This window comes from Bacillus sp. NPDC094064, from assembly GCF_050279585.1.
Lineage (GTDB): Bacteria > Bacillota > Bacilli > Bacillales > Bacillaceae_G > Bacillus_A.
In genome coordinates this window covers 97,242-154,912 of record NZ_JBNNUI010000006.1, presented here as the reverse complement: position 1 = coordinate 154,912, position 57,671 = coordinate 97,242, and the positions used below count along the sequence as shown (strand labels likewise).

The 57,671-nt window shown below is 34.3% G+C and carries 62 protein-coding genes, 2 pseudogenes and 2 other annotated features (2 of these 66 cut by a window edge); of the genes and pseudogenes, 15 read left to right on the top strand and 49 right to left on the bottom strand.

Annotation, left to right across the window (positions count from 1 at the left end; genetic code table 11):
• From fosB to ACQKNI_RS15425, 4 genes are all read right to left on the bottom strand, one after another.
• Positions 1 to 96, bottom strand: partial view of a FosBx1 family fosfomycin resistance bacillithiol transferase gene (gene fosB / locus ACQKNI_RS15440; RefSeq protein ID WP_088230515.1) — the 5' portion only. The gene continues 321 nt to the left of window position 1, outside the view; only the first 96 of its 417 coding nucleotides appear in the window; its start codon is at positions 94 to 96; its stop codon lies off the left edge, out of view.
• A 59-nt stretch (positions 97 to 155) separates the two neighbouring features.
• Positions 156 to 1,817 carry a peptide ABC transporter substrate-binding protein gene (locus ACQKNI_RS15435; RefSeq protein WP_098840901.1) on the bottom strand — a complete coding sequence of 554 codons (1,662 nt, stop codon included), beginning with the start codon at positions 1,815 to 1,817 and terminating at the stop codon, positions 156 to 158.
• An 84-nt stretch (positions 1,818 to 1,901) separates the two neighbouring features.
• A complete protein-coding gene (locus tag ACQKNI_RS15430; protein ID WP_395941401.1) occupies positions 1,902 to 2,888 on the bottom strand; it encodes a DUF2628 domain-containing protein in 987 nt (328 codons plus the stop codon).
• A gap of 25 nt (positions 2,889 to 2,913) precedes the next feature.
• Positions 2,914 to 3,366, bottom strand: coding sequence for a methylated-DNA--[protein]-cysteine S-methyltransferase (locus tag ACQKNI_RS15425; protein WP_088230518.1), 453 nt, complete (start codon positions 3,364 to 3,366; stop codon positions 2,914 to 2,916).
• A gap of 133 nt (positions 3,367 to 3,499) precedes the next feature.
• Here ACQKNI_RS15425 and namA point away from each other — a divergent pair, with 133 nt between their 5' ends.
• Positions 3,500 to 4,537, top strand: a complete 1,038-nt coding sequence (gene namA / locus ACQKNI_RS15420; protein WP_098357641.1) for an NADPH dehydrogenase NamA — start codon at positions 3,500 to 3,502, stop codon at positions 4,535 to 4,537.
• A gap of 29 nt (positions 4,538 to 4,566) precedes the next feature.
• Here the strand turns inward: namA and ACQKNI_RS15415 are convergent, their stop codons facing one another.
• Together ACQKNI_RS15415 and ACQKNI_RS15410 are read right to left on the bottom strand one after the other, a co-directional pair.
• The gene (locus ACQKNI_RS15415; protein WP_088230520.1) at positions 4,567 to 5,226 is read right to left on the bottom strand and encodes an oxidoreductase; all 660 of its coding nucleotides are present in this window, start codon (positions 5,224 to 5,226) and stop codon (positions 4,567 to 4,569) included.
• Positions 5,227 to 5,342: 116 nt separating this feature from the next.
• Positions 5,343 to 5,492: a hypothetical protein gene (locus tag ACQKNI_RS15410; protein WP_088230521.1), complete on the bottom strand. Its 150-nt coding sequence runs from the start codon at positions 5,490 to 5,492 to the stop codon at positions 5,343 to 5,345.
• A 266-nt stretch (positions 5,493 to 5,758) separates the two neighbouring features.
• Between ACQKNI_RS15410 and ACQKNI_RS15405 the strand changes: the two genes are divergently transcribed.
• Both ACQKNI_RS15405 and ACQKNI_RS15400 read left to right on the top strand, forming a co-directional pair.
• Complete coding sequence (locus ACQKNI_RS15405; RefSeq protein WP_088230522.1) at positions 5,759 to 6,709, top strand: metal ABC transporter substrate-binding protein; 951 nt, start codon at positions 5,759 to 5,761, stop codon at positions 6,707 to 6,709.
• Between the two features lie 138 nt (positions 6,710 to 6,847).
• Entirely contained in the window at positions 6,848 to 7,318 is a 471-nt protein-coding gene (locus ACQKNI_RS15400) for a GNAT family N-acetyltransferase (RefSeq protein WP_088230523.1), read from the top strand.
• Between the two features lie 97 nt (positions 7,319 to 7,415).
• Here the strand turns inward: ACQKNI_RS15400 and ACQKNI_RS15395 are convergent, their stop codons facing one another.
• Together ACQKNI_RS15395 and ACQKNI_RS15390 are read right to left on the bottom strand one after the other, a co-directional pair.
• On the bottom strand, positions 7,416 to 8,366 hold the full coding sequence (locus tag ACQKNI_RS15395) for a CobW family GTP-binding protein (RefSeq protein WP_098840899.1): 951 nt from the start codon (positions 8,364 to 8,366) through the stop codon (positions 7,416 to 7,418).
• A 96-nt stretch (positions 8,367 to 8,462) separates the two neighbouring features.
• Positions 8,463 to 9,932, bottom strand: a complete 1,470-nt coding sequence (locus ACQKNI_RS15390; RefSeq protein ID WP_098882942.1) for an RNA-guided endonuclease InsQ/TnpB family protein — start codon at positions 9,930 to 9,932, stop codon at positions 8,463 to 8,465.
• Between the two features lie 261 nt (positions 9,933 to 10,193).
• Between ACQKNI_RS15390 and ACQKNI_RS15385 the strand changes: the two genes are divergently transcribed.
• A complete protein-coding gene (locus ACQKNI_RS15385; protein WP_088230526.1) occupies positions 10,194 to 11,096 on the top strand; it encodes an aldo/keto reductase in 903 nt (300 codons plus the stop codon).
• Positions 11,097 to 11,119: 23 nt separating this feature from the next.
• Here ACQKNI_RS15385 and ACQKNI_RS15380 read toward each other — a convergent pair whose 3' ends face one another.
• Both ACQKNI_RS15380 and ACQKNI_RS15375 read right to left on the bottom strand, forming a co-directional pair.
• Entirely contained in the window at positions 11,120 to 11,704 is a 585-nt protein-coding gene (locus tag ACQKNI_RS15380) for a GNAT family N-acetyltransferase (RefSeq protein WP_098252256.1), read from the bottom strand.
• A gap of 77 nt (positions 11,705 to 11,781) precedes the next feature.
• Complete coding sequence (locus ACQKNI_RS15375) at positions 11,782 to 13,254, bottom strand: flavin monoamine oxidase family protein (RefSeq protein WP_098357184.1); 1,473 nt, start codon at positions 13,252 to 13,254, stop codon at positions 11,782 to 11,784.
• 177 nt (positions 13,255 to 13,431) lie between these two features.
• Between ACQKNI_RS15375 and ACQKNI_RS15370 the strand changes: the two genes are divergently transcribed.
• Complete coding sequence (locus tag ACQKNI_RS15370) at positions 13,432 to 13,623, top strand: DUF3896 family protein (protein ID WP_088230528.1); 192 nt, start codon at positions 13,432 to 13,434, stop codon at positions 13,621 to 13,623.
• A gap of 105 nt (positions 13,624 to 13,728) precedes the next feature.
• Positions 13,729 to 14,730: an LLM class flavin-dependent oxidoreductase gene (locus tag ACQKNI_RS15365; RefSeq protein WP_088230529.1), complete on the top strand. Its 1,002-nt coding sequence runs from the start codon at positions 13,729 to 13,731 to the stop codon at positions 14,728 to 14,730.
• 45 nt (positions 14,731 to 14,775) lie between these two features.
• On the opposite strand, the gene ACQKNI_RS15360 is transcribed toward ACQKNI_RS15365, so the two are convergent.
• The 3 genes from ACQKNI_RS15360 to ACQKNI_RS15350 all read right to left on the bottom strand — a co-directional run bounded on the left by ACQKNI_RS15360 (position 14,776) and on the right by ACQKNI_RS15350 (position 16,994).
• On the bottom strand, positions 14,776 to 15,720 hold the full coding sequence (locus ACQKNI_RS15360) for an alpha/beta hydrolase (protein ID WP_088230530.1): 945 nt from the start codon (positions 15,718 to 15,720) through the stop codon (positions 14,776 to 14,778).
• Between the two features lie 265 nt (positions 15,721 to 15,985).
• On the bottom strand, positions 15,986 to 16,441 hold the full coding sequence (locus tag ACQKNI_RS15355) for a DUF3939 domain-containing protein (protein WP_088230531.1): 456 nt from the start codon (positions 16,439 to 16,441) through the stop codon (positions 15,986 to 15,988).
• 109 nt (positions 16,442 to 16,550) lie between these two features.
• On the bottom strand, positions 16,551 to 16,994 hold the full coding sequence (locus ACQKNI_RS15350; protein ID WP_088230532.1) for a Dps family protein: 444 nt from the start codon (positions 16,992 to 16,994) through the stop codon (positions 16,551 to 16,553).
• Positions 16,995 to 17,218: 224 nt separating this feature from the next.
• On the opposite strand from ACQKNI_RS15350, the gene ACQKNI_RS15345 reads away from it, so the two are divergent.
• Positions 17,219 to 18,259 (top strand): YkvI family membrane protein, encoded by a 1,041-nt coding sequence (locus ACQKNI_RS15345; RefSeq protein ID WP_088230533.1) that lies wholly within the window; start codon positions 17,219 to 17,221, stop codon positions 18,257 to 18,259.
• Between the two features lie 34 nt (positions 18,260 to 18,293).
• Here ACQKNI_RS15345 and ACQKNI_RS15340 read toward each other — a convergent pair whose 3' ends face one another.
• The 5 genes and pseudogenes from ACQKNI_RS15340 to rsgA form a co-directional block, all read right to left on the bottom strand.
• A complete protein-coding gene (locus ACQKNI_RS15340) occupies positions 18,294 to 18,662 on the bottom strand; it encodes a DUF3979 family protein (protein WP_088230534.1) in 369 nt (122 codons plus the stop codon).
• Positions 18,663 to 18,982: 320 nt separating this feature from the next.
• Positions 18,983 to 19,288 carry a hypothetical protein gene (locus ACQKNI_RS15335; RefSeq protein WP_088230535.1) on the bottom strand — a complete coding sequence of 102 codons (306 nt, stop codon included), beginning with the start codon at positions 19,286 to 19,288 and terminating at the stop codon, positions 18,983 to 18,985.
• Positions 19,289 to 19,488: 200 nt separating this feature from the next.
• Positions 19,489 to 20,307, bottom strand: a complete 819-nt coding sequence (locus ACQKNI_RS15330; RefSeq protein ID WP_427282502.1) for a methyl-accepting chemotaxis protein — start codon at positions 20,305 to 20,307, stop codon at positions 19,489 to 19,491.
• A gap of 123 nt (positions 20,308 to 20,430) precedes the next feature.
• A pseudogene (locus tag ACQKNI_RS15325) lies at positions 20,431 to 21,276 on the bottom strand (cache domain-containing protein); the annotation flags it as partial.
• A gap of 392 nt (positions 21,277 to 21,668) precedes the next feature.
• Positions 21,669 to 22,718 (bottom strand): ribosome small subunit-dependent GTPase A, encoded by a 1,050-nt coding sequence (rsgA, locus tag ACQKNI_RS15320; RefSeq protein ID WP_088230537.1) that lies wholly within the window; start codon positions 22,716 to 22,718, stop codon positions 21,669 to 21,671.
• A 450-nt stretch (positions 22,719 to 23,168) separates the two neighbouring features.
• Between rsgA and ACQKNI_RS15315 the strand changes: the two genes are divergently transcribed.
• A complete protein-coding gene (locus ACQKNI_RS15315) occupies positions 23,169 to 23,516 on the top strand; it encodes a DUF4257 domain-containing protein (protein ID WP_002118502.1) in 348 nt (115 codons plus the stop codon).
• A gap of 84 nt (positions 23,517 to 23,600) precedes the next feature.
• Complete coding sequence (locus tag ACQKNI_RS15310; protein WP_140417343.1) at positions 23,601 to 23,825, top strand: hypothetical protein; 225 nt, start codon at positions 23,601 to 23,603, stop codon at positions 23,823 to 23,825.
• A 329-nt stretch (positions 23,826 to 24,154) separates the two neighbouring features.
• Here ACQKNI_RS15310 and ACQKNI_RS15305 read toward each other — a convergent pair whose 3' ends face one another.
• Positions 24,155 to 25,090, bottom strand: a complete 936-nt coding sequence (locus tag ACQKNI_RS15305; RefSeq protein ID WP_098840897.1) for an aldo/keto reductase — start codon at positions 25,088 to 25,090, stop codon at positions 24,155 to 24,157.
• A 107-nt stretch (positions 25,091 to 25,197) separates the two neighbouring features.
• On the opposite strand from ACQKNI_RS15305, the gene ACQKNI_RS15300 reads away from it, so the two are divergent.
• Positions 25,198 to 25,506, top strand: coding sequence for an ArsR/SmtB family transcription factor (locus tag ACQKNI_RS15300; protein ID WP_088230540.1), 309 nt, complete (start codon positions 25,198 to 25,200; stop codon positions 25,504 to 25,506).
• Between the two features lie 39 nt (positions 25,507 to 25,545).
• Here the strand turns inward: ACQKNI_RS15300 and ACQKNI_RS15295 are convergent, their stop codons facing one another.
• The 3 genes from ACQKNI_RS15295 to ACQKNI_RS15285 form a co-directional block, all read right to left on the bottom strand.
• The gene (locus tag ACQKNI_RS15295) at positions 25,546 to 26,496 is read right to left on the bottom strand and encodes a serine protease (protein WP_088230541.1); all 951 of its coding nucleotides are present in this window, start codon (positions 26,494 to 26,496) and stop codon (positions 25,546 to 25,548) included.
• 249 nt (positions 26,497 to 26,745) lie between these two features.
• Positions 26,746 to 27,033 carry an AbrB/MazE/SpoVT family DNA-binding domain-containing protein gene (locus ACQKNI_RS15290; protein ID WP_088230542.1) on the bottom strand — a complete coding sequence of 96 codons (288 nt, stop codon included), beginning with the start codon at positions 27,031 to 27,033 and terminating at the stop codon, positions 26,746 to 26,748.
• Positions 27,034 to 27,148: 115 nt separating this feature from the next.
• Positions 27,149 to 29,029, bottom strand: coding sequence for an ABC transporter permease (locus ACQKNI_RS15285; RefSeq protein WP_088230543.1), 1,881 nt, complete (start codon positions 29,027 to 29,029; stop codon positions 27,149 to 27,151).
• A 269-nt stretch (positions 29,030 to 29,298) separates the two neighbouring features.
• On the opposite strand from ACQKNI_RS15285, the gene nadE reads away from it, so the two are divergent.
• Positions 29,299 to 30,117 carry an ammonia-dependent NAD(+) synthetase gene (gene nadE, locus ACQKNI_RS15280; RefSeq protein WP_088230544.1) on the top strand — a complete coding sequence of 273 codons (819 nt, stop codon included), beginning with the start codon at positions 29,299 to 29,301 and terminating at the stop codon, positions 30,115 to 30,117.
• Between the two features lie 43 nt (positions 30,118 to 30,160).
• On the opposite strand, the gene ACQKNI_RS15275 is transcribed toward nadE, so the two are convergent.
• From ACQKNI_RS15275 to ACQKNI_RS15260, 4 genes are all read right to left on the bottom strand, one after another.
• A complete protein-coding gene (locus tag ACQKNI_RS15275) occupies positions 30,161 to 30,622 on the bottom strand; it encodes an NUDIX hydrolase (RefSeq protein ID WP_088230545.1) in 462 nt (153 codons plus the stop codon).
• Between the two features lie 30 nt (positions 30,623 to 30,652).
• On the bottom strand, positions 30,653 to 30,850 hold the full coding sequence (locus ACQKNI_RS15270; protein WP_088230546.1) for a DUF4083 domain-containing protein: 198 nt from the start codon (positions 30,848 to 30,850) through the stop codon (positions 30,653 to 30,655).
• A 101-nt stretch (positions 30,851 to 30,951) separates the two neighbouring features.
• Positions 30,952 to 32,112, bottom strand: a complete 1,161-nt coding sequence (locus ACQKNI_RS15265; protein WP_098840895.1) for a transglutaminase domain-containing protein — start codon at positions 32,110 to 32,112, stop codon at positions 30,952 to 30,954.
• A 145-nt stretch (positions 32,113 to 32,257) separates the two neighbouring features.
• Positions 32,258 to 33,010, bottom strand: coding sequence for a YwqG family protein (locus ACQKNI_RS15260; RefSeq protein ID WP_088230548.1), 753 nt, complete (start codon positions 33,008 to 33,010; stop codon positions 32,258 to 32,260).
• Positions 33,011 to 33,233: 223 nt separating this feature from the next.
• On the opposite strand from ACQKNI_RS15260, the gene ACQKNI_RS15255 reads away from it, so the two are divergent.
• A complete protein-coding gene (locus ACQKNI_RS15255; RefSeq protein ID WP_000540424.1) occupies positions 33,234 to 33,389 on the top strand; it encodes a YjcZ family sporulation protein in 156 nt (51 codons plus the stop codon).
• Between the two features lie 87 nt (positions 33,390 to 33,476).
• The gene (locus tag ACQKNI_RS15250) at positions 33,477 to 34,442 is read left to right on the top strand and encodes a patatin-like phospholipase family protein (RefSeq protein WP_088230549.1); all 966 of its coding nucleotides are present in this window, start codon (positions 33,477 to 33,479) and stop codon (positions 34,440 to 34,442) included.
• A 108-nt stretch (positions 34,443 to 34,550) separates the two neighbouring features.
• On the opposite strand, the gene ACQKNI_RS15245 is transcribed toward ACQKNI_RS15250, so the two are convergent.
• Positions 34,551 to 34,718: a DUF3933 family protein gene (locus tag ACQKNI_RS15245; protein WP_000816374.1), complete on the bottom strand. Its 168-nt coding sequence runs from the start codon at positions 34,716 to 34,718 to the stop codon at positions 34,551 to 34,553.
• Between the two features lie 12 nt (positions 34,719 to 34,730).
• Positions 34,731 to 36,173: a PLP-dependent aminotransferase family protein gene (locus tag ACQKNI_RS15240; protein ID WP_088230627.1), complete on the bottom strand. Its 1,443-nt coding sequence runs from the start codon at positions 36,171 to 36,173 to the stop codon at positions 34,731 to 34,733.
• A 118-nt stretch (positions 36,174 to 36,291) separates the two neighbouring features.
• Between ACQKNI_RS15240 and ACQKNI_RS15235 the strand changes: the two genes are divergently transcribed.
• Positions 36,292 to 36,903 carry a LysE/ArgO family amino acid transporter gene (locus ACQKNI_RS15235; RefSeq protein ID WP_088230550.1) on the top strand — a complete coding sequence of 204 codons (612 nt, stop codon included), beginning with the start codon at positions 36,292 to 36,294 and terminating at the stop codon, positions 36,901 to 36,903.
• Positions 36,904 to 36,976: 73 nt separating this feature from the next.
• Here the strand turns inward: ACQKNI_RS15235 and ACQKNI_RS15230 are convergent, their stop codons facing one another.
• From ACQKNI_RS15230 to ACQKNI_RS15140, 19 genes and pseudogenes are all read right to left on the bottom strand, one after another.
• A complete protein-coding gene (locus ACQKNI_RS15230) occupies positions 36,977 to 38,185 on the bottom strand; it encodes an MFS transporter (protein WP_140417351.1) in 1,209 nt (402 codons plus the stop codon).
• A 237-nt stretch (positions 38,186 to 38,422) separates the two neighbouring features.
• Positions 38,423 to 38,629, bottom strand: coding sequence for an alpha/beta-type small acid-soluble spore protein (locus ACQKNI_RS15225; protein WP_088230552.1), 207 nt, complete (start codon positions 38,627 to 38,629; stop codon positions 38,423 to 38,425).
• Between the two features lie 125 nt (positions 38,630 to 38,754).
• Positions 38,755 to 39,597, bottom strand: coding sequence for a sugar phosphate isomerase/epimerase family protein (locus ACQKNI_RS15220; protein WP_088230553.1), 843 nt, complete (start codon positions 39,595 to 39,597; stop codon positions 38,755 to 38,757).
• A 37-nt stretch (positions 39,598 to 39,634) separates the two neighbouring features.
• A complete protein-coding gene (locus tag ACQKNI_RS15215) occupies positions 39,635 to 40,618 on the bottom strand; it encodes a DUF6005 family protein (protein WP_140417344.1) in 984 nt (327 codons plus the stop codon).
• Between the two features lie 23 nt (positions 40,619 to 40,641).
• Positions 40,642 to 40,917: a petrobactin biosynthesis protein AsbD gene (gene asbD / locus ACQKNI_RS15210; RefSeq protein WP_088230555.1), complete on the bottom strand. Its 276-nt coding sequence runs from the start codon at positions 40,915 to 40,917 to the stop codon at positions 40,642 to 40,644.
• Complete coding sequence (locus tag ACQKNI_RS15205; RefSeq protein WP_088230556.1) at positions 40,914 to 42,152, bottom strand: AMP-binding protein; 1,239 nt, start codon at positions 42,150 to 42,152, stop codon at positions 40,914 to 40,916. The genes asbD and ACQKNI_RS15205 overlap by 4 nt, the downstream gene beginning before the upstream one ends.
• The gene (locus ACQKNI_RS15200) at positions 42,139 to 43,977 is read right to left on the bottom strand and encodes an IucA/IucC family protein (RefSeq protein ID WP_098252251.1); all 1,839 of its coding nucleotides are present in this window, start codon (positions 43,975 to 43,977) and stop codon (positions 42,139 to 42,141) included. The genes ACQKNI_RS15205 and ACQKNI_RS15200 overlap by 14 nt, the downstream gene beginning before the upstream one ends.
• A gap of 67 nt (positions 43,978 to 44,044) precedes the next feature.
• On the bottom strand, positions 44,045 to 45,853 hold the full coding sequence (locus tag ACQKNI_RS15195) for an IucA/IucC family protein (protein ID WP_088230557.1): 1,809 nt from the start codon (positions 45,851 to 45,853) through the stop codon (positions 44,045 to 44,047).
• A 296-nt stretch (positions 45,854 to 46,149) separates the two neighbouring features.
• Positions 46,150 to 46,674 carry a GNAT family N-acetyltransferase gene (locus ACQKNI_RS15190; protein ID WP_088230558.1) on the bottom strand — a complete coding sequence of 175 codons (525 nt, stop codon included), beginning with the start codon at positions 46,672 to 46,674 and terminating at the stop codon, positions 46,150 to 46,152.
• A gap of 95 nt (positions 46,675 to 46,769) precedes the next feature.
• On the bottom strand, positions 46,770 to 47,450 hold the full coding sequence (locus ACQKNI_RS15185) for an MgtC/SapB family protein (RefSeq protein WP_088230559.1): 681 nt from the start codon (positions 47,448 to 47,450) through the stop codon (positions 46,770 to 46,772).
• A gap of 158 nt (positions 47,451 to 47,608) precedes the next feature.
• Positions 47,609 to 48,265 (bottom strand): YkyA family protein, encoded by a 657-nt coding sequence (locus tag ACQKNI_RS15180; RefSeq protein WP_088230560.1) that lies wholly within the window; start codon positions 48,263 to 48,265, stop codon positions 47,609 to 47,611.
• 14 nt (positions 48,266 to 48,279) lie between these two features.
• Positions 48,280 to 49,101, bottom strand: a complete 822-nt coding sequence (locus tag ACQKNI_RS15175; protein WP_088230561.1) for a peptidoglycan-N-acetylglucosamine deacetylase — start codon at positions 49,099 to 49,101, stop codon at positions 48,280 to 48,282.
• A gap of 195 nt (positions 49,102 to 49,296) precedes the next feature.
• Positions 49,297 to 49,359, bottom strand: a pseudogene (locus ACQKNI_RS15170) (sensor histidine kinase); the annotation flags it as partial.
• A gap of 94 nt (positions 49,360 to 49,453) precedes the next feature.
• The gene (locus ACQKNI_RS15165) at positions 49,454 to 50,455 is read right to left on the bottom strand and encodes an LCP family protein (protein ID WP_088230629.1); all 1,002 of its coding nucleotides are present in this window, start codon (positions 50,453 to 50,455) and stop codon (positions 49,454 to 49,456) included.
• Positions 50,456 to 51,081: 626 nt separating this feature from the next.
• Positions 51,082 to 51,291, bottom strand: a complete 210-nt coding sequence (locus tag ACQKNI_RS15160) for a DUF6366 family protein (protein WP_088230562.1) — start codon at positions 51,289 to 51,291, stop codon at positions 51,082 to 51,084.
• Between the two features lie 116 nt (positions 51,292 to 51,407).
• Positions 51,408 to 52,301 (bottom strand): homoserine kinase, encoded by an 894-nt coding sequence (gene thrB / locus ACQKNI_RS15155; RefSeq protein ID WP_088230563.1) that lies wholly within the window; start codon positions 52,299 to 52,301, stop codon positions 51,408 to 51,410.
• Positions 52,298 to 53,356 carry a threonine synthase gene (gene thrC / locus ACQKNI_RS15150; RefSeq protein WP_088230564.1) on the bottom strand — a complete coding sequence of 353 codons (1,059 nt, stop codon included), beginning with the start codon at positions 53,354 to 53,356 and terminating at the stop codon, positions 52,298 to 52,300. Before thrC ends, thrB begins: the two co-directional genes overlap by 4 nt.
• Positions 53,349 to 54,644 (bottom strand): homoserine dehydrogenase, encoded by a 1,296-nt coding sequence (locus ACQKNI_RS15145; protein ID WP_088230565.1) that lies wholly within the window; start codon positions 54,642 to 54,644, stop codon positions 53,349 to 53,351. The genes thrC and ACQKNI_RS15145 overlap by 8 nt, the downstream gene beginning before the upstream one ends.
• A gap of 154 nt (positions 54,645 to 54,798) precedes the next feature.
• Positions 54,799 to 55,030: a binding site (T-box leader), on the bottom strand.
• 116 nt (positions 55,031 to 55,146) lie between these two features.
• Positions 55,147 to 55,378 (bottom strand) — a binding site (T-box leader).
• Between the two features lie 235 nt (positions 55,379 to 55,613).
• Complete coding sequence (locus ACQKNI_RS15140; RefSeq protein WP_088230567.1) at positions 55,614 to 56,252, bottom strand: pyridoxamine 5'-phosphate oxidase family protein; 639 nt, start codon at positions 56,250 to 56,252, stop codon at positions 55,614 to 55,616.
• A gap of 81 nt (positions 56,253 to 56,333) precedes the next feature.
• On the opposite strand from ACQKNI_RS15140, the gene ACQKNI_RS15135 reads away from it, so the two are divergent.
• Positions 56,334 to 56,942, top strand: a complete 609-nt coding sequence (locus ACQKNI_RS15135; protein WP_088230568.1) for an NUDIX hydrolase — start codon at positions 56,334 to 56,336, stop codon at positions 56,940 to 56,942.
• Positions 56,943 to 56,994: 52 nt separating this feature from the next.
• On the opposite strand, the gene ACQKNI_RS15130 is transcribed toward ACQKNI_RS15135, so the two are convergent.
• Both ACQKNI_RS15130 and ACQKNI_RS15125 read right to left on the bottom strand, forming a co-directional pair.
• Positions 56,995 to 57,333, bottom strand: a complete 339-nt coding sequence (locus ACQKNI_RS15130; protein ID WP_140417352.1) for an SdpI family protein — start codon at positions 57,331 to 57,333, stop codon at positions 56,995 to 56,997.
• Positions 57,334 to 57,404: 71 nt separating this feature from the next.
• Positions 57,405 to 57,671: the final stretch of a peptidoglycan-N-acetylglucosamine deacetylase gene (locus ACQKNI_RS15125; RefSeq protein ID WP_427282486.1), read on the bottom strand. Its footprint extends 561 nt past the window's final position; only the last 267 of its 828 coding nucleotides appear in the window; the start codon falls outside the window, past its right edge; the stop codon is at positions 57,405 to 57,407.

Sequence of the window (57,671 nt, the reverse complement as noted above, 5' to 3'; positions counted from 1 at the left end):
AACTAATAATTCTCCTTCTAGTACTTTTTCGTAAAATGTAATAGATTTCTCTAAATTAGATACCGAAAAACAAAGATGATTAATTCCCTTTAACAACTGTACTTCCTCCCTATACAAATAAAAGATGAGCGAAAATTCACTCATCTTTTATTATACTATTTTTTTGTAATATATGCCCATTTATAACTAAAGTCCCCACCAAACGTATGATTTGCAATACCTTTTACGTAAGGTTTCTCTAAATAAGCTGTACTTTGTTGGTACGCAGGAGAAATAGCAGCATCTTGACCAATTAAGATTTTTTCAGCTTCCGCAAGTGCTTTCCAGCGTGCTGCGTCATCTTTTAATAGTTCTCCTTTAGATTTCGCTACTAAATCATCATACTTTGGATTTGAATAATCCATTTCATTAAACGAACTTCCTGTCACGAACATATCAATATAAGTCATTGGATCTGGATAATCTGGACTCCATGCAGATAATGAGAATTCATATTCAAATTTCTTTTCTAAATCTAATTTCTGCTTATATGGTTGTTGTTTCAAATTCACTTTAATACCAGGTAAGTTTTTCTCAAGTTCTGCTTTAATAAAGTCGCCCACTTTTTTACGACTACCGTTATCATCATTTAGTAACTCTACTGTAATTGTATCTTGACCAAGCTCTTTCTTCGCTTCTTCCCATAGTTTTTTTGCTTTCGCTGCATTATCTTTACTATCACGGAAGTTTTTATTTACAGAGCGGAAGTCTTTTCCATCCGGACCTGTCGTAAATTTCTCAGGTACTAGGAAATATGCTGGTAATGAACCGTCATTTAAAATAACATCAGCAATTCCTTTTTTATCGTACGCTAAATCAATCGCTTCACGAACCTTTTGGTTTTTAAATGTTGCATTTTTTTGATTAAAACGTAAGAAATACATACGTGGGTCTAGCTTCGTTTTAAATTCATCTGGTTTATTCTTTTTATATTTATCAACAAACTCAGAACTTAAAATAACACGGTCTGCTTGATCACTGTCATATAAATTCACTCCAGTGCTCGTTTCCTTCACGATACTTACATTAATTTCTTGTAACTTTACAGCCTCTTTATCCCAATAATTTGGGTTTTTCTTTAACTGGTAACTTTGTTCATGTTTCCATTCACTCATTGTAAATGGTCCATTGTACAATAATTTATCTGCTTCTAATCCGTATTTATCCCCTTGTTCTTTTACATACTTTTCATTTAATGGGAAAAATGTAGGGAAGGACGTAAGCTCAAGGAAATAAGGTGCTGGTTGTTCTAATTCTACTACCAATGTTTTATCATCCTTCGCTTTAACACCTAATTGATCTGACGGTAATTCCCCTGTATTTACTTTCTGTGCATTTTTCACATCAAATAAAATGAATGCATATTCAGCAGCTATCGCTTTATCTAATGTACGTTGCCAAGCATATACGAAATCTTGTGCTCGAACTGGATCACCATTGGACCACTTTGCATCACGTAATTCAAATGTATATGTCTTTTTATCTTCACTAATCTTCACATCTTTTGCCATACCTGGCGTTGGTTTATTATCTTTATCTAGACGATATAACCCTTCCATTGCATTTACAAATACACGGAAAGATACAGAATCTGTTGATTTAGATGTATCCATTGAAGGAATTTCAGCTGTTTCTAGTAAATTTAATACTTGCTTATCTGCCACTCCCTTATCTGATTCTTTCTTCGTTGTCGAAGCCTTCTCCCCAGTTCCACACCCCGCAACCAATACACTAGTTGATAACGCAAGTGCAGCAATTGTTGTTGTCTTTTTCTTCATTCTTCCTTCCCCCAATCTATATGTATAAGTTAAAGCCTGTATAATACACTTCATTATACAAAAGATTCTGATTATTTTAAATATTTATTTTAATAAAAATACAAAAAGCAGACAGAAATCACTTTCCATCCGCTTTTTTTGTATAACATTCACTTGTAATCCATCCTCAATGTCAAATGGGTTTTGAACCTTAAATATATCGTCCATCATCTTCAAAAACTCTTCTTCATTTTTAGATTCGCCATTAATTGAAAGTGAGTATGGCTCAACTTCACCTAATTTATAATCAACAACAAATTGAATTATCACCTGCTGTTTTGGCATCCCAGGGCTATACCCTTGGAATTCTACTAATTCTAGCCCTTCCGTCCCGCGATAATATATCCACTCTGGTTTTTGAAAATAATTTTCAAATGATTCACCAATTGAAAAGAATGGATATTCATAAAGCGAGTTTGTACGAACCTTTTGAATAATATCTCGATCAGTTGGAAAAAAGAAATGGCTAAAGAAAATAGTAGCAACTGCTAACATAGTAACGATTGTCGCTCCCATTTTACTTGTGCCGCCACTATCACGAATGAGATATTTTTCAACCGATTCATCTTTTATTCCCCGTGCTTTTATTCTATATATACGCCTTTCTGCAAATTGATAATATAGTCCATTCGCAAAAATCCCCATCCCAAATAGAATAAATATGAGTAATAAAAATGTAAGAGGTACCATATTAATGATTGGTAATGCTACATTAAACCCCATATAATATGAAAATGCATCACATACTACTAATAATAGTAAAAACAACGCAGCAGGAACATAATGCTTACGATATCCAAGCCAACCCACATTGAAAATAGCAGCCCAACCATTCCAGCTCCACCTAGCAATCCGCTTATTTTCAAGCTCCCATTTTCTTTTATAATACGGGGACTGCCCCCCTACATATACTTCTAATTCTTTATCTATTAGCGAGCTTCCTTCATCTTGTTCATTATGTAAGTTACTCTGACACCTTGCACAATTTAACTGGCCATCCGCGCAAGGTTGTCCACAATTTATACATTCCAAAACAATCCCTCTTTCCATCCATACTTCATTTCCAAATCCCTTCGTGTTTTAACAACCACTCTTTCCTCCATAAACCACCCGCATACCCAACAAGCTTTCCGCTTTTCCCTATTACACGATGACACGGAACGATAATTGAAATGGGATTACGACTATTTGCTCCTCCTATCGCTCGTACAGCTTTCGTATTTCCAACTTTCTCCGCAATATCTAAATATGAAGCACTTACGCCATAAGGAATAGTATAGAGCGCATCCCATACATTTTTTTGGAATGGTGTTCCCTTAGCAGACAGTGGGACCGTAAACTCTTTTCTTTTCCCTTTAAAATATTCATCCAACTCATTTATACATTGATCTATCATTTCATTTTTATGTTCTTCTTGTCTCTCATCAACAAATATAACAGACGTAATTCCTTTATCGTTCGCTGTAATTTCTAGCAAGCCTAATTCACTTTCATAATAAGCCTGGTACATATGTCATCCTCCAATTCAATTCATATTAATTATTGTAACACGAATAGACAAAATTTTTCGTATAAGCGTTTTATTAGGGAAACAAAAAAGAGAATGGTAAAATGTAAGAAAATTAAATCAAGGAGGCTATTTGATGCATTCCAAACTTTTTTCACCCTATACAATTAAGAATGTTACACTAAAAAACCGTATCGTCATGTCGCCTATGTGCATGTATTCTTCAGAAAATGAGGATGGCCAAGTAACTAATTTTCATCTCATTCATTATGGAACAAGAGCTGCCGGTCAAGTCGGTTTAGTGATGATTGAAGCAACAGCTGTATTACAAGAAGGACGAATTTCTAACAAAGACTTAGGTATATGGGATGATAGCCTAATTGAAGGCTTACATAAAACGACAACATTTATACATGATAATGGTGCAAAAGCCGCCATTCAACTCGCTCACGCTGGAAGAAAAGCTGAATTAGCAACAGATGCGTTAGCACCTTCAGCAATTCCGTTTAATGAAACAATGAAAATACCAGTAGAAATGAGTATACAGCAAATTAAAGACACCGTATTAGCTTTTCGAAAGGCTGCACTGCGTTCAAAACAAGCAGGTTTTGATGTTATTGAATTACACGGCGCTCACGGTTACCTTATTAACGAGTTTCTTTCTCCACTTTCCAATAAGCGGACTGATGAATATGGAGGTTCATCTGAAAATCGCTATCGTTTCTTACGTGAAATCATTGACTCTGTAAATGAAGTTTGGAACGGACCGTTATTTGTTCGTATTTCAGCAAATGATTATCATCCTGACGGGTTAACAGTTCAAGATTACGTTCAGTATACAAGATGGATGAAAGAACAAGGGGTAGATTTAATTGATTGTAGTTCTGGCGCTGTTGTACCAGCACGCATTGATGTGTATCCCGGATATCAAGTACAATATGCTAAACATATTAAGGAGCATGCTAACATTGCAACAGGTGCAGTTGGATTGATTACGACCGGGGCACAGGCGGAGCAAATTTTAAATAATAGCGAGGCAGATTTAATTTTTATCGGACGTGAGTTACTTCGCAATCCATACTTCCCAAGAATAGCAGCCAATGAACTTGGTTTTGAATTACAAGAACCGTATCAATACGAGCGAGCTCCAGGGAAAATCAGTACGGATAAATAAAACCGAGAAGTCATTCTTCTCGGTTTCATTTATTTTATCGATGTAATTTCATTTGAATTATACATATGAATACCCGATTCTTCTCGCAGCGCGGTTATATACATCCCTTTCGCCACATCTTTAGCCGAAATTGGTTTATACTTTTTGAAAGCCCCTTTAAAGATAAAAGGAATAATACGAGATAATTTTTCAGCCATTCGTTCACCAAAACGAAATTCTTGTCGATTCCCTACTAATAAAGATGGCCTAAAAATGTGAATACCACCGATCACTAATTTTTGCAGTTCCTCTTCCATTTTGCCTTTCACTTGTGAATAAAAGAAAAATGATTTAGGATTTGCTCCCATAGAAGACACAACAAGGAAATTTTGAACCCCTTGTTTTTCAGCTAGACAAGCTGCTCGTAACGTATATTCATAATCTACTTTTTTGAAATTCGCCTTTGTTTTTGCTTTTTTTATTGTTGTTCCTAGGCAACTAAAAACATCATCTACAGCAAAAAACTCTTTATATTCCTCTAGTACAGAAAAATCTACTTGCTTTTGCTGTAACTTTTCATGCTGCCATTGCATTGTTTCTCTTACAAAAATAGTAACCGAATCGTAGTAATCTGATTCAAGTAATAGACGCGTTATCTCTTGTCCAACTAAGCCACTTGCACCAAGTACTAACGCTGTTCGCTTATTCATATATGTGTATACCTCTTTATTTACTATTCTCTCCTATTGCTAATCGCCACTAACAGGAGTTTCCGTTCTTCCATTTTACCATAAGTAAAGCACTATGCGTACGCATAGTGCTTTACTTACTCATTTTTCTCATCTTTCTCTGGCAATTTCGTTATTGTTGATGCATTCCCTAAATTACTTATTAATCTTCTTAAAAAAATTAAAACTAAAGCTAATGGGAATACTACCGCTAATATCAATAATATAGCTTCCGTTATATATCCCAAACACTCATCCCCCTCCACGCCCTCCTTTCAAATATATGAACGCAGCGTTGTCACATATGCATGCATTAGCAAAAATAATACATCTATATTTGACAACTTTATAACAAAATCAAATCGGAATGATTATTATTTATTGCAACTTTATGAAAGATGTATTATACTAAGTTCGCAAACTAAAACGTAATTATTCCGTTTTGTATTAAAATGATATTTTTCTTCTATAATTGGGGAAAATATATCCGTATAAAAGAAAAGAGGAGAACTTCATGCCTAAGAGATTGACTATATTTTCATTCTTACTTATTTTCACTTTAATGTTTACTGGCTGCTCAAATAAAAAAGAAAGTACTGCCAAGAAAGATGGAAAGCTAACTGTTTATACAACCATCTTCCCTCTTGCTGATTTCGCAAAAAAAATTGGCGGCGACTATGTAACAGTTGAAGCAATTTACCCACCCGGTGCAGATTCACATACATTTGAACCAAGTCAAAAACAAACAGTACAAGTTGCAAAAGCCGATTTATTTGTTTATAACGGCGCAGAATTAGAACCATTTGCCGAAAAAATGGAAAAATCATTAAAAAAAGAAAACGTAAAAATTGTAAATGCATCTAAAGATATCGAACTGCGTGCCTCATCTGAAGAAGAGCAGCATGATCATGGAGACGGTCATAAAGAAGATGAACATCATCACGATAAAGATCCACACGTTTGGATAGATCCTACTCTTGCGATGAAACAAGCAGAAAAAATTAAAAATGCACTTGTAGAATTACAACCGGAACATAAAAAAGAGTTCGAAAAAAACTTTGCAGCACTACAAACAAAATTTACTGATTTAGATGATCAATTTAAAGCTGTCGTTGCAAACGCAAAAACGAAAGAAATATTAGTTTCACATGCAGCTTATGGCTACTGGGAACAACGATACGGTTTAAAACAAATCCCAATCGCTGGAATTTCAGCATCTGATGAACCATCTCAAAAACAGCTTGCTGACATTACAAAAACAGTAAAAGAACATAATTTAAAATATATTTTATTTGAAACATTCTCTACTCCAAAAGTAGCATCAGTTATTCAAAAAGAGACCGGTACAACAGTCTTACGCTTAAATCATCTTGCTACTATTTCTGAAGACGATGCGAAAAACAATAAAGATTACTTCACTTTAATGGAAGAAAACGTAAATACATTAAAAGAAGCGACAAACTAACCAATTATATTTTCTAGTCGGCTAAATATGTCATTTAGCCGACTTTTTATGTTCTTCTGCTTGACTAGACTGAATTAACAAGTAAAATTATCCATATTAGCTTTTAAGCTATATTAATTTAGAAGGTGAGTTGGAATTATGAATCTTCACATTTGTGAAGTAACAGCAAAAAATTGGCGTTCAGTAGTTGCTTTAAACGTCGCAAAAGACCAGCAGCAATTTATTGAAAGTAATGCGTTTTCTTTAGCAGAATCATTATATGAAGGAAACGGAACGTCAATAGGTTTATATGATGGAGAAACACTTGTTGGCTATGCAATGTATGGATGGTATTGGAAAGAGCGTAAAAGTGTTTGGCTAGATCGCTTTATGATTGATCAACAATATCAAGGAAAAGGATACGCAAAACGTTTCCTTCGCTTACTCATTCAATTCTTACAAGAAAAATTTGAATGTAATATAATTTATTTAAGTTTACATCCAGACAACAAACTTGCAATGGGACTATATGAGTCATTTGGTTTTCGTTTAAACGGCGATATTGATGATGAGGGTCCAGTTGTAGGTGAAGTCATGGAATTACTTTTAGATGAAAATACAAGCCTGTGAAAACAGGCTTTTTATAATCCTTCGTTTTTTACAATCTAGCATTTTTCTACAAAGTACTTAGTTAAGTCAAAAAAATAAGTCTGCAATATACGCAGACTTATTTCACACATTCCTTAAAATATTCTTGGAACCATTCTTTATTGATATCTTTACCGATGAAAACGACTTCACTTACTCGCTCTTCGCCTTCTTGCCACTCTCTATCGTACGAAGCAGCAAACAGTGTATGTACACCTTGGAAAACGATGCGTTTATCTACTCCATCAATCGATAAAATTCCTTTGTAACGATATAAATATTCCCCTAGTTCTTGAACAACAGCTGACATCCACTCATTCAGTTTTTGCAAATCTAATGGGCGCTCTTCACGTAATACAAATGATTTTACTCCTTCTAGATGGTTATGTTCTTTATGAGGGTATATTTGTAACGTATCTTTCGTTTTAAACGTTTGAATTTGTAGTAACGATGGAATATCCACCTCACAGTTAGTCGCCTCGATTAACTTTGCAGTTGGGTTAATACCTTGCAGTTCCTGCAATAGATTTTCCTTTTCACTTTCATCCACTAAATCTAATTTATTTACTAGAACGACATCAGCAAATGCAATTTGTTCTTTTGCTTCTAATCCTTTTGCAAAGTGTTTATGTATATGGTAACTATCTACTACTGTTACAACACCGTTAATTTGGTATGCAGATTGAATAACAGGATCTAAAAAGAATGTTTGAATAATCGGACCTGGATTTGCAAGACCTGTCGTTTCAATTACTAAGCCATCAAAGTCCATCTTCCCTTCTGCTTTTACGTCCAGTAATTGTTTTAACGCAACAAGTAAATCTTCACGTACAGTACAGCATAAACAGCCGTTTGTCATTTCCATAATTTCTTCTTCAACATTCATAATCAACTGATTATCAATACCGATTTGTCCTATTTCATTTACAATCACTGCTATTTTCTGACCGTGATTCTCTGATAAAATACGATTTAATAATGTCGTTTTCCCTGATCCAAGAAAACCAGTTAATATTGTTACTGGAATCATTTCGTCCTCTCCTTCTAGCTATATGTTTTCACATTATAACATATGAACACTCCCCCACTTAGCAAAGCTTGAAGTGGGGGTTTCTAACGTTTCGACCTAACGGACGATTAACGTCAGGGGAGTTAACACATTAGCGAGCTGTTTCACGCCTAACCCCTCTATCCCATTTGTCCATGCATTTGGGATTACTTTTCGTAAAATGTTAGCCGCAGCATTTACATCTGCATTAATTAAAGTTTTATTTGCTGAACGATATATGCCGCGCTTTATTCGTTTTCCTGAAAAAGTTGTATTTTGGTCATTTTCTCTATACGTTGGAATGAAGTCGTTATCCAGAAAACTTGCTTTCGATGTATATGATTCTTCAGTTACAACAACTTGAATGCCTACAGCATTTGCTTTGTATGTAATCATTTGAATCAGTAAACTATGTGGAATATGACAAAACGATTGGTTATTTCTTTTTCCCATATTCGTTTCTTGTTTCCAACTTTTGTTGTGACCAATAACGATTTTACAAACTTCTTCTTCTTGAGCTAGTTTTACGATATGGTGACTAACTTTATGGAAGACGTCTTTTATTTTCAAGTAACGTTTTTGATGAAGTTTTTCTATCCTTTTAGAAGTAAAAGGTCCTTCATTAGTTTGTTTTCCATTTCTAAGAATGCTTGTAAAATGACTCTTCATTTTGTTGTAATATTGATTTATGCTTTTGACATGTTTGCCCTTAACAAGGACAGGTTTCATACCTGTGTTTGTTACGATGGTTGCAAGGTTATCAATACCTAAATCAATACTCATATAACTAGCATTCTCTTCAATAATTTGTTGTTCAGAAGGAACATCAATTACCAATTCCACTATATATTCATTGTATTTTGGAATCACACGAACTTGTTTCAGTTTACCTTCAGTGAAACCTAGTTTCCCAATATTTAATTGCAATTTCGTCTTTGGAAACTTTAAAAATCTACCGTTTTTAATGATGCAATCTTGGTTTGTATACAGAATCTCTTTTTCAGAAGAACGAATATACTTTGGAATCCTAGGCGTTCCAGCATATTTGTTTGGATTCTTTTTATAGTCTTTTAAACTAGCAAAAAAAGATTTCCAATTTTGGAACAAACCTTTCATGATTGACTGGCTACATTGCGTAGGCAAAGCTCGATAATCATTTTGAATCATAGCCTTAAATAGTGCATCTAGAAAGTTGTAATCTACATAAGGTTTTTCAAAATTAGGTTCTGAAAACAAATTACATGTAATCTCTTTCTGTTCTTCTTTAGGCTTTAATTTCTCTTTTTCCAATTTCTTCTGATAGGCAAGAAGTTGTGTGTCATTCATCTTACCAATATTTTTATGAATATTATCCAGAACTTCTTTTTGCAAAGGCTGCAACTCTTTTTCTTGTGTTAATCCAGTGTACACCTGGCGTATATAAAAGTTTGTGGTGTTGTACATATTCTTAGCGTTATGACAACATTCTTGAAAATAAGAATACATACGATGCCCTTTTTTAATCCAGATTTGAAGAGTTTTATAGTTTGATGGATTTTCCTTTGTCATTTTATTCACCTCCTTGTTAAGGATATTATAGCAAAAACAGAACGTACGCTTCCGTTTTTCTTGAAAATAAAATATTTCTTTCGATTCACCTCACCACCTTCACTTACGTTTAGAGGTGGGAGCCCTCTCGAAAGGCATGATAGAAAAAATTGTTTTTATAGCAAAACATATTTATTGTTTGTACGTACCTCAAACTATATAATAATATGTAGTAAGAAAGCCTTTTCAAAATAATAATCATTCATCAGGGGGTTACTTATAATGGAACGAGTTCAAATGGCCGAAACTCTAGAGTTTTCTCGTATTATTCAAGGTTTTTGGCGTTTAGCAGAATGGAATATGACAAAGCAAGAGTTACTTTCTTTCATTGAAGCTTGTATGGATATGGGGATTACTACTTTCGATCACGCTGATATTTATGGCGGTTATACGTGTGAAGGACTGTTCGGAGAAGCATTACAACTCAAACCTTCTTTACGCGAAAATATGCAAATTGTCACAAAATGTGGAATCGCTCCCCCATCACCAAAATTTCCAGAGCGATATGTTGCTCACTACAATACAAGTACTGAACATATTATAAAAAGCGCGGAGGATTCATTGCAAAACTTACATACAGATTATATTGATGTATTACTGATCCATCGCCCTGATCCATTTATGGATCCAAATGAAGTGGCAGAAGCGTTCTCGCGCTTAAAGCAAGAAGGAAAAGTCCGTCACTTCGGTGTATCTAACTTTTTACCTTCACAGTTTAATATGTTAAGTTCCTATTTGGATTTCCCGCTCATTACAAATCAAATCGAAGTATCTGCGATGCAGCTTGAGCACTTTGAAAAAGGGACAATTGATTTATGCCAAGAAAAACGAATCAATCCAATGATTTGGTCACCTCTTGCTGGTGGAGAAATCTTTACTGGTCAATCAGAACGCACCGTACGTGTACGTGAAACTTTACAAAAAGTTGCAACTGAGCTAGGTGTTAATAGCATCGATACTGTTATGTACGCATGGTTACTCGCTCATCCAGCTAATATGATGCCAATCGTTGGCTCTGGCAAATTGGATCGAGTAAAAACGGCTGCGATGGCAACAAAAGTTAATTTAGATCGCCAACAATGGTTTACAATTTTCGAAAGCTCTAACGGTCATCCCGTACCATAATATAAAAAAGAAGAGCTGTTTTTTTACAGCTCTTCTTTTTTATATGTATTTCTCGTCATTGCAAACACACACATATCCCTTAATCTGTTGCTATCTACCGCAACACTGGCACTTTCTAAAATACCCTCTAATTTAAAGCCTAATTTCTCTGGTATCGCTCTACTCTTCTTATTTAGAGAATCACAACGAATTTCTACGCGGTTTGCTTTTAGTTCAGAAAAAGCGTAATCTGTTATACCTTTCGCAGCCTCTACCATATAGCCCTTTCCACTAAACCTTGAATCAATCCAATACCCGATTTCAAATTGAGGTATATCCCAGTTAATACGATGTAATCCGCTAGATGCAATAAATTCACCTGTTTCTTTCGAAAAAACTAACAATCTCAAATCCTCACGCTGCAAAAATTGAATATGTGATTTTCTAATACTCTCTTCTATTTCTTCCGCTGTTTGCTCTTTTTGTGCAAAAACCATCCAAGGTTTTAATTCTTGCATTGAAGCTTGAATTGCATCATATACCACTTTACCGTCACCGGGTTTCGGCATTCGAATAAATAGCCTTTCAGTATAAAATTCAGAAGGAAAATCAAATAATAACGGATTCACTGTCAACACTCCCTATAATTCTTTTGTATATATAATACTATCCATCTCAAATTATACAGTAAAGAAATTTCTGAATTTTAAACATTTTGTTCATTCACCTCTACTGCAACACGAACTCCAGATTCAATCGCACCTTGTATCCATCCGTGATATAACGTTGTATGATCGCCGGCAAAGTATATTCTTCCCTCTGGTTTTACAATGACTGGCTGTAATTCAGATTCTTGACCAGCTTGAAAAAGAGCAAATCCTCCAAGTGCATATGGATCTAACGTCCAACTTTTTGATATTCCAGACAAGAACTCATCATATACTTGACCACCTAATATCGTTGCTAAGTTGTGTAATGTGTAATAAATTCGATCACCCTTTGATAACCCATCCCATAACAATGCATCATAAGACCATGTATAACTTCCTAACATCATAGCAGGTCCTTTCTCTCCAATTCCATGGCTTGGATAATAGGCGTAACGAATTGGCAAATCTGTTATAATTCTGCCACCTAATTGCCCCTGTTCCTCCCAAAATCGACTTTTAAATTGAATTCCTATTTTCGTCGCAGGCATATAATGTAATTCACGAATTGCTTTCCATTTTTCATGAGATATAGAATCAAATGGATCTACTTCCACAAAACGCATCGTCGAAAACGGAATGGTAACAATAACTAAATCTCCTGTTATACTACTATATTCAAAAGTTTCCTCGTCCCGATAGAAAGCTGTCACTCCGTTATCGTGTTGATGTAGCTTCATAAGTTTTTGATTATATATAATATTTTCTTTTAATTGTGGCAAAAAAGACTTTGGTAATCTATCATTCCCGCCTACTATTTCACAAAATCCGCTCTCCTCTTGCATAATGTATAAAAAGCGTAACGTCTCAACGAATGACCTTTCCAAAAATCCTTCTAAATCTAATAGAACACCAATCATCTCAATCGTTACTGGTGAAAAGTAAGTATTATATTGATAAGGGTGATATTTTAAAAATTGACCTGTAGAATATCTCCCAAAGTCCTTTACTACAACATCCCAATTTTTCTCTGGATTCTTTTTTATAAAATTTATAATGGGTTGTACTGCTAACAATAATAGTTCCTCAGACGTTTTCCCGACTTCATTCATTTCCACAGGATACTTTAATATACTTGGATCTTTTTCGTATTGCTGTAATGTCGTTTTCCGACCATTTACGTAAATGATATCTGTCTCATTCCTATTAATAAAAGGGCTTACCTGTAACCCAAACCTTTTTATATACGCCATCGTTAAAGTGTGCGCATACGGAATTCTCATCGCTCCAACATCTAAATATAATCCGGTATCTTCCATTCTAACTGTCTCTATGCGCCCACCTACGCGATTATTTGCTTCAAAGATCTTCACTTCATGTCCTGCATCCTTTAATAAAGATGCTGAAACTAATCCAGCCATACCAGCCCCTACTACAATAATTTGTTTTGGACGTGCCGTCTTCTTCAATCCCTTATTTATAACTTGTAACATTTCATCCATCGCAGTGTTATACATTATATCTTTCTGCACAATTCCACCCCTCATTTCACCAAATGGGCATTAGTGGTTTAGTGCATTTTATTCATAAATCTCCACAAACATAACACCGTAGCAATTGAAATATTCACTAAAAGTACATAAGGAATAACTCTCACCTTTCTTCATACTTCGTATAATATAGCAACTGCAAAGAAGGAGTGGTTAAAAATGAAACATACTTACGACTACCATGCTACAAAAAAGCATTTAGAATTAAAGAAACAAAACTTATGTAAAAAACTTAGCGATATGAAACTATCTGCAAAAGAACGTGAACAGATTAGACGTGAAATTGACAACTATGAATATATTTTAAACCTAGTCGAAATGAATCATTATGAGCGAGGGTTCTCTCGTTAAAAGTGAATATAGAATGTATCCACTTTTCATTTTGAGCATTTCATTACGCATTTTTCGTAAGTAAATATATAATAGGATGTACATTAAGAATGAGAGGTATATTCTATGATCAAATTAAGTGTGTTAGATCAATCACCTATTTCAGATGGTAGCACAGCAATTGAAGCTTTTTCACATACAGTTACGCTTGCACAAGAAGTTGAAAAACTCGGGTTTACACGTTTTTGGGTATCCGAACACCATAATTCCATAAGCCTCGCTGGTTCAAGTCCAGAAATACTTATTTCTCATCTCGCAGCGAAAACGGAGCAGATTAGAGTTGGTTCGGGTGGTGTTATGTTACCGCATTATAGCCCATATAAAGTTGCGGAGAATTTCCGCGTTTTAGAAGCTCTTTATCCAAATCGTATCGACCTCGGTGTTGGTAGAGCACCTGGTGGTATGCCCATAGCAACTCGCGCACTGCAAGAAGGAAAAATGGTCTCACTTGATCAATATCCAGAGCAAATTGCAGATGTTGCCATGTACTTACATGATCAAGTACCAGAAAACCATCATTATGCAAATTTAAAGGCTACTCCAGTTATTCCAACATCTCCTGAAATGTGGATGCTCGGTTCTAGCGGAGAAAGTGCTAAAATTGCCGCAAACAATGGAGCCTCTTTTGCATTTGCACAATTTATTAATGGCTTCGGAGGTCCGGAAGTTATGAGGGCTTATCAAGAACAATTCCAACCTTCCTATTTAGGAGATAAACCAAAATCAATTGTCGCTATTTTTGTTATATGCGGAGAAACAAATGAGGAAGCGGAAAGAATTGCTTCTAGTTTAGATTTATCAATCTTATTACTAGAGCAAGGAAAACGAACGACTGGTACACCTTCTATCGAGACTGCTCAAAATTATTCATACAGTGCTTATGATTTATTCCGTATTAAAGAGAATCGCCAACGTATAATTGTGGGTGATCCATCTTCTGTGAAAAAACAAATCGTAAACTTAAGTAAAGCGTACAATACTGATGAATTTATGATTGTCACGATTACTCATCAATTTGAACATAAATTACAATCTTATCGCTTACTAGCAAATGCTTTTAATTTATAATAGTAAAAGGGAGATACATCACCTACGGTGCATCTCCCTTTCTTACTACTTATTGTTATCGCTTTCTATATACTCAATAGCTTCTCTTAATAATTCATCAAAATGATTAGGATAATCATGATTTAAGTTAGGTACAACTTTATACTTATGCTCTATGTTGTTATCCCTTAATAATTGTACAAATTGCTGTGTACATTCGAAACAATCTTCATCTTGATCACCGCATACTATATATCCCTTTATATGTTTATCTTGCAATACTCCCAACAACTCATTCCATTCTGCAATCTCTGGAAGCCACGGCGCCATAAAAATAAAACCATCCACAGCTATACCTTTTTGTAAAATCGTATATAAAGCTACTCTTGCACCAGCAGAAAACCCACCAATTATTACATTTTCTACTGTATGATTTTCTATAAACTTATCATAATGCCCTTCTAATTCTTCTTTCCCTCTATGTATATCATCCCAAACAAACCCATCTGAAAACTGAATTTGCGAAGACTGTGGTAAAGCTAACGTATAATCTTGTGTCAAAACAGATTTCCAATATGGTTCTATTATTCCTATATTTTCTTGATCACCGTGCATTGCAATGAATAGATTCTCCTTTTTCTTGCTGTCTACATATTTCACGTCTGCTCGTTCCGTTTGCTTTGCTAATTCTTCTCTTTCTTTACATAATTGAACCATTGTATGGAATTCTTCAAATTTATGTAGTGGTTTTAAATCATCGTCGGAAAGTAAATACTCATTTTCATACCAAAACCCATTGTCTATAATGGCCTCTCTCATTAAATGTAATGCTTCTTTTTCCAGTCCTGCTGCACTTGCGAGCGCATACTTAAAATTATATATTTGTGCCTCATTACCTACTACATCTGTAGCATGTTCCATTATATAAGTGTATGCTTCAAAACTTCCTTCATTTGTATAACAACGTAACGTTTCATTTAATAATTGAATATAAGTAATACTATTTTTCATATAAAAATTCCTCCGTAACCTTTTATAATAATTGTTTCCTGCTCTTCCTATCATTCTAGGGTCACGGTATAAGTAATTAAATTCTACAATTCAACTTAATAATACCTGATTTTCAGAATGATATTTAATATTTAATGTATGCATAAGCATAATACACCACTCCTTCCTATCCACTAATTGTAGTATATAGTTAAATAGACTGAAAAATCAATATTTTAATTAACAAAAAAAGACAACAATAATAGTATTGTTGTTCTCATCACGTCTACCCACTATTCTTTTTTTTCTTATCTGGCTTACTTGAAACTAAATAATGTTTTTCTGAAATATATAAGTCTCTTTTTAATATACGGTTTAAATAAGGTCCTAGTTTAACTCCGCATATGAGGCGATCTTCGCTATCTTCAACAATTGGGAACATTTCTTTTTCTGTTACGTATTGATCTACCGCCTTTTGTACGATATCAATTTCTTTAACTAGGTTTAAGTTTTCTTCTGTATGTTCAAATACCTCAAGCGTTTCCTTCGTAATAAGAAAAACATTTGTTGGAAATACGGGTAAATACGGCTTTAACAAATCATAGTTTACTGTATAATCATCATTTACTAATACTGTATAAACGATATTAGCATTCGTTTCTAGAAATTTAGCCATCGCTTGTTCTAGTTCATCTTTCGTAATTTCCCGCTCTTCTTTTCCAGTTCTAAAAAAACGAAACATTGCATCGCCTCCTTTTTACTATATTATAGCATAAAAGAAAACTGAAAAATTACAAAAGAAAAAACCATTAAAAGAATTTTCCAATGGTTTTTTCTTTATATATTTATCTTTATTTTAAGAACGCACTTAACATCCACACATGTTGTTCTAATGTCGTATGAATTGCTAATAGCATATCAGCTGATGTTTCATCACCTACTTCACCAGCAACTTCCATACCTTCTTTTAATTCTTGAATAAGTGCAGAGTAATCATTCACTAATGTTTGCACCATTTCTTCTGCTGATTCTTTGCTTGTCCCTTCGCTGACACTAGATATAGCAAGATATTCTTTCATTGTCGCTAAAGGTTTACCTTCTAACGCTAAAATACGTTCTGCTAACTCATCAATATACGTTCCGGCTTCATTATAAAACTCTTCAAATTTCTCATGTAATGTAAAGAAGTGTGGTCCTGTCACATACCAGTGATAATTATGTAGTTTCACATATAACACATTCCAGTTCGCTACCTGCTTGTTTAATACTTCAACAACATTTGTTTTCGTACTCATACAATCCACTCCTCTTATCTTTTAATAACCCTATTACATTTTACCATACTTTTCCTATCCTTTCGAACGAACGGCTCATATGTAACAAAGTTTTAACACCTATAATACTTCCCTAATGTCATTTCATTCATGTACTTTTTCAACTACTTCATATGTCTAATTAACCTAGCTCGTACATATGCATAATAGTAAGTCAAGCTCATCATAGTAGAAAGAGGGGTTATATGGACAATCAACAATGGCAAGTAGCAAAGAAAGTTGCTGCTACTTATATCGGAACTGTCGTTGGAGCTGGATTTGCTACTGGACGAGAGATTGTTGAGTTTTTTACAGTGAACGGATTATACGGAACAATTGGTATATGTATAAGTGGATTTTTTTTCATTTGGCTCGGTACGAAGATGATGTTACTCTCATCACAAATCGGTGCATTTTCAGCCCAAGAATTTAACAAATATTTATTTGGGGATGTATTCGGAAATGTTGTAAATACATTATTACTACTTGTATTATTTGGGGTAACGAGTGTTATGCTATCAGGAGCTGGAGCCGTATTTGAAGAACAGCTTCGTTTACCAAGACAACTTGGTATTTTCATTACAGTGATCGCCTGTCTCATCATAGGTAGCCGCGGATTACAAGGAGTTTTTGAAGTAAATACACTTGTCGTACCTATTATGATGATTTTTATTATCGGACTTGCTATTACAACCTTTTTTCACAGTACAACTCCTATTAGTAACACTATTCCCGCAGAAAGCTGGAATATGAAGTGGATTACTAGTCCTATTACATATGTCGCCTTAAACCTTTCTCTCGCCCAAAGCGTTCTCGTCCCATTAGCCAGTGAAGTAAAAGATCGAAAGGCCATTTTATGGGGCGGTATTTTAGGTGGTGCAGGACTTTCTTTAATTTTATTATGCAGCCATTTAGCTATCTTATCAGTCGACCAATTTTATCAATATAACATCCCGATGGCTGAAGTCATAAGAAAATTCAATGCAACTTTTCACTTTTTCTTTGTTCTTATCATTTTTGGTGAAGTGTTCACAACTTTAGTTGGCAATGTGTTCGGAATGACAAAACAAATGCAATCTATCACTGGATGGAAAAATAACAATATTATTATTTTCATTTTACTAATTAGTTATTGCTTTAGTTACATCGGTTACAGTGAATTACTCCATATTCTATATCCTATAATCGGATGGGTAAGCATCATCTTACTTCCGATCATTGCTTTTAAACAACTTCAAAAAACATAAAAAAGCAGCCATGTTATTGGATGCTTTTTTATGTTCATTCACAATCATCACACACTTCCCAATACGGCCCCATTTCCAAAGCTAAATGTGGCTTTAATTGCAAGCGAATCATTCGGCTAGGCATACGCTCTAAAACGAATTGAATGCCTTCTTCATCTTCGTCTAATTCAACTTTTGAAATCGCAATTCTTTGCATAGTAGAAATAGGAATTCCATCTTTATATAAAGTGATTTTCACCTCATCATATTCATTAAAATACAATTCAACGCTCATTTCATTTTTCAACATTTCATCAACAATTTCATATTTATCATTTTGTTCCTGGATTATATATTTCCAGCCGCCTCTAGCTTCTTCCTTTGGAGCTGCTTGAAATAATGTCATCAAATCCTCGTATAGCATAAGATAACCCCTCTCTTACTAAAAAACGATGAGTATTTTATATACCCTTTATCTCTATCACTATCCATATGTATTGTACCATATATCAACGTTCTTACCGTATTCATTTGCTTCGTCAACCAACACAAAACACCTAATTCTATCCTCATCATTATGTATATTACCCATATTCTCCTAAAGGTTTCAAATATCGTTAACCTTTAGTATGTGAAAAATTCTGCTCCCCCATTTTTTATTAGCTTATAGATCCATCTTTTCCTTGATAGTAAGAACGCCACAAATAAAAAAGAAAAAAAGAAGAGTGATTTATATCACTCTTCTTAAAAGAATTTCCCTGTAGCAGCTAATGCTAATACTATTATTAAGATTGTAAATAATAACGATACAATGAAACTAAAAATAGGTAATGCTTTTTTTTCATTCCTCTTAAATAGTAACTTTAAACTAAGAAGAATGTTTACTGGTACAAGTATAAAATAAAAGTATTTAACAATTTGCACCGAGCTATTCGAAAGTGTTTGTAAAATAAACACTTCAATTAGAAAAACAATAAAAAATGAAATACTTAACCAAAATGAGACATAACTAAGCCAAGAATGTCTTTTTGTCCCCCAATACACTCCCATAACAATCTCCTTTATTTGTATTCTATATGATTATAATTATACACAAAGTTAACAAATACCTCTATTTTTCGACAAACATTACACAAAATATACCTTTAAATATCATAGAGATACTCTCCATCTCCATTTGATTTTACATAATAAAACAGACTGTCTCCCGAAATAGCATACTGCTATTTCGGGAGACAGTCTGTTCTCTGTTAAACTTTAAATCTTTCAATTAATACTTGCAACTCTTCAGCCATTTGAGAAAGCGTACCAGCCGCAGAACCAATTTCCTCCATTGAAGCTAGTTGCTCTTCTGCTGACGCTGCAACGTTTTGTGTACTTGTTGCATTATTCTGTGCTGTCATTGCAATTTGGCTTACAGAAATAGATACTTCATTCGCACCTTTTGACATTCCATTTGCCGTTTCAACCATCGTCTTAATTTGATCGGCTATTTCATTTGTAGATTTTAAAATTTCTGCAAAATTTTTCTTCGTTTCATTTGCGATAACTAGTCCGGAATGAACTTCTTCATTTACATGATTCATAGATTTTACTGTCTTACTCATATCATCTTGTATTTCACCTATTAATTTACCAATTTCACTGGAAGATACGCTAGATTGCTCTGCCAATTTACGTACTTCATCTGCAACAATTGCAAATCCTCTTCCGTGTTCACCAGCTCTCGCAGCTTCAATTGCAGCATTTAAAGCTAGTAAATTTGTTTGATCTGCAATATTTTGGATCACTTCTAATATATCACCAATTTGCTTTGATTTATTATTTAACAACTGTATAACTGCATCTGATTGCGAAACAGATTCTACAATAGACTGCATTTGATTTACTGTTTTCCCTACTAACTTTCCACCATCTTCTGCTTTTTCACGAGTATGAGTAGAAGCCGTATTAATAGATGAGGAACTATTTGCTATATGCTGAATACCTTCTGTTACACTAAACAATAACATAGCACCATTCTCCACGCTTGATGTTTGCGTTGTTGCCCCACTTGAGATTTCATCCATTGCCATTGTAATTTGCTCCGTTGCCTCACTCGCTTGTCTTACGCTTGCAGTTAACTCTTCTGATGCCGCTGCAACATGCCCAGCTGAATCATTAATTCTTCCAATTAACGTTCGTAACGAATTTGTCATCTCATTAAAACCTTTTGCAAGTTGACCAATTTCATCATTAGAGTGAATCTCAATTGTTTGCGTTAAATCTCCCTCACTTATCTCTTTAGACGTGACAACTAATCTCTTTAAAGGTTTTGTAATAGAAAGTGTCACGAAATAAATAAGTGCTCCTCCGACAACTAGTGAAATACTCATAACAATTAACATATTATAAAATACAGGTTGAGCAGCTTCAATTACTTCATTAGAGTACATCGTTCCAGCAATTTTCCAACCCGTTTTTACGTTTGTAGCAAATACCATTTTCTTTTCACTATTGTCATATGTGTATGAAAAAGTACCGTGATTATCTTCATAAATTTTCTTCGCCCAAGAATCAGCTGCTCTCTCCCCCGATTTTTCTTGGGGATGTGCAATTATTTTTTGTTTTCCGTCTAAAATGAACGCATATCCTTTTTTACCAATATTGATTAACTTTGTTGTTTTCAATAAATTATCTAAGCTTAAATCTACCCCAACAACGCCACTTTTATCTTCTGTTTGTTTTGCAATCGTTACGACAAAATGTCCATTTCCTTGCGCCTTATACGGTTCAGTAATTACAATACCACCTTGTTTTGCAACTGCATCTTTATACCAAGAACGCTCTGTTGGGTCATAATCTGCTGCCATTTGTATATTTGGTTCTTGTACAAACTTTTTATCATTCCCAGCAACATATACTTGTTCAACATCTTTATTTAAATTGGTATATTGTGATAACGTTTCCCTTAGCTCATCTTGATTATCTCCTTGATACATATTACCTTGAATTATCCGTGCAAAACTATTCACATCATTAAATTTCGCTTCAATCATTTGATTAATCAAATTATCTAATATCTTTATATTATCTTGAGCACTGCTCATTATTTGTGTTTCAAAATTCTTTTTAGCCGTTTGATAAGACATGCCTCCAATAATAGAAACAGCCGCAATTAAAATAACAAAAAATGAAATCAATAGCTTTTTGGCTACTTTCATATTACGAAACCAATTTAATAGTTTCCCCATTCCGTACCTCCTACTTGTAAAATTCAATTGATTAAATTGTTAATTCATCCCAATCTCTAGTTACTATTTTTATATCCTATTACGATGAACACTTTGTAAAGTTTAAACAATTAATTTCTCTTTGTCCATATATACGAATAATATTATTATAAAATTTACAAATACAAAAAAAACCAAAGGAACAATCCTTTGGTTTTTCACATTTTTTTATACTGTTTAGAAAGTTTTTTCCACTTATCACGCTCTGCCCTTGCAAGAATCGCATCTTGTTTTCTTATAAAATACGCCAATTCTCTTTGCAACTTTTTATAACTTTGCAAACGCTCTATCGTAATAAGTCCGTTATTTATTGCATGATGTACCGCACATCCTGGTTCATTCTCATGTTTACAATCCCGGAAACGGCATGTTGTTGCTAGTTCTTCAATATCAGAAAATGTTGTTTGAATTGCATCGCTTCCTTCCCAAAGCTGTAACTCCCTCATACCAGGAGTATCAATTACGAGAGCACCACTTGGCAATTGAAATAACTCTCTATGAGTTGTCGTATGTCTTCCTTTACTATCTTCTTCACGAATATCTCCCGTTTTTGCTACTTCAAGTCCTATAAGTGCATTTAACAAAGTGGACTTTCCAACCCCAGATGATCCGACTAAAGCAATTGTTTTTCCTGAAGCAACAAATTGTCGCAACGACTGAATACCTATATGTTCTAAACTATCAACAACGAAGATCGGAACACCAATTGCAACAGCTTCCGTTTCTACAATTTTCTGTTCCACATCATTACATAAACCACTCTTCGTTAAAACAATAACAGGCATTGCACCACTTTCATATGCTAATAATAAATAACGTTCCATCCTTCTTACGTTAAAATCATGGTTAAGTGCATTTACTAAAAATAGATAGTCTACATTTGCTGCTATAATCTGTTCTTCCGTTCGGTTACCAGCTTCTTGTCTTGAGAAAGAGCTTCTTCGCGGAAAAATACGATGAATAATCGCTTTCTTTTCATTCTCTATTTTCTTTATATATACCCAATCACCAACTGCTGGATAATCTCCCTTCGTTAACGCTTCATGACGAAACTTTCCAGACAGTTCTGCCATATATTCACCATCGTTACAAATCATGCGATATATATGCTTGTGTTCAAGTAAAATACGACCTACTTCAAAGTTCTCTACAGCTTGTTCTTCAAAAAAAGAATCCCAGCCGAACGATTCTAAAATATTTTGATTCAAATTGACATCCTCCCTAGTTTAAGCAGAGTGGAAGGATAGTGCGCTCATTTATATCGTATCTCCCTTTCCATCCACCTCTGTATTTTGTTTATGATTCATATAAGTCAAATTCACCATAATACATCACCCCGATCTTATTTTAATTACTCTCATTATATGGAATATCTCATTAAAAAGCTACTTTATTTAATGTAATTTTCAAACAATTTACCAACATTCTAATTTGTCCACGATGACTAATCTCATCTTCTAGTACATAAAACCAAATATAGTGTTGGTTAATAGTAAAAGCGCTTCATATAATATAACTAAAATGTATCGGAATCTTCCGTTATAATTAAATTGAATGCGTAATATACCCAAACAAACTTTCTCAATATGGTTATATGAAATATGAAAAGGAATCAATATGTAAAAATCGAATCTTATTCACTAAAAGGAGTGGATTCGATGGAAATGTATCAATGGCTAACTGCTGTTCTCGTTGGTGGCATTACCGGCTTCGTTTCCCATCTAATCAATAACCAAGGTAAGTTATTGCTTCCACGCCGTTTGAAAACTTTTTTTCATTTTGGTTTTTTAACTGATATTTTTACCGGCTGCCTAGCTGCACTTCTCGGACTCGTTTTATTCGATGCCACCTTAATAAAAGAAATAATCAAGGTGTCCATTGTGACTGCTATTTCTGGCCAAACGTTCTTACTTCACCAGGCTCTTGGTGGTGAGCAGGCTAAAAATACGCAAATTGGAAAAGCTGATGAGAAGATTCAAGAAATTGACAAATTATTGCGACGTTAGTATATACTTTCTTTTTAAATTATTGTTATAATGAAAAATAAATATTTTCTATTGCGTCGTTTGTCAGAAGAAAGGGTGTTTCGTATGACAAAAAAGAAAATAGAAGATTTCTTAACAAACTCCGAAAAAGAGGAACTGCTAGAAAACTATAAATGTTTACGAGAAGCCCGCACAAAAAGCGAAGCGAACTATTTCGGCGAATCAGTAAACCACCTATTAAATAAAGCAAAACAACGAATTATTAAAGAAGCAGGCATACATGATGAAAATGCAGCAACTGTACAATCAAAGAGAAAAGCACTGTTTTAGTTAATGTAACTAAAACAGTGCTTTTTATTTACCAGAATTTTCACCATAATCATTTTTCACATTAGTTTCACATCTATTTCACAAATACTTATATTTCAATATGGTAAACTAAGTACATCCTTTTCCAAGGAACGATATGCCGATATATAAATCCCTATCTCTATAGGGATTTTTTATTTGTTCGAAATTCCCGTTTTAACTCTCCTCCAAGTGAACGGACCATTTTTTCTAATCGCTACGCTCGTAAAATACGTCAATTAATATTTTTTATACTATATGCTATTTATAGAGTATAAAAAAGGGAGTTTAGCATCTCCCCCTCTTTCTGACTATACTTCTAATATCGATTCAATCTGTTTCATGTCCTGTTCATTCAATGAAACATCCATCGCTCTTACACTTTCTCTTATTTGCTCTGCCCGCTTTCCTCCAGGAATAACAGTATCAATTCCTTGTTTGTTTAATACCCACGCTAAAGCTAAATGCGATACTTCGATATTCTTTTCTTCAGCTAACCCTTTTAACTCTTCCACTTTCTTAAAGTTATTCTTATATGTATTTTCTTCAAATAGATTTACACTTTTGCGCCAATCACCTTCATTTAATTTAAAATCTTCTGTATATTTACCACCTAGTATTCCAAAGGCAAGAGGTCCATACGGAATAAATGAAATACCAGCTTCTATACAATACGGCAATAGTTCTTCCCCAGCAGTACGATCTAACATGTTGTAAGGCGATTGTACTACATCTATATAACCATGTTGATTCGCTTCTTTTAATTGTTCTATGTTTACGTTTGATATTCCAATTGAACGAATTTTACCTTCTTCTTTTAGACGAGTAAGCTCACCGATTGAATCTATGTAACTTGTTTCAGAATTTGTAAAGTGTAAATAATATAAATCAATATAGTCAGTCTGTAATCTTCTTAAACTATTTTCCACAGCATTTCTTAAATAGCTTGGTTCATTATTAATATACGTTTCTCCATTTAATAACGGCTGAATTCCACCTTTTGTAGCAAGTACAAAATCGTGGCGTTTTCCCTTCAATACCTCACCTACTAATTCTTCTGATCTACCAAAACCGTATGAATCCGCTGTATCAAAAAATGTTATTCCTTGCTGAATAGCTTCTTTTATTAATCGTTTTCCTTCTTCCTCATTCACATCAGCATATAAATTATGTCCCCCTACAGCATTCGTTCCTAACCCCAACTTAGAAATATTTAGTCCTGCCTTTTGCAATTTTGTATACTTCATTTATTCTCCCCCTATATTTCTATTGTTCGAATATAATCGAACAATAGAAATATACCATTTTATATGTTATAGTGCAAATAACTTAACTTATACAAGCAGGTGAAAAAATGCGTACACTCTATCATCCAAATCGAGAAGAAATTCAATTCTCTTCTGTCTTATATGCACTTAGTGATCAAATTCGTTTACAAATTGTAAATATGTTATTAGAGAAAAATGAACAATCTTGTGGTTCGTTAAACATTCCAATTGCGAAATCAACTTTATCTCACCATTTTAAAGTTTTACGTGAGTCAGGTGTTATGTATACACGTCTTGAAGGAACACAACGTTTTATTTCAATTCGCGAAGAAGATTTAAATACTAGATTCCCTGGTTTGTTACAAGTTGTATTACATGCGACAGAGCCATACTAAAAAACTTCCCATATTCATATGAGAAGTTTTTTAGTATGGCTATTCTTTTAATAAATCTATTAATCCGTTCCCTTCAGATGTACGCTCATACCCTAAAGGTACAGTTCTTTTTATTAGTTGTGCATATATTTCTGGCTCTGATAACTTTCTACCATATTCTCTCTCGCACTGCTTAATAAGAAGTGCTAATGCTCCAGCAATATGTGGTGTCGCCATTGAAGTTCCACTTAATACAGCATATTTCCCCTCTGGATACGTAGATAATATTTCATCACCTGGCGCTACTAAATCAATTTCTTGATTTGAATTACTAAAACAAGCAATTTTCCGCTCTAAATTGACTGCACCAACTTCAATTACCTCAGAGTAAGCACCTGGGAAGTCAAGTTCCTCTGTGTCATCATCACAATCCCCATTATTTCCAGCAGCACATACAACGAGAACATCTTGCCTTACCGCATTTTGAATTGCTTCATGTAATTCCGGAACGTCTTGCGGACCACCAAGTGACATTGAAATGATTCTCACTCTCTCTTTATTCGGCCCTCTCCAATTTACAGCATACTGAATAGCCTCAATAATTTGCTCATAACTTCCAGAACCATCTCCCGCTAAAACTTTTAATACTAACATTTTAGCATGTGGTGCCACACCTAACACACCGACACCATTTTCAGTCGCTGCAATCGTTCCAGCTACATGAGTACCGTGTCCGTTATTATCAAGATAAATATTTGGATTACCTTCATAATCTTTCGTGAAATTCTTTCCACCAATAATACGATCTTTTAAATCTATATGGTTGATATCACACCCTGTATCTAAAACGGCAACGACAATATCTTTTCCTTTCGCACTCTTCTCCCATACTTGTGGAGCGTGAATTAGTTGTACACCTGGTGGAATTTCATTTACTTGTTCAACCACCTTGTTTACGGTAAAAGGAATCAACTGTATACCTTTTTGTTTATTCGCTGTACTATTGTTCATCGTAATCCCTCCTGAAAATGTATTATTTTCATTTCAGACCACTTTTGAATACGTTTAAACGTAACATTCGTTTTATCCGTTCTCTTCTCCTTTATTTCAAATATTTCTCAATATTACTTACTAACTTTTTACTACTTTTTATTTCTCTTGTGATTCAACTACTAGCAAAAATAAAAGGACCAATTTATGGTCCTTTCATAGTCTTTTAAAAGAATACAATTTGATCTTTTAAAATAATATAATTGAAGACTAAACCTCACTCTTGTTTAAAAATTTCTCTATCTCTTTTATTACATGTTTCGCTCCATCTATACTAACAGTAATGTTTCCATTTGCTAATGAAATGTTCTGGTCTGAAACATCACCTGTTATTTGACAAGCATTGTAAGGTTGATATTTTTGTAAAATGACTTTGTCTTCTTCTACGAAAATTTCAAGTGGTGATTTGATTTGTATCCCTAATACATCTCGTAATTCTTTAGGAATAACAATTCTTCCTAGTTCGTCTACTTTTCGAATAACTCCTGTTGCTTTCATATTACTCCCCCCTTACTCTCTATTAATTTTCCCACCTCGCTATTTCCATTTTATCACCATTTGGTAATGCTTGTCTCTTTTTATAAATTTTTGTACTCAAGTCAAAAAAACACAGTTATCGCATACGTAATCTCTCTTTCAATTGTTTTAAATAACGAGATCTTATAAGTAAGAAGTATGCAACTTGGATCCCTATGAAAATACTTAATACAATCGCATTTTCTTTAAACAGTGAGTACTCAAACATATGCCCTAGCGCAGTTAACGCCACTGCTCCATGTAATGTTGCAACGCCGATTGGTACGAAGAATAAAAGTGCTAAACGGATTGTGACTACTTTCGATAATTCCCCGCCCGTTAACCCCACTTTTCGAATCATTTCGAACAAGCGAGTATCGTCCTCTAAATCGGAGAATAAACGAAAATAAAGAAAGCTTCCTGCACAAATGAAAAATACAATTCCGATAAAGAAACCTACAAATAAAATAGGTCCTGCAATTTGTAAACTTTGGTTTTGTTCGTACTCTTCTGCACTAAACATTATATGTTCTTCATAAGGCTTCATCTGATTAGTGAGTTCTTTACCAACCTCAATTTCATCTTTCGTTCCTTCTGTTTTGTATACATAATCTCTTGCCTCTTTAAATTCATCTTGTAATGCATCATACTGTTTGTTAGAGATTACATAAACGTTTCCTCTCAGTATTTTACTTAATGAAGAAGTATTAACTTTTTTCACTTTTAAAGATTCATTCATATTTGGTAATGTAATTTCATTTCTTTCTTTCATCGGAGGTCCTGGTATATCGACTGACAAAAATAAAGCTTCTTTATTTGATACCGTATTAATGGTTTCTCCTGTTAACTTTGCATATTCCTTATAGTCTGATTCCTTTATAAAGGTGGCGCTTCTTAACGACTGCTCCTCCGTTTTTTTCGTTGAAATATTCGTTTTTGAAGCTGCTATATTATATTTCTTTAATCCTTCGTCAATCATTTGTATATGCTGTGATTCATTACTATTTCCTTGCTTAGAATGATAGTGAAACGCAATCGGTCTCTCCATAATTTCTTTCGTCATTGAAGCAAAGCCAACTAATGTACCTATTGCTGAAAATGCTACAGTTGAAATAATCGTCACAATAAAGAACATTCTTGCATTATCTCTCATCCGGTACGCTAAATCTGATAAAGTAATAATATTTGTCTGTGTCCAGTAGAAACGTTTACTTTTTTTACATAGTCGAATAATAAATACGCTCAACTGCTTGTACAGTAAATATGTGCCAATGATGACTACCGTTGTAACTGGAATCATCATAAAAAATACCATCGCACCGTGTGACATAAGCGCTCCTGTATATCCCGCACTAAGCAGTATGACTGCTAATATAGAAGAAATAATGGATGCTTTCGGTTCCGGCTTCGCTTCTGCTGACCCTCTAAACAATTTCATAATTTTATTCTTCCGAATCATTCCTGCACTAAACAATGAAATGATCATAAATAATACGAAAAACATAATACTCGTTACAACAATGGCTTTCATTGGTATGTAATAGGCTAAGGAAATATCTAGCTTTAATATCATCGGGGCTACAAATATTAATATTCCGGAAAATAACATTCCTGCAAAAATCCCAAAAATAATTGCCCCTATCCCAATCATAATATTTTCAAAAAAGATAAGACGCTTTAATTGATATTTCGTCATACCTAACATCATTAATATTCCTAGTTCACGCTTTCTCGTTTTTAAAAACATTCCCATTGAATATAAAATAAAGAAGAATGTAAATAAGTAAATAATAGACTGTGCAAAAGACATACTTACGAAGACGTACTGACCCAATTCTCCTGCACTTAATGCGGGATGAAACGCAAAAAATGAATACACAAAAAAGGCCATAATAGCAAATGCGCTACTCAAAAAATAGGCTGAATATGTCCGTCTATTTCGCGTTACATTCCGGTATGCTAGTTCTCTAATGTTCATATTACTTCTCCGCCCTTCTACTAACTATGTTCTTATATTAGTAAAGTACGGAAATACCTTCCATCGATTCAAATGACAAAAACCTTACAGTTTTGAAAGGTTTAAAAAATTGCTTATACGTTGCACTTTCATTATAATGACTACATTCATATTCATACACGCATCCTATTGTATATTCATTAGTTTTGCGAAATAATAAAGGATAGAAGTATGTACCAATATATACATAAAAATTTTAACAGCTTTAATATGAATAGGAGGAAAATATAATGACATTACAAGAACAGATTATGAAAGCATTACATGTTCAGCCTGTAATTGATGCGAAAGTAGAAATTCGTAAACGCGTCGATTTCTTAAAAGATTATGTAAAAAAAACAGGTGCAAAAGGATTTGTACTTGGAATTAGTGGCGGACAAGACTCTACATTAGCAGGACGCTTAGCACAGCTTGCAGTTGAAGAAATTCGTAACGAAGGTGGTAACGCAACATTTATCGCTGTACGTCTTCCTTACAAAGTGCAAAAAGATGAAGATGATGCGCAATTAGCATTACAATTTATTCAAGCTGATCAATCAACTGCCTTTGATATTGCTTCAACAGTTGATGCCTTTTCAAATCAATACGAAAACTTATTAGGTGAATCGTTAACTGATTTCAATAAAGGTAATGTGAAAGCGCGTATTCGCATGGTTACACAGTATGCAATCGGTGGACAAAACGGCCTTCTTGTTATCGGAACAGATCATGCTGCAGAAGCTGTAACAGGATTCTTTACAAAATTCGGGGATGGTGGTGCAGATTTATTACCATTAACAGGATTAACGAAGCGCCAAGGACGTGCTTTACTACAAGAATTAGGTGCAGACGAGCGACTTTATTTAAAAATGCCAACAGCTGATTTATTAGATGAAAAACCAGGTCAAGCTGATGAAACAGAGTTAGGTATTACATATGATCAATTAGATGACTATCTAGAAGGTAAAGTAGTTCCAGCTGACGTTGCTGAAAAAATCGAAAAACGTTACACAGTGAGCGAACATAAAAGACAAGTACCAGCGTCAATGTTTGATGATTGGTGGAAATAAAACATAAAAAAGAAGCTAATCTCATTTAGCTTCTTTTTATGTTTTAACGATATACCCCGATTCTTTTCTCCAGTAAATCTTGTAAGCAATCTTCATGTTGTTTATTGAACAATGGGGGCATTTCGTCCAACGGGAAAAACTTCAAATCCAACGTTTCATCACCGTCTATTTTTTTCTCTCCTCCGGCAATTGAGCATGTAAAGACTATCACAATTGACTGGGCTTTGTCTCCATTTGGATATGTTTGAAAATATTTTGTATATACTCCAACAAGCTCATTTATTTCTACATCATAACCTGTTTCTTCTTTTATTTCTCGAATCGCCGTTTCTGCGGCAGATTCTCCGATTTCCATTGCACCACCAGGAAACCCCCAAGCGTTAAAGTCACCTCTTTTTTGCAGTAATACTTCTCCCTCTTTATTAAATACACAACCACCCGCAAAGTTTAAAAAAACATAATCATGCCCTACTTTTTCACGTAATTCTTTTATATAATTAGCCATCCTCTTCCCCATTTCATACATCTTTTATCGCTACTTCTTATCTTTTTCAAGCAATTCAATAATTCGATCTAGCTTCTGGTTCATATTCATCACATGCTGTTTCTTTGCGGCGTTGTTTTGCAATAATCTTTTTATAAACAAAGTAAATGATAGGAAAAACAAAACGATAATTCCAATTACTAAACAAGTATATATCAATGTAAATATATTATTCTCGAACAAATTCATTTAGATTCCACATCCTTCCACTTTTATTTTATCACATAATTCTGTTTTTTGAAGTAATGCATAATAAAAGAGCATCTTTTACAGATGCTCTTTTTCATTCCTTAATACGTAAATGTAATTGTCGCTAATGAATAACCTGTCATTGCACTATAAGGCGCCACTTGATAAGATACACGCTTGGCACCTTTTGGCCAATTTATCTCATTTAACACTTTCTTTATATCTTGCATTGTTCCATCCATAGACTGCTTATATCGTACTTCTACCTTTTCTGGCTTAGAAGCGAATTGTTGCTGTAATTTTTTCTTAAATTCACTGTAATTTTCTGCCCCATATTGTGCAGACAAATATTTTAAATTTGTTTCTTTTAACATTTGTTCATATGCAGCAGTCTTTGAACTACCCGTATTTATTTTGTTTGTTAATTCACTAAAGTAACTTGTAGTTGCTGCTGGATATTTACTACGATCCCATTCATGATCTTTACTTAATTGCTCATCAGACATATTAAAATATGAATATGTTACGTGCCCAGCTTTATCAGGTACTGGATCATCGAATGTCGTATCAAGGTGGTACCACTTGTTTTCAATGTTCACTAAATTCCAGGCGTGAGCTTGTCCATTTCCTGTACCTGTTACAATATGATTTTGAATACCCGCTTCTTTTAGTAACTCATATGTTAATAAAGCATATCCTTGGCAAACGGCAGAACGATTCGCTAACGCTTCATATGCTGTATATGCTTGATAAGACGTGTCATACGATACATGTTTTACAACGTAATCATGAATAACTTTCACTTTCTCATGATCATCCATTCCCGGTTTTACAATTGATCCTATAATCGATTTCACCTGAGATTTTACATATTGCGTTTGTTCCTTCGATTCACGATATTTCACTTGCAGTGTAAACGTATAGTTTCCTGGTAGCCCTTTAATAGAGTATTTAGTAGAGGCTACATTATATTTTACATACTCATCTGCATCTACAATTTTATTAAACTCGCCATACAATTGGTCCATAATATTTCTAGCATTTTTATTTTTTGTTTTATATGTGATTTTAATATTTTCTTCTCGATTATCAATTTGTTTTTTTAATTCTTTTCTAAAATCATTTAACAACTTTGCATCTGATTGTGCAGTCGCTACAGTTGAATTCGTAGCTGCATATGATACAGATGACGCGTGTAAGCCTCCCATTACGATAGTTGAACAAAGTAGGGTAGCTGCCACATACTTACTTGTCTTTCCCATTTTGTCACTCCTTACATTCTATAACTATACGAAAAAGTATCGTATAGTTTCAGAGTATACAATACTTTTTCGTATAGGTCATATGAGATTATGCATATTTAACATTATAAAAAGGTTGTTCTTTTTACAAGAACAACCTTTTTCATTAACAAGTTTGTAATACGCAGCATGCATTTTCAAAACGTTGTTTTTTCAAATCTTCATTTCCAATACAGAAATAAAGCATTCCTAAATCTCCCCACATCATATTACAATTTTTAGTATCTGAATCAATTTGGAATAAAAGTGTCATTTGTTGTGGGTCTATCCCCATATAGTCTCCTGTTTCATGTAATACTTCTTCTTGTACAGAGAATGGCTCCCCAAACATTTGGTGATTATCGTAGTTGTCTGGAATTAACTCTTCAAGTAATTGCAAGAAACGATCTGAATCAGCCTCATCTTCAATGAAAAGCTCTGGCAATTTATACGTTAATTCAAATGAAATTGCACATTGGTTAAATTCCCCCTGAACTTCATCTACTCTTCGTAAATGCTCTACAGGGATATCATAATAAAGTACACGCCCGGCCTCGTTTGGATTTACATCTTCTTCAAAATAATTTTCAATACTAAAGAAGTATAACATTCCTGCCTTAGGAAGATTGTGCTCCATACCAACATTTTGTAAATCATTTAAATTAAATTGAGCGATAAACTGTAACGGATTTCCTTTATATGTTGGATATTCAAATGAATCCGGTAAATCCGGAACTCCCCCCATTTTCGAACTACCTATCGCAACTGTTTCCTCCTGCTTTGGCACAACTTTTACACAAGGAAATACAGTATTAATAAGTTCCTCTTTTAAATGTGTCAGTCCATATTTATCAATTAATACTTCAATTTGTTTATTCATAAATTCTCCTTATATTCACATACTTATTTGTATCATTGCACAAAAATTATACTCCATTCTTTGTAAAAACAACAAGCCTTCAAAAAACGGGCTCTTCCTCCATACGCGAACAAGTTTAAAAAAGCATAGTATACATTGTTCCTACAAACATGATAGTTCATTATTTCTTCCAGTACATTTTCCCCTCGTTCATTTTCATTTTTAATTTAAGGAGGAATTCCACATGGGTTACGGATATAGTTGCGGCGGTTACGGCGGTTACGGTTACGGCGGTAGTTGTGGTGGATGTGGTTATGGAGGTTTCGCTTTATTAATCGTTTTATTTATCCTTCTAATCATCATCGGAGCTAGCTGTTGGGGCGGCTTTGTAGGCTGCTAGTAAACTTAAAAACTATTGTAAAAAAGCACGTACAATACGTGCTTTTTTGCCATTTTCAAATCTTTTATTCGAAAGGAAGTATGATTGATGAAGATTGATGGTGTTTTTGAAGGAGGCGGTGTACGCGGAATTGCGCATGTAGGGGCAATTTGTGCGTTAGCTGAAAAAGGCTATGAATGGGAGCGTGTAGCTGGAACATCAGCTGGTTCCATTATCGCTGCGCTCCTAGCAGCAGGATATTCTTGTTCAGAGTTAAAAACGATTATAACTGATATTGATTATAATAAATTTACGAAGAGAACCTTTATTGACAGAATCCCGTTTATCGGAAAGGGGTTAAGCGCATGGACTACTCTTGGTATTTACTCTAATATCTTTATAGAAGAATGGATTGAAGAATTACTTCGAAAAAAAGGCGTTCACTTATTTACAGATTTACCTGATTTAAATAAGCTTAAAATTATCGCTTCTGATATAAGTAACGGTAAAATGGTCATCTTTCCTGATGACTTACCAAACTACGGATTTTTAAATTATCGCTTCTCTATTGCTAAAGCTGTAAGAATGAGCAGTACAATCCCCTTCTTCTTTGAACCAGTAAAATGGAGAACCCCAAAATGGAAGCAACCTTGTTATATGGTTGATGGAGGGATTTTAAGCAATTACCCAATTTGGATTTTTGACTCCCCTACCTCTCCTCGCTGGCCAACTTTTGGGTTTCATTTTGTAAAAGATGAAATTCAAGCTGATCCTGCCCACTATACCGAGCCTATCTCCATGTTCAAAGGACTATTTAAAACAATGATGCAAGCTCATGATTTACGTCATTTAGACAAGGAGTCAAAAGCAAGAACAATTACAATTCCAACAGGGTCCATTACAAGTACAAACTTTGAGTTAACAAAGGAAGAAAAAGAGTGGCTTTACAATTCTGGTTATAACGCCGCGAATAAATTTTTACAATCTTGGAACTTCAGTCAATATATTGATGAATATAGAAACGGAAATCAGGATCGAAAAACAAATCGGTATTTCCGTCAACTTGACTCATAATACTATTATTTTTCATACGCGAACACGTAACGCTTTCAAAAAAAATAAGCCTAGTAATATTATATATTACTAGGCTTATTTACTTCCTACATAATTATTATACGTTGCTTAAGGATATGTTAGCCCTTCAGCTTCCTCCGCAGTAATAACGGTGTATCGATTTCCCGTTCGTAATCCTAACAATTCTGCTTTTTCAATTGCTTCCTGCTTCGTATCCGCATAAGCAGCTAAATATTTATCTCCATTAATAATTTGGCAAATTACATATTGTTTCATTATTTTCTCCTCTTACTTTTTCATTAGTTGTGCAAGCTTCTTTATACCTACTTCAATTTCTTCTAACGTTGCGTATGAATATGATAGACGCAAAAATTGGTTTGCACTTCTATCATACAAAGTACCCGGATTTAATAAAATCTTTTCTTTCAAAGCTTTGTCAAATAAACTACGATTTGAAATCGGAACACTCATATGTAACCAAATATAAAAACCACCTGCCGGTTCATACCATGTCGCTATTTCACTACAATACTTCTTTAACATACTCACCATAAAGTCCCTACGTTTTTTAAGCTCACCTCTTACAAACTGTAAATGTTCTTCATACAATCCATCTTTAAACCACTCTGTGGCAATTTGCTGAGATATAGAACTCGATCCATAATCTGTTTGCATTTTTATGTCTGCCAATCTTTGAATGACTGGCTCAGGTCCAACAATCCATCCAATTCTTAATCCAGGACTAATTACTTTAGACATGCTTCCAATATGTAGTACGATTCCATTTTTATCATATGCTTTTAAAGGTTTCGAAATAGGGGCATCAAACCATAAGTCTTGATACACTGCGTCCTCTATAATAGGCAATCCAATTTCATTGCATATCTCCATCACTTCTGTCCGCTTCTTCGTATCCATGCTAAAATTCGTTGGATTATGAAAAGACGGAATTGTATATAAAATAGAAGCATTAAATTGCTTCTTATATTTCGCAATATATGACACATCTAGCCCACTCTCATCCAATGGCATTCCAATTAAACGTATTCCTGCTGATTGAAAAACATTGAGAGAGTATAAATATGATGGTTTTTCTAATAAAATGGATGCTCCTTTCGGAAGAAGCCCAATAGAAATGAGTTGAAGCGCTTGGATTGCTCCTGAAACAATCAATATAGAGTCAGGAGATACATATATACCATGTCCTTTTAAATAGTCCGCAATTTGCCTCCTTAAATTAAGATTACCTTTTGGCTGTTCATACCCAAGTATCACGTTTGATTTTAAAAGCTTATTCATTACTACTTTCATCTTTTTTTCAGGTAAAAGACTTGGCGCGAGCTCACCTGTTCCTAAACGAATTACATACGGATAAAACTCAGCTTGATTAATCTCTTGAATAGCAGGCAGATTCGGATAATGAAGTCCTGTTTCTACATAAGACTGCCAATTAGGCGGGGGTGCGTATGTTGAAGCATTCTCATTATTATTTACAACAATTGTTCCTTTCCTGCCATTCCCTTCAATGTATCCCCTTGCGACTAGTTCATCAAAAGCCATGACAATCGTACTTCGATTCACACCAAATGTATGTGCCAAATCTCTTTGGGAAGGTAATCTCGTTCCAATAGTCCATTCTCCATTAACAATTTTTTCTTTTATATACGTTTCTATTTGTTTATACAAAGGAGTCGCTAGAGACGTATTCGGTTTCCAAACGAATCTTTCCATCATATCACCTTACATTCTTTTTGGTTGGCGACCTCCCCAACCATATGGATGGATACAAATTTTCATTTCTTCTATACAATATACACTATCATAATGAATTTAAGTAGGAGGTAATATGATGGGTGAAGCAATTATTCATGGTATCATTCTTGCATTTGGTCTTATCATTCCATTAGGCGTCCAAAATGTGTTCGTCTTTAACCAAGGTGCGAGCCAACCAAACATTTGGAGAGCAGCTCCTGTAGTATTAACTGCCTCTATGTGCGATACGTTACTAATATTAATTGCAGTACAAGGTGTCTCCCTTATACTCCTTACTTTTTCCTGGTTGACTAACACGTTATATGTGATTGGATTTTTCTTTCTCATATATATGGGCCTTGTTATTTGGAGAAGTAACCCTTCCAATGATGCAAAACAAGAAGAAAGCATTCCAGTAAAAAAACAAATACTTTTCGCTGCATCCGTTTCGTTATTAAATCCACATGCAATTTTAGATACGATCGGTGTAATTGGAACAAATTCGATTCAATACATAGGAAGTGACAAATGGGCTTTTACAATTGCCACAATTATTGTTTCTTGGATTTGGTTTATTTGCTTAGCTTTAGCTGGTAAATTTTTAAAAAGGCTAGATTCAACTGGAAAAACACTTGCATTATTAAATAAAGTTTCAGGAGTCATCATTTGGGGCGTCGCACTTTATATGTTAAAACAAGTTATTTTTTAACTAAATAAAGAGAATGGCATGTTAATTACACATCATGCCATTCTCTTTGTAATTATGAAAGCGGTTCCGCGTTCTATGTTACCATCTTTGTATCTTTTGCTGGTTTAATCCAAATCATTGCTATAACAGCACCAATAATAGCGAAAATACTTGTCAAATAAAACACTTCATGGTCCGCCCCTTTCATGAAAAAAGAATATAGAGGCGGTCCAGCTGCTACACCGATAAATCGCATTGAACTATAAAATGACGTAACCGTTCCTCTCTGCTCCTTTTCAATCCCTTGTGTAATTAAGGCATCTAAACATGGGAGTGCCATACCAATTCCTATTCCCATAATAACGAGACAAAGAAGTAGTAAATAAATCCCTTTCACAAATAAAGGCATTACGACTGATGTAGCCGCTAGTAAAAAACCAATATAAATACACTTCTTCATAACATTTTGATTATCTCCAATTTTTTTACCAGCCAAATAGGAACTAAGAGATAAGACAAGCAAAGGAATGGCAATTACACATCCTTTCCATATACCATGAATGTCATACTTTGACTCCAGTATAGTAGATAAATAAAAGAGAATTCCGAATAAAATAAGCATAATAATTGCACCTAGTATAAAAATGGCAATTAACCATCTTCCCTTTTCTCGAAACGTGGAGATAATAGATTGAATAAATTCCTTTAATGGCGGTACTTCCCCTTCTTGTTTTTTTGCCTTTACTAGTACGAGTAATAAAACAATCGATACTACACATAAAACAGGAATGGCCCAAAACGGTAAAAACCATACAATGGCAGCCAGAGCAGATCCTAAAATAGGGCTGAGTACTTTTCCAAATGTATTGGATGTCTCAATGATTCCTAAACCTGTACTAACTTGTTTTTCATCTTTGTATAAATCACCAACACACGGTATAACAACTGGCATAGCACCAGCAGCGCCAATGCCTTGAATCGCTCTACCGATAAGTATCCAAGTGTACGGATTATCAACTTTCCATGATACCCAGCCAGTTACCGCACCTCCGATAGCTGCAATCAATAAACTCGGAACCATTACCATCTTCCGTCCCCATCTGTCTGATAAATAACCAGCAATCGGAATAAGCACAATTGCAATGATAGAATAAATTGTTATAATCATGGATACTTGAAACGATGAAATATGTAATTTCTTTTCAATAGTCGGCAAGATTGGAATGAGCATGGAATTCCCTAATGTCATAACAAGCGGAACTGATGCAAGCGCAATTAAACAACAGTTTTCTTTTTTTAACATGTTGATTTCTAAACCTTTCATCATATATTTCTTACCATGTAATAACCCTGGTGGAACGTAATGTTCATTCCACCAGGGCTATTACATGGTTACTACCTTCCATTCACAACAAAAGAAATAGGCTAAAATATAGCATTATTTTTATTCTTTGAATCCAGTTCGTTTTATATCCATACCAATTAATTGAAAATAAAAAAGAAAGGAAGGATCCTTCCTTTCTCCTATAACCTTCTACACTTAGCGAGTATATCCGCCACCAAGCTGTTGTTCTGCCATCGCTACAAGACGTTTTGTGATTTCACCGCCTACAGAACCGTTTGCACGAGAAGAAGTATCAGCTCCAAGTTGTACACCGAACTCTTGTGCAATTTCATATTTCATTTGATCTAGAGCTGCTTGTGCTCCATGTGATGCTAATTGATTAGAAGTACGATTTCTAGCCATTACCAATCACCTCCTTATTTATATATAAATTGTGTCAAAATCGAATTTAAATACATGGTAATTTTTGGTTATTTTTTTCACATAAAAAAAGAGTCTCCTAAACGAGACTCTTTCATCATTTCACTTTATGAAGTTACTACTTCTAATTCTCTATTTGTTAATAGCTTTATTTCTTCTTTCAGTATATCTTTCGTATTATGGCCAAACCACTCCAGTGAAGCAAAATAGTTAGTATCTTTCACTTCTTGGATGATCTCATCATAATTTACGATACCTTCAAATAATGGGACCATACCAATTCGGCTTCCTGCTGCTGCATATACATTATTAGGTTCAAACACATGTAAATAATCCGCTGAAGATATATTCTTAAAGTGGTAATGTTGGATCCATGGCCTTAACCGCTGGAAACTGTCTATTGGATCTGCACCAGACTCCCATATATGAAGAAAATCAAGGTTTATTTTCAAATTCGGATGATTTACTTCTTCCAATAATTCCATAGTAGAAGGCAATGTGTCCGTTAACGTATTTGGATGTGTTTCTAACAGTACATACATATTATGCTGAGCAAATAAATCACAAATTTTGCGAATTCGCTTCACATACTCTTTCCTCTCTTGAACCGAAAAGTCTTTGCTCCCTTTTTGACCGGCAAACGTACGAATCTTGTTTGTATGAAACCAATTCGCTAACGTTATGAGCTGTTTACACTTCTCTATCGTTTTTTCAAAATTTGCTGATAAGGATATGTCTAAATAATCACTAATCATCGTAACTTCTAAATTTTTATCCTTTAAAAAAGCCAATTCTCGTTCTGTCGTTTCACGCTCTTGCATATACAAATTTTGTGCATGAGTCCCCCATAATTCAATTCCTTCAAAACCGTTTTCGTATGCAAATTGAACAATATCAGTAAATGAAATTAATTGATGGCGAAATGAAATGGTACATAGTGAATATTTCATAGCTTTAAACTCCCTTATCTTAAATTCAGTAAACTTTTTAAAGAGTTACGACAGACTGATTTATTCTTATAGCTTTCCACGCTAGAAATTGTTTCTTTAACTCTTCCTTAATTTGCAGTTCAATTGCATTCATTTCATCCAGTTTTTCAACAATCGATACTAGCATACCTTTATTATTCGTCATTGCCATTTTAATTGCACGATACTGTACATTTGTAAATCCTTGTACAATATCTTCTACTCGATCACACCAATAATCAAATTCTTGCTCTGAATATTGTAACGTTTCACGGAAGTATGCAAAGGCATGCTCATAACTATATTTACGAATCGCAAGTACTGGAATTTGTTTTACTGCCGCTACAAGCCTAGAAAGCTCATACCCCTCTTCCTCATTTGCCATTTTTATAATTAAGTTTTTCAGCTCCATAGTTAATTCATTTTCCTTCTTTTTGAATGTTTCCGTGAAATAACTAGCTACCATTTCTTGTGTCGGCTCCCCAATTCCTTCTATATCAATGAAATATCCTCCACCAAAAGGGTTATCTTGAACAGAGTGAAGCACTTTTTCTCTTTCCATATTCCCTTCCCAGCGAAAATCAGGATCTAACATGAACCATTCTTCTTCTTTCTCTGTCTTCGATATCATTAAATAATGTGGAAACGGTTTTTGATGGAATTTATTTTCCCTCTCAGGTAATAAGGACATATCAACCATTACAATTACATAGCGATTCTCTGGCTTGTTTTCTACTAATTCTAAAAATGTTTCTACATTACTACTTTTATCTCTTTCATGATCATACCATTCGCTCACTTTAATACCGTACAATTTTTCATACCAAAGTAAGTAATGATCATGGTTAATATTTTCGGAGTGATATGAAATAATTCCGCCATCTGTTATATCAAAATCTCCATCCCATAGTCCAAAATAAAATGGACGAAAATCTATATCACTACGCCTTTTTATAATTTCACAAAAACAACTCACTAAGCAGTGCACTTTTATTGAAGTCATACTCTCATCCACTTTCTCCAAGGTTAGTTATTCATATTTACTTCTTGTAACGGCTGTAAATCCTCCATAAAATCAAGTAAAGATCCTACAGTAAGAAATGCCTTTGGATCCACCTCATCCTCTGGGACACATAACTTCAAATCCATTTCTATGTATACGATGAGCTGTAACATCATGACCGAATCTATATATAAATCTTGATTTAAGCGCATTATTTCTTCTAAATGCGTTACATTTTTCAGTTCCATTTTTCCTGTCATAATTTTCAACACTGCATTCTTTAACGTTTCACGTCTCATACTGTAACCTCTCTCATCTCTAGTAACTTTCTACTTACTTTTCCAGTCTTATTTTTCGGAATTTCAGTTACACTTTCAATTTCATGCGGAACTTTATAAGACGGTAAGTGCTTCATACACCATTCCCTGATTTGCACGGGATCTATTTGAGAGATCACTTTCGCTTTCACAATTTCGCCCATCACGGGATGTTTTCCTCGATATACTATCACCTCTTGGACACCTTCTAATCGAAGCATCATTTCTTCTACCTCTATAGGAAAGACTTTTAATCCTGAAACATTAATAACATCATCCATGCGCCCTATAAAATGAAGGCCATGCTCAGATTGATATCCCAAATCTTTCGTAAAAATTTCCTTATCGTTCATTTTCACTACGATTTCTTCAGGCGTATTTTCATCTGAACCTATGCTTATACTCACATGAGGTAGTGGATTTCCTAGATCTAAATGGCTTTTCATATCATGACATACACTAATACAACCTGCTTCAGAACAACCGTATTGCTGCATCATATATGTTGTCATTTCTTTTAGTTTATGAAATAGTGCTTCTGGCAAAGGTGCTCCAGATGTCATAATTTTATGAAACTGAAACGTCCCCTGAGGGAAACTCCCCATAATATGCAGCATAAGTGGTACTGCATATATGATATGTTTTTCTGTATTGCGAACTATATTTAATGCGAATTTAGGATTTTTATTCGTAATGATGATAGGCTTGCTTCCCCTCGTAATTGCAGATAACGTACCACATATTAGCCCATATGAATGTGAAACAGGAGCCATAACGATCGGCACTTCATCCACTTCACAGTTTAAAGCTTCATTATAAGCAGTAATTTCCGCTTCAACTTCCGTCCAGGCTCTACGAATCAGTTTCGGTTCTCCTGTTGTTCCAGAACTATATTGCAATAAAGAAGGCTCTTCTAGTAAAGCGTTCACTACTTCTAATTTCGTAAAACTGCCATATTCTCCACATAAAATCCCGATACAATTTGCACGTTTTGCCATTTCAATAGCCGTTTCTTTTGGCGTATCTTCGTGTATAAGTAATACTGATGATTTCTTTTCTTTTAAGAACAACACAAGCGTAATAATATCAAATGGATCTTTCAGACAAAGCGCAAATCTATTTCCTTCTGCTTCTTGAAATTGTTCCATTTCCTCATAAACTTGTAATCTCAAGTCAAAATCACTTTTGCTATACTCTTGTTTATTAACGATTAGCATAATTTCCCCCTGTAACAACTGATTTTTGTATGATAAGTTGCCTTGCTTTATATAATGGGTTTGGGACTTCATGAACAAGTGATTCCACGTCCAAATATAAACGACGCTTCGTTAATTGTTCGGCATAGAATGTAGGAGTGTATAATTGAATGTTTTCAAACCTATCTTGCAAATGTGGATATTTTCTTAAATGATTTTCAATTTCTTCAACAACCATCATCCAAAAACTTTCTTCTTTCCATTCATATTCATCCGCAAGTACGAAAGCTAATTCTCCTAAGTTAAATAAGAAAAGTGCATCTAATACCATCTCTTGCAAACATTCGATACGATCCATTTCAAAGAAATCATTCATTTTTCCATTTGCATACGTTTTATGCATTTTAGTAAAGTCCGGACATTTGTCAATTTCTTTCAAGAATGGACGATAAAACTCAATTCCTTCATGAAAGTCCTTTAATGCAATACGGACAGGGACTCCTTCTTTATGAACGAAAATCATATTTTGCCCGTGTGATTCTAATGCAATTCCATGCTCTACAACAAGATGTAAAACCGGTATTATCGCTTTTTGAATGAGTAATTGTAGCCAATTTTCTATTCCATATTTCTTTAACCATGCATCAATAATTGGTGTACCATCTTTCTCTTTTGCATATAAGCCGTTAAAGGGCACTGCGTCCTCTTGTTCATCTAAATGTTTGTGAACGCTTTCGCGCCAAATACATCCTAATGAACCATATACAGATTTCTTATTCGTATCATACGTTACACTCGAAAACTCATTTAACAAAATGATGCGTGATTCATCTCGTAAATACGAATCATGACTTACCACCTCATGTAACCAATTCGATATAGCTGGTGCACTCACAACAGAATATGGTTTTAACGTACGGAGTGTTGAAGTGTTGAGTATATTCAACGATAACTTTACATACGGTTTCTTTGGATTCGTAACATTTCTTAACGTCCTCATAGATTGTTGTGCACAATAATCATCTTCTGATTTTCCTAAATAAATAATACATTTATCCTGTATATGATCAGCATAATGCGGAATGATGAAATTCTCCCACTGCCAAGGATGAATAGGTATAAACACGTACTGTTTTGGATTACATCCCGCACTGTAAATTCGTTCCATAAACTCTTCTAATTTACGCTCGCCAATCTCATCTATTAAAATTTTGTTATAAATTACTTCATTCTCATAACCTACACTTGTGTATTTTTTATGAGCTGCAATCCATATGAGTTTCATTGGCTGCATAAACTCATATCCGTATTGAAAATTATCACGATATTGAAAGCCAATACGTGCTTTATAGCTAGGATGATAGGGATGGCCATCTATTAAATGACTTTCAAACTCATCGTAAGATTTTCGAGTGTATTCTTCCTTATTATTTCTTTCATATTGTGCAATCGTGTCTTTAAATATCGTTTGTTCTAATTCGTAAATAAAAGAATCTAATTTAGTTCGTTCCACGTTAACAACTCGAAAAACTTCTTCCAAAAATTGCGACACAGATTGTATTTCTTGTTGTTCATCTTGGACTCTTACTATTAATGAGTCTAAAGAGATACGTCCGAATGTCACTCTTTCTCTTCCGTAGCATTGGTACGAAACACTTTTGTTTTCTTCATCAAGTCCTTGTATAATAAACAGAATTTTTTCTTCCTTCTCTACACGAACTGGCGTTATAATCCCCTCATAAATTAACGATTCTACTAATTGACGTAACACTCTTCTTCGCACTGAAATGTAATCTTCTGATTCCAGCGCCTTCAATATTTTCGTGTGATACATATCCACTCTCATAAATCCCTCCACCTTATGACAAAACATCAAATTCCATTATTTGTATTGCGTGAAATTTTATCGTTACTTATGAACGAACTGCCACTGCTCTTACAAGTGGATTATGTACTTGTACATAAATTGCTTGTTCTAACGGATTGCTTAACTCATCGACATCGAAAAATCTCGTTAATAAATTTGCTTTACATGCCAACTTATCCTCTTCCAACAATTCTCTTAAAAAGGTAGAAGGTTCACGGTTATAAGGAAGAAACGATTCAAGTACAGATCTTAATTCCGAGAGAAGAACTTCCTCCTTAATTAATCCTGCTGTACCAAAACCATTAATGAGTCCAAACATATGATTAAAAATTAAATAGTAACGAAATCTTTCATCTACAATATAATCGTCATATAAATTTCCAGTACATTCGCCAATACCAGCCAACTCATTATTCAGCATCTCTTTCATTGAATTACAGAAATAAAACCCTTGATTATCACGGAAATAATATTTTACCGGATAACCATCCTTCAGCTGAACAACACTATTTTGCTGATGAGCTTCTAATGCAACACCATACTGTAAATACATCCATACCATCGGTTTTAAAGAAATATTTATATATCGTCTAAACCACTCTAAACTTACTTCTTCACAGCTTTTACTTTCTAAATCTGCTAGGTGATGAATGATGTTTGATAAGCGTGTACGTTCTCCAGGGATAGCATCTTGAACTAATCCAGCTATTAAAGTAACATCATTTGCTTGCTCATTATAAAAAGGATTCTCTCGTATAATCACTTCAAATCCAGACTCTTCTGTTCCGTAATGTAGTGTAATAAATGCCGGATCACAAATAAAATCGAAACCTGGGAACTTTTCTAGCACTTCACCAATTGCCGTATTTAGCATTTCTTTCCCTTCAATACCACTCTCTAGTTCCTTCAATTTATTAATGCGCATTGAATTTGTTACTTTCACTGGAAATGAAAACTTAAACATATATTTTGAATGGGGATGATATAGCGTCCTAAGTGAGGATGTTGCCATATAATACTTTCCTGCAGGACCGATAGATTCAAGTACCCCTTGTTCTATCCACTCTTGTACGTATGGTTGGTGTAATAGCCATTCTGCCTGAAGCGGATGAATTGGAATTAATGAATATTCATCTTTCTTACAATACTTCAATTTAAATTCCTTACTCACCATCTCATCATTACTTAATTCTTTTTTTATAATCGTTGTAGTAGAGTCTAATAATAATGATCTTTCATTTACTATATTTTTATGTGCCCGAAAATAATGAAGCTGGCATTCTCCTTTTAATTCTGGAGAATACATTGCACTTTTCCAATCCAATATACCTTGTCTACTTTTTGGTGTAGGATGAGTTAAATGCCCAAATAATAAAGACTGCTCCGCCTCTATAAAGGTTGTATGGAAACTATATAATGCAGACGTATCTTCTATTCTCTCCTTCATAAATTCCTCAATATTTTGACAACTACGAATAACTCGAAGCATCAGTTCAGCAGGATTCGTTCCTTCCCCGTAGTTGATAGACATCTCTTTTATTAAAAACATAATAACTGTAACGTAATCTGCCTTTATAACAGTTTTACTTTCTCCAATTTGATAATAAAACTGTTCTCCAAACAAATGACGATCTGTTGATGATTTATATATAACTTCTCCAAACAAAGTAACATTCTGTGCCGATAGCCTACAACATAAATATGTGGGAACTGTATTTCTATTCATCGTATTACTGAAGATATTTTCCATTCTTTCATCCCCTGTAATCCATTCTCCACTTCCTGTTTCTCTTAAATAACAGTTTAAAAAACTTTGTATTGTTGCATGTTCTGCGATTTTTTTCGCATGCTGCATACTTCTCCTCCTCTTTATATGAACACTAGCGGAATCTCATATTACAACTTATAATTGAATATCGTTATCAATTATAAATTGTAAATGATTATCATTATCAATTCAATAGTTTATTTCAGAATTTTTAAATCTTAATAAATATGTATTTTTTTAGCCTTTCTTTAATCTAATTAAAAATACACAAGAAAAATTCTTATTTCCAAACTATATACTTACTATTCTCATTAGTAACCCATCCAAAATAGTTAAACAAAAGAGGTATACCTAAATTGGTATACCTCTTTCAAACATTAAGTTTACATAATAATATTATTTATATTTCTCCAACAATACGCTGTTTCTTCTACCTGTAATCTCTCTAAAAATTTCGTATCAATTTTTTCAGGATTAAATTTTTCATAAAACTTTTTAGAAGGATTATTTGTAACGACCCAAACTAAAAGAGATTGTATATCATGTTTTATACATTCCGATAGTAACGCTTGAAATAACTTTTGTCCTATTTTCATTCCTTGATACTGTTGTAAAAGGTATATCGCATATAATTCCCCATCGCAATTATATGTACCTGTTCTTTCTATACCTCCATCGATGAATCCAACTATTTCTCCATTTAATGTCTCTGCTACAAATCTATATTGGTGATCACCTTCTTTTTGAAAAATGTTTTTCCATTGTTTTTCTCGTTGTTCATATGTTATACTTTCTAAAATTTCGTTAGCGAATATCCCTTTGTACGTTGTTTTCCAGCTATCAGTGTGTACCTTCGCTATACCTGATATATCATCTTTTATCGCTTTTCTAATATGTATCTCCATCATTTTCTCCCCCTTGTTTACTCATCATTATATCAATTCCCCTCCTTAAAATTCCAAATAAAAAAGAGTGAATTCACTTCACTCTTTTTTCCTTACAATTATCTACTCTCCACTTCAACTGAAACAACACGATCAATTTCTTTTAGTGAACTATATAACTCAGTTGTATATAAATCTTCTGGAGCTAAAATAACCATCTCTAGTTGCTGGAATGCTCCGCTATCTATATCTTTAATTTTCACTCGTTTCACATGCATGCCTAATTTTTTAATCTGCTTAAATATACGATCTAATTCTTGATGCTCTTTTACAGTAATTTTTATAGATAGGTCCTTTTGTCTTAATGAATACGGGCCGGCAATTTTCACAAGATGAGGAAGTACGTTAATCGCTAAAATAATTAAAATCATAGCAACCGTCGCTTGTATATAAAATCCCGCCCCAATTGCAATACCTAAAGCTGAAGCAGCCCACACCATAGAGGCTGTCGTTAATCCAGAAATAACGTCATTACTTCTTCGTAAAATAACACCTGCACCAAGAAAACCAATCCCACTAACAATTTGAGCAGCAAGACGCATTGGATCCATATTTGTATGTCCTGGCACTGAATATACATGTACTGATTCAATTGAAACTATCGTAATTAAACAACTTGCTACAGAAATAACCATACTTGTTTTCACACCAAGTGGTTTATTCTTTAGCTGCCTATCTATCCCGATGAATAATCCTAAAAAGAGTGCTAAACCTAATTTGAGTAAAAATTCATATGACATATTTCATTCTCCTTACTTTCCAATGATTCCCTTCGAATAACTCACTATAACTCTTTTATGATATCAATTCCAGCCTTTTCTATTCATTTAACGTAAAAAACCGAAAAAACATTTGTAACGATGTTTCTCCGGCTTTTTATTACACTTAAGGTTCTTCTTTATTTCTGATCTTTAATCTTAATCTCTGCATCTTTGTAGAATGCTAATTTACTGTCATTATACTCTTTTGTGAAATTGTTAAATTGCTCTTTTGATTTTTGTGCTTCCTCAGTTAATTCATTAACAACTTTAACTTTTTCATCAATCTCTTTTAATTTCGTTTCTTTTACTTTTAATTTTTCATACAGTTCTTTTTCAGTTGCTAACGCCTTCGTATAATTTTCATTCATCTTTTGGAATGCATCATAACGATTTTTATACGACTCTTCTACTGCTTTCGCTTGTTTTTGTAACTTCTTATCTTCAAGCTTCTCTATATTTTCTTGAACAGATTTCGTTTCCTTCTGTGCTTTTTCAAGCATTTCTTTCTCATTTTTCAATACTTTTTCACGGTCATCTACATTTGCAGTAGCTTGCTCTATTTTCTTCATAACAGCTTCATTATGCTCTTTACCTTCTTGTAAAATTTGAGAATATAGTTCTTGACCTTCTTTCTCTAACTTCTCTAACTTCTTCGCTTCATCAACTAATGTTTTTTCTTGTGTCGCCGCTGTTTCGAAAGCTGTATATAGATTTTCTTCTGGTTTTTCACCGAAACAACCTGTTAATAGTCCTACTGATAGTGCTCCCACTACTGCTACTTTTCCATACTTCAACGTTCATTCCTCCATTACATACGGTTATCATGCCAGAAATTCACTGGGAAGTGACTCTCTTCATGATAAGCTTCAAACTCATAACCCTTTTCCTTTAACCCTTTTAAAATTGCTGGCACAGCAGCAACTGATTGCGGATGTATGTCATGCATTAAAATGACTTCCTGTGGTTTTGTTGCATTTGTTATTACATTTTGAGCAATTTGTGCTGCAGCTGCATCAACTTGCATTTTGTTATATTTCCAATCTAATGAATCAATTGTCCAATCCCATACTTTAAAACCGTCCTCTACCACTTTATTTCGAAGGCCTTCATTTAATCCAGGCATCGAACCGTATGGTGGACGTGTTAATTTAGGTGATTTCCCAATAATATTTGCGATTAAGCTTTGATCTTCTTTCATCTCATTTACATACTCGCCATTTTTATATAACTTCGCAAAACTATGTGTCATACTATGCATACCTACATAATGACCCTCTGCATTTTCACGTTTTACTAAATCCGGAAACTCTTTTACATTCGCTCCGATTAAAAAGAATGTCGCCTTCGCATCATGTTGTTTTAACGTATTTAATAATTCAGCCGTATATTTCCCAGGACCATCATCAAATGTCAAATAAGCAACTTTTCTTTCTTTTCCATTAAAACGACTCGGTGCCGTTTTATTCATTTCGACTTTCGGTTGTTCACTTGCAAGCTGAACTACATTTTCTTGTTTCGCAACAGCTTTTGCTGGTGAAGTAATAGATTGAAACATGAAATACCCAATAGCTACTGCTGCAATCGCTATTAAAACGACTACTACTCGTTTAATTTTAAAAGCTTTTCCCATTCTATCGAATCCCTCTCCCTATTAATCTTATATATAAATCGCCCAATATAATTATACATCTATTTACTTTATTTCACTATATGAATAGACTACATATGTATTATAATGGGAGTTTTATCAAAATTGTTGTTCCTATTCTTCTTTATTTACAATAATGAAATGAATTTTCTTTTTTTCCTCTTTAGGAGTCAATTACCAAATCATCTTCTCTAGTATATCGTACAATTGCACCTTTTGTTTATATAAATTAAAATGATTTAACTATTATTTTTCTAAAATCAAAAAACGTTACAGAAAAGTTACAAATCCATTCCGATAAAAAAAGATTGGCAAAGGCCAATCTTTTTTTATACTATTCATTACGAACTGGTTGTGGTGTTACACCTAAATGCTGATTCAACTTATTTGAAATATCTTTCACATTTTTTTCATTTGGAATGTAATAATAAATACCACCGATACGTTTATCTGTACCTTCAATTTGCATTTTTTCCATTTGCAGATCAGATCCAGCCATATTTTTCGTAATAGCAAGCATATCATCAAACGTTAAATTTGTTTTCATATTGTTATCCACTGCATCAAGTAACGAGCCCATTTTGCTAATTGATTGAACAGACATAGCTTTTTTCGCAATTGCTTCAATTACAAGTTGTTGTCTTTGCCCACGCATTGCGTCACTATCAATTTTACGTGTTCTTGCAAGTGCAAGTGCTTGTTCACCATTTAAATGTTGATAACCTTTTTCTAAATGAATCATACCTGCTTGGTCTTTACTATCTTGCTCTGTGAAAGTAACAGGTACATCAATATCAATACCGCCTAGTGAATCTACAATTTGAACAAATGACTCAAAGTTAAACTTCACATAGTAATCAACTGGAACATTTAAAAATCTTTCCACAGTATCTCGCGTACTTTCAACACCACCAAATACGTGTGCATGAGTAATTTTATCTAATTTTTTTCTAGATGGAATATACACACGTGAATCACGCGGAATACTAACTAATTTAACAGATTTATCCTCTTTATTAATTGTTGCTAATAAAAGTGCATCTGTTCGAACTGCATCACCATATTGGCTTTTTCTCATGTCACTTCCATCTACACCCATAATTAAAATTGAGATGTTATCCTTTAATGGTTCAACTTCTTTATCACGTTTTGATGACTTATCAATTTCTGCATATGAAGCACTTACAACCGCTTTTGCTTTGTTATATATGAACGATCCATATCCTACTCCTCCAAAAATAAGTAGGAAAAATGGAATTATAATGAACCATTTTATTGACTTTCTTTTAGAACGTTTTTTATTACTTCTCGTGTTTTGTTCTAATTCAGAGCTCATATCCATTCGCCTCGCTTTCTCTTTCCCTAGTATAATGTAAGTCTATTTATCTTCATATTGAATTTCCTTTCAATTACCTTACATTTTTGTAAGGTTACTTTATGAATCCAATATGTATTCCATTTCACATTATACTCTTGTGTTTATTTTTGGCAAGAGACTATTTATACAAAAACATTAAATTCATATATATTAATTTAATTAATTCAGTTTATACATGATTTGCTTCCCATTATTAATAATTAACGTGGATTTTGCTTTAACTTTCTTTTTCTATTTCCACATCATCGTTAGAGAATTTCACAATGATTTTAATATCTTTTCTATATGAAGAAAATTGCACTAATATATCCTCTGACAAATATGCAAAATGACATCGTTGTAAGAAGACATATCACTATCATTTTTTCATCTTCTGCACCTCCACTAATGAATATACAGGTGCTTTGTTACAGGAATATGGAAAAAAACAATAGAGCTAACGTATAGCTAGCTCTATTGTGAATATTAAAAATAAGTTTATATGGACAACTATAACCTGCTTAAAATATATGTAGTACAATAACCGTTTTTTTTATCCTCACTAATTATAAAAGCAAATAATTCAAAGTTTTAACATGCATTTCTTAACTAAAAAAATAAGTGTATATAATATACCCTAAAACTAGCACTAATATTACTAGCGCTGTACCTTTCCAATTCATACCACCCGTCATATCAACTGGACTACCCGTTTCCGCTCTATTGAGCCCATCATGTAAAGAACCGGTAGGATTATTGTTCAATTCACTTTGCCTTATACGTTCTCTTTTTTCTTCTGGTGACTCTTTACTCATATAATCACCTCTAAAACAATGAATTTTTCACTAAATTATACAATATTAGTGTTCATTTTATATGCCCATTAAAAAAATATTTACAACATAAAGAAAGCTAACGATGCTAACTCTCTTTATAATTCAATATGTTCTTCCTTATTTACAGTAATCCCTGTATGATCGATTTCAAGCTCCCATACTTTCATAGCTGAAAATACTCTTGCTAATTGCTCAGCAATTTCTTGACGTTTCTCATACGGCGTTAGTATAAAAATAGATGGTCCTGCGCCGCTAAGCGCTGTGCCATATGCACCGAATTCTTTCGCACATTTACGTATAGATGGTAATAACGGTACGAGTTCTAAACGATATGGCTCGTGAAAATGATCTCTTTCCATCATTTCACCTACAACTTCCCACCGCTTTTGACATAATGCAGCTACTAATACATTACTTATCGCACTAGCCTTAACTGCTTCATGAAACGAAAACACATCTGGTAATACAGATCGGCTTTCATCCGTATTTAACTCTGCATTGGGAATAAGAGAAATTACGCCTAATTCCTTACTCTCAATTCTTACAAGCGAAACATTCTTTCCATCTAAGGCTCCAATTACTGTTCCGCCTAAAATAGAAGCTGCAACATTATCTGGATGCCCTTCAAAATTTGTAGCAATTTGAACTTTTTGATCAGTTGTTAAATGTAAATTGCCAAGTTGATTCGCAAGCTCTATTCCGGCTACAATCGCTGATGCGCTACTTCCTAAACCCCTTGTTAGCGGAATATTACTAGTAACTTCTATTATATAGGGTGACAAAGAAGGACACACTTTACATGCCGTACTAACAATTAAATTTTTATCGTCTGTCGGAATTGAATCTTCAAAGGAATGGATGACTTGCCACTTATCAGCTGTCTCCTTTACAATGACCTCTAAATATAATGATAATGCTATTCCTACTGAATCAAATCCAGGTCCAACATTCGCTGTACTAGCAGGAACACGAATACTTAATGGTATCACGACATAATCACCCCTTTTATATGCTCTTTAATTTGTTCTATATTATTTGAAACATTTGCAATGTCTAATTGATTAGAAGAAATTGCGATATCAGGATCTTTCAAACCGTTTCCAGTTAAAACTGCAACAACTGTTTCTCCCTTTTTGATTTTTCCAGATTGAACATGTTTCATTACACCCGCTAATGAAGCATTTGATCCTGGCTCAGCAAAAACGCCTTCTGTTTTTGCTAATAATCTATACGCATGTAATATTTCTTCATCTGATACCATATCTATTTCACCGTGAGACTGCTTAGCAGCCTCTACTGCATATGACCAACTTGCTGGGTTACCGATGCGAATCGCTGTTGCAATTGTTTCAGGTTCTTCAATTACGTGTCCTTTAACAATTGCAGCTGCTCCTTCCGCTTCAAAGCCGTGAATTCTTGGCTTCTTATAGCCTTTTTCTTTTTCATATTCACAGAAGCCCTTCCAGTATGCTGTAATATTTCCTGCATTCCCAACAGGGATAGCTAGAACATCTGGTGCGCTTTGCAACTGGTCACAAATTTCGAACGCTGCTGTTTTTTGCCCTTCAATTCGGTAAGGATTTACCGAGTTAACTAATGTAATTGGCTCTTCTGCAGCAATCTTTCTTACAGCCTTAAGTGCATCATCGAAATTCCCTTCTATTGAAATAATTTCCGCTCCATATGCGACCGCTTGTGCTAATTTCCCATGCGCAATTTTTCCTTCTGGGATTACGATAATACATTTCATTCCGAGGCGTGCCGCATATGCGGCAGCCGATGCGGATGTATTACCTGTTGATGCACAAATGATTGCCTCCGAACCTTCTTCTTTCGCCTTTGCAACGGCCATTACCATACCACGATCTTTAAAAGAGCCTGTCGGATTCGCTCCTTCATACTTCCCGTATAACTGAATCCCTAATTGTTTTGATATATTTAATAATGGAATAAGAGGTGTATTCCCTTCCATTAAGCTCACATCAGGTGTATTTTTATTCACTGGTAAATACGAAGCATATTGTTTTAATAATCCTTTATACATATTGTTTTTCCTCCTCAATAATGTAGTAACTATTTATTTCACTTGCGACATCTTCTATCGCTCCCAACACTCGTTCGAATTGATACTTTGAAGTTTGATGTGTCACAACAACGACTTCTGCAAGCTCACGATTCAAAGGTAATTGAATTACCTCCTTTAAACTTACAGAATAACTAACGAAACATTCTGTTATTTTTTGCAACATCCCAGGTTCATCTCGTAATGAAATACGTAAGAAATATTTCGAAACGACTTCTTCATCTCCCTGTAATTCATACGGCACTGGTTCTTTTAACACACTTTTATTTTTCGGAACTTGATTCATATTTTTAACGATTGAAATAATATCACTTACTACTGCAGAACCAGTCGGTAACTTCCCAGCTCCAGGGCCATAAAACATCACTTCTCCTACTGCTTGACCGTGAACATACACTGCATTGAACTCATTATTTACATTCGATAACGGATGATGACTTGGTAAAAGCGTCGGTTCTACACTTAAATGAATGGCTGATCCTTGTTTCTCCGCCTTACCAATTAATTTCATAGTAAATCCTAACTTTTCAGCCATTTGTAAATCTTCTTTTTCGATCTTTCGAATCCCTCTTACTTGCACATCATCTAAAGAAACATTCATCGAAAATCCTAAGTTCGCAAGGATTGCTACTTTTCTCGCCGCATCTAGTCCATCTACATCCGCTGTCGGATCTGATTCTGCAAATCCTAATTTTTGCGCCTCTTGTAAAGCCTCTTCATACGACCATCCGTTTTGACTCATCTTTGTTAACATGTAATTTGTTGTTCCATTTACAATTCCCATTATTTTTTCAATTTGATCTGAAGCTAACCCATCTGTTAACCCTCTTAACACTGGAATACCGCCCGCTACACTTGCTTCATAACATAAATCACAATCATTTTCGTTCGCTAATTTGAGAAGCTCTGCACCGTATACAGCCATTAAATCTTTATTTGCTGTTACGACATGCTTCTTATTTCGTAAAGCCTTAACGATATGCTGTTTTGCTTCTTCAATCCCGCCCATTACCTCTACTACAATATCAATATTTGGATCATTTAGAACTTCATCGACATTACTTGTTACTACGATTCCATCAATACAAACATCACGTTCTTTTTCTAAGTCACGTACAACGACTGCCTTTACCATTACTTCATACCCTGTATCAAGAGCGATTTTTTTATAATGCTCTTTCAAAATATGAACAACACCACTTCCGACCGTACCTAAACCGATTACCCCAACATTAATAACATTATTCATCTTCTAATCTCCTCCTACAATTTTATTATTTATCCCTATCAATCACCTTGCTCTGCTTTTTAATCATGCAGGTGGTGGTTATTTCCGTACGAACAAATCGTTTCATGTTACAGCACCTCCTTTCAAAGTAATAAAAAAACACACTCATCCCTAGGAAAGGGACGAATGTGTTTTCGTGGTTCCACCCTTGTTCCAACCTAGACGTATTTTCTTCTAGATTGCTCAAGTTCAGATAACGGCTGATACCGTCAATAATTACTAGATTGCTCGTTCACTATTGAAGTTCAAAGGTGGTAAAATCATTTCTCGTGTTAGGAAGCTCACACCCTTGACTTCCCTCTCTGTAAACCGTAAAAATGATTTCGTGTCCTTATCGTTACTTTTTTCGTTCATGTTTATTTGTTAACTCATTATACTCGCATAAAAAACAAAATCAACACTATTTTTTAATTATTTAAAATTTTCATTTTTTAATTCTGTAAAAAAACACACTCATCCCTAGGAAAGGGACGAATGTGTTTTCGTGGTTCCACCCTTGTTCCAACCTAGACGTATTTTCTTCTAGATTGCTCAAGTTCAGATAACGGCTGATACCGTCAATAATTACTAGATTGCTCGTTCACTATTGAAGTTCAAAGGTGGTAAAATCATTTCTCGTGTTAGGAAGCTCACACCCTTGACTTCCCTCTCTGTAAACCGTAAAAATGATTTCGTGTCCTTATCGTTACTTTTTCGTTCATGTCTATTTGTTAACTTATTATAGTTATCAATTTTTTAAAAAGCAAGCCTATTTTTCTCCACTATTTTTAAGAGTCTGAATTATTATATTTTAAAATAACAAATCATCTCATACATATTTCTACTCTTACATATCTATTCATTACATACAAACTAACAATATTCATATTACAGTCTCACTCTAAAACGTTTAGCATTTCATACTCCAACACTATATTTAAAAAGTAATTTTTAATACAATCTTTCCCTATAACTTTCTTCTAAAGAACGTGCAATGTCTTCTTCTGAAGCAGTTACTTTCGCATGCTCCCGTAACATTTTTGCAGCTGAAGGTAACTCTTTTTTATTTAACCATGACTCTGACTCCCACATTTTCGAACGAATAAAAGCTTTTGCGCAATGAATATAGCATTCTTCTATTTCAACAACGATTCCAAGTAACGGATTACGTCCATTCGCCTGCATTTCTTTCAAAACTTCTTCATCGTTTGTAATATATGCTTTACCATTTATTCGGAGTGTTTCCCCAAGACCAGGAATAAAAAAGATTAATCCTACGTGCGGATTCGAAATAATATTTAAAATAGAGTCTATGCGACGATTACCCGGTCTTTCAGGGATGATAATTTTATTTTGATTTAATACATATACAAATCCAGGCGCATCCCCTCTCGGCGAAGCATCACACTCTCCTAATTTATTTGCAGTAGACAATACTAGAAAAGGAGATTTAGACAGAAAATCTACGCAATGGTGGTCTAGTGATGAAATAACTTTTTTTAATGCTCGCTCACTTGGTTGCCCCAATATTTTCCGTAACTCTTCCTCTGTTGAAATAATCGATTTTATTTCTTTACTCTCTATCCCCACTTATACCCTCTCCTTTTTCTTTATTTTCCCAAAATTCAATACGAATATTGTATAATAAAATTTGCAGAAAGGGGAATTAAAATGACAGAGTGGTTAACGATATTTGATTCTGAAAGAAATACACTTGGGAAGAAATTACGTGATGAAGTGCACCGTGACGGTGATTGGCACGAAACATTTCATTGTTGGTTTGTAGAAAAAGATGCTGAAGATATGTTCTTATATTTCCAATTGCGCTCTAAAAATAAAAAAGAAGCTCCAAATATATGGGATATCACTTCAGCTGGACATATTATGTATGATGAAGATGTACAAATTGGTGGCCTACGTGAAATTGAAGAAGAATTGGGGCTTTCCTTCCAAACCACTGATTTAGCATACAAGGGCATCTTTAAAATAGATTATGAAATTTCGAACCTCACTGATCGTGAATTTTGCCATATGTATTTTCACAATGTCATCACCTCACTTCCATTCGTACCAGGTGAAGAAGTAGATGATGTAATGAAAGTACATGCAACTTCTGTTCTTCAACTATTAAAAAGAGAGGTTCCATCTTTTACGGCCATTTCTGTTTTAAACAATAAACCGATAACGATAACATTTACAGATATTTATCCGTATGATCTTGCATACTATGAATTTGTAATTGAAAAAGGAAAAGAATTGCTAAAGAATGATAGTTTGTAAATAAAGTAGGACTCCTAGCTTATATTACCCAGGAGTCCTACTTTATTTATCATTATTGTTCAAGTATCTTCAATCTTTTCTCTACTTGTATAAATAAGCGAATAATTAATAATAGCATAACAATCATAACTGCTATCATTGTATGCGAATATCTAAACAATATACTAATAACACTTCCAATTAACATCATGATGAAACCATTTTGTTTCATCACTTCTGCACTATACCTATTACCCGCATCCCATAGTTCCTTACTTTTCATAGATCGTTTCGTACGATAACCATATGCCGCGTTAATATCTGTCGGTGGATTTTTTTGAAGTATAAGTGCCCCAAGTATAAATATAATACCAATCAATATGCTTATTCCTATGTTTATTAGTGCATCAATCAATTATATCCCCCCTTAACTTACACTTTCATTATACGACACATCCCTATTTTTCCCAATTCATAACATATTCATTTTCTTTCTTTCGATGTCTGAAACATGCTTGGAAGTGTTACAAAGCGTGCACCTTTCGTTTTTAACTGCGGAATGATTTTGTCTAGCGCATCAACAGATCCTTGTAAGTGCCCACCCGGAGTTGAATGCTGCAGTATGACACTACCTGGAAATGAATTCCCTAACACATTATTTGTAATCGTATCGGCACTTACACCTTTCCAATCAACTGTATCAACACTCCACTGTACAATCATAAAATTTTGCTCAGTCGCCCACTTCAA

Bases quoted from the DNA above. Each gene is read 5' to 3' on its own strand.
- thrC (WP_088230564.1), bottom strand. From the start codon at position 53,356: ATGTATAAAGGATTATTAAAACAATATGCTTCGTATTTACCAGTGAAT.
- ACQKNI_RS15350 (WP_088230532.1), bottom strand. From the start codon at position 16,994: ATGAGTACGAAAACAAATGTTGTTGAAGTATTAAACAAGCAGGTAGCG.
- ACQKNI_RS15435 (WP_098840901.1), bottom strand. From the start codon at position 1,817: ATGAAGAAAAAGACAACAACAATTGCTGCACTTGCGTTATCAACTAGT.
- ACQKNI_RS15310 (WP_140417343.1), top strand. From the start codon at position 23,601: ATGACAAAAAAGAAAATAGAAGATTTCTTAACAAACTCCGAAAAAGAG.
- ACQKNI_RS15165 (WP_088230629.1), bottom strand. From the start codon at position 50,455: ATGAGCTCTGAATTAGAACAAAACACGAGAAGTAATAAAAAACGTTCT.
- ACQKNI_RS15235 (WP_088230550.1), top strand. From the start codon at position 36,292: ATGGGTGAAGCAATTATTCATGGTATCATTCTTGCATTTGGTCTTATC.
- ACQKNI_RS15185 (WP_088230559.1), bottom strand. From the start codon at position 47,450: ATGTCATATGAATTTTTACTCAAATTAGGTTTAGCACTCTTTTTAGGA.
- ACQKNI_RS15425 (WP_088230518.1), bottom strand. From the start codon at position 3,366: ATGTACCAGGCTTATTATGAAAGTGAATTAGGCTTGCTAGAAATTACA.
- ACQKNI_RS15345 (WP_088230533.1), top strand. From the start codon at position 17,219: ATGGACAATCAACAATGGCAAGTAGCAAAGAAAGTTGCTGCTACTTAT.
- ACQKNI_RS15270 (WP_088230546.1), bottom strand. From the start codon at position 30,850: ATGAATTTGTTCGAGAATAATATATTTACATTGATATATACTTGTTTA.
- ACQKNI_RS15340 (WP_088230534.1), bottom strand. From the start codon at position 18,662: ATGCTATACGAGGATTTGATGACATTATTTCAAGCAGCTCCAAAGGAA.
- ACQKNI_RS15365 (WP_088230529.1), top strand. From the start codon at position 13,729: ATGATCAAATTAAGTGTGTTAGATCAATCACCTATTTCAGATGGTAGC.
- ACQKNI_RS15265 (WP_098840895.1), bottom strand. From the start codon at position 32,112: ATGGGAAAGACAAGTAAGTATGTGGCAGCTACCCTACTTTGTTCAACT.
- ACQKNI_RS15190 (WP_088230558.1), bottom strand. From the start codon at position 46,674: ATGATGGAGATACATATTAGAAAAGCGATAAAAGATGATATATCAGGT.
- ACQKNI_RS15415 (WP_088230520.1), bottom strand. From the start codon at position 5,226: ATGAATAAGCGAACAGCGTTAGTACTTGGTGCAAGTGGCTTAGTTGGA.
- ACQKNI_RS15245 (WP_000816374.1), bottom strand. From the start codon at position 34,718: ATGAAACAATATGTAATTTGCCAAATTATTAATGGAGATAAATATTTA.
- ACQKNI_RS15285 (WP_088230543.1), bottom strand. From the start codon at position 29,029: ATGAACATTAGAGAACTAGCATACCGGAATGTAACGCGAAATAGACGG.
- ACQKNI_RS15200 (WP_098252251.1), bottom strand. From the start codon at position 43,977: ATGAGAGTGGATATGTATCACACGAAAATATTGAAGGCGCTGGAATCA.
- ACQKNI_RS15220 (WP_088230553.1), bottom strand. From the start codon at position 39,597: ATGAAATATTCACTATGTACCATTTCATTTCGCCATCAATTAATTTCA.
- ACQKNI_RS15260 (WP_088230548.1), bottom strand. From the start codon at position 33,010: ATGAATAAACAAATTGAAGTATTAATTGATAAATATGGACTGACACAT.
- ACQKNI_RS15240 (WP_088230627.1), bottom strand. From the start codon at position 36,173: ATGGAAAGATTCGTTTGGAAACCGAATACGTCTCTAGCGACTCCTTTG.
- ACQKNI_RS15225 (WP_088230552.1), bottom strand. From the start codon at position 38,629: ATGGCTAGAAATCGTACTTCTAATCAATTAGCATCACATGGAGCACAA.
- ACQKNI_RS15360 (WP_088230530.1), bottom strand. From the start codon at position 15,720: ATGAAAAATAGTATTACTTATATTCAATTATTAAATGAAACGTTACGT.
- ACQKNI_RS15250 (WP_088230549.1), top strand. From the start codon at position 33,477: ATGAAGATTGATGGTGTTTTTGAAGGAGGCGGTGTACGCGGAATTGCG.
- ACQKNI_RS15215 (WP_140417344.1), bottom strand. From the start codon at position 40,618: ATGACTTCAATAAAAGTGCACTGCTTAGTGAGTTGTTTTTGTGAAATT.
- nadE (WP_088230544.1), top strand. From the start codon at position 29,299: ATGACATTACAAGAACAGATTATGAAAGCATTACATGTTCAGCCTGTA.
- ACQKNI_RS15335 (WP_088230535.1), bottom strand. From the start codon at position 19,288: ATGGGAGTGTATTGGGGGACAAAAAGACATTCTTGGCTTAGTTATGTC.
- ACQKNI_RS15160 (WP_088230562.1), bottom strand. From the start codon at position 51,291: ATGAGTAAAGAGTCACCAGAAGAAAAAAGAGAACGTATAAGGCAAAGT.
- ACQKNI_RS15205 (WP_088230556.1), bottom strand. From the start codon at position 42,152: ATGCTAATCGTTAATAAACAAGAGTATAGCAAAAGTGATTTTGACTTG.
- ACQKNI_RS15385 (WP_088230526.1), top strand. From the start codon at position 10,194: ATGGAACGAGTTCAAATGGCCGAAACTCTAGAGTTTTCTCGTATTATT.
- ACQKNI_RS15195 (WP_088230557.1), bottom strand. From the start codon at position 45,853: ATGCAGCATGCGAAAAAAATCGCAGAACATGCAACAATACAAAGTTTT.
- ACQKNI_RS15315 (WP_002118502.1), top strand. From the start codon at position 23,169: ATGGAAATGTATCAATGGCTAACTGCTGTTCTCGTTGGTGGCATTACC.
- ACQKNI_RS15145 (WP_088230565.1), bottom strand. From the start codon at position 54,644: ATGAATAATGTTATTAATGTTGGGGTAATCGGTTTAGGTACGGTCGGA.
- ACQKNI_RS15230 (WP_140417351.1), bottom strand. From the start codon at position 38,185: ATGTTAAAAAAAGAAAACTGTTGTTTAATTGCGCTTGCATCAGTTCCG.
- asbD (WP_088230555.1), bottom strand. From the start codon at position 40,917: ATGAGACGTGAAACGTTAAAGAATGCAGTGTTGAAAATTATGACAGGA.
- ACQKNI_RS15255 (WP_000540424.1), top strand. From the start codon at position 33,234: ATGGGTTACGGATATAGTTGCGGCGGTTACGGCGGTTACGGTTACGGC.
- ACQKNI_RS15175 (WP_088230561.1), bottom strand. From the start codon at position 49,101: ATGGGAAAAGCTTTTAAAATTAAACGAGTAGTAGTCGTTTTAATAGCG.
- ACQKNI_RS15300 (WP_088230540.1), top strand. From the start codon at position 25,198: ATGCGTACACTCTATCATCCAAATCGAGAAGAAATTCAATTCTCTTCT.
- ACQKNI_RS15395 (WP_098840899.1), bottom strand. From the start codon at position 8,366: ATGATTCCAGTAACAATATTAACTGGTTTTCTTGGATCAGGGAAAACG.
- ACQKNI_RS15370 (WP_088230528.1), top strand. From the start codon at position 13,432: ATGAAACATACTTACGACTACCATGCTACAAAAAAGCATTTAGAATTA.
- ACQKNI_RS15275 (WP_088230545.1), bottom strand. From the start codon at position 30,622: ATGGCTAATTATATAAAAGAATTACGTGAAAAAGTAGGGCATGATTAT.
- ACQKNI_RS15405 (WP_088230522.1), top strand. From the start codon at position 5,759: ATGCCTAAGAGATTGACTATATTTTCATTCTTACTTATTTTCACTTTA.
- ACQKNI_RS15400 (WP_088230523.1), top strand. From the start codon at position 6,848: ATGAATCTTCACATTTGTGAAGTAACAGCAAAAAATTGGCGTTCAGTA.
- ACQKNI_RS15330 (WP_427282502.1), bottom strand. From the start codon at position 20,307: ATGGATGAAATCTCAAGTGGGGCAACAACGCAAACATCAAGCGTGGAG.
- ACQKNI_RS15290 (WP_088230542.1), bottom strand. From the start codon at position 27,033: ATGAAAGCAACAGGAGTTATTCGAAAAGTAGACGAACTAGGAAGAATT.
- ACQKNI_RS15390 (WP_098882942.1), bottom strand. From the start codon at position 9,932: ATGACAAAGGAAAATCCATCAAACTATAAAACTCTTCAAATCTGGATT.
- ACQKNI_RS15355 (WP_088230531.1), bottom strand. From the start codon at position 16,441: ATGTTTCGTTTTTTTAGAACTGGAAAAGAAGAGCGGGAAATTACGAAA.
- ACQKNI_RS15135 (WP_088230568.1), top strand. From the start codon at position 56,334: ATGACAGAGTGGTTAACGATATTTGATTCTGAAAGAAATACACTTGGG.
- ACQKNI_RS15305 (WP_098840897.1), bottom strand. From the start codon at position 25,090: ATGAAGTATACAAAATTGCAAAAGGCAGGACTAAATATTTCTAAGTTG.
- ACQKNI_RS15295 (WP_088230541.1), bottom strand. From the start codon at position 26,496: ATGAACAATAGTACAGCGAATAAACAAAAAGGTATACAGTTGATTCCT.
- namA (WP_098357641.1), top strand. From the start codon at position 3,500: ATGCATTCCAAACTTTTTTCACCCTATACAATTAAGAATGTTACACTA.